We start from the raw sequence: 50,707 nt of genomic DNA, 5'->3' as shown, positions 1-50,707 counted from the left end.
TCCCTTTACCTCTCCCCGGTGGGGAGAGGTCGGAAGCGCTCACAAGATAGCTTCCGGGTGAGGGGGCACTGCACTCCCTTACGCACAGCCCCACCTTGGAACACACGCTAACCCCTCCCTAACCATCATGAGACGCGCTGCGCCGCACACGGCACGCGACGCGCCCCCGACCCGGATAATTTTACGGGTTTGAGACGAACCGCAGGCCATGGTGCGGAAAAAGTCTTGCGTAGGCAGCAGCGCGGCCATGGCCCTCCTTTCTCATGAGCACACGGACAGCATCTCGATCGGCGGTCGCCGTTGGGCACCCACCCGCGTGCGCGAGGCCGTGGTCCGTGCCTTAGACGGCGCCTTCAGCGACAAGCGCCGCAACGTGTCGCGCCCCAAGCTGCTGTTCGCCACCTCCGCCGTCGATGCCGCCATCGTCGTCGCCACGGGCGCCGCCGCATTCCTGCTCGTGGGCGAGGGCGCACTGTCCGTCTCGGCCATGGCCGCCTGGACCGCCGTGCTCGCGCTCGCCACCACGCTCGAATTGCGCCGCAACTGGTCCTACTCGGTGCACGCCCTGCGCCACCCCACGCAGCAGATGGGCAAGATCGTAAAGAGCATGCTTGCCGTCTTCTGCGTCGCCGCCGGCGCGAGCTACCTGACCGGGCTTCCGACCTTCGCGCCCCTGACCGGCCTCGCCTGGCTCAGCATGGCGGTCGCCCTGATGACGGCTCAGCGCTTCGCCCTGGCGCGCCTGCTCGCCGGCCTCACCGAGGCCGGCCGCCTCGTGCGCCGCACGGTCATCGTCGGCGGCGGCCCCGACGCCGAGCATCTGATCAGGACGCTCGAAGGCGGCAGCCACAACGAGCTCGCCATCCTCGGCGTCTTCGACGACCGCGCCGACGAGCGCTCGGCCGCGAGCGTCGCCGGCTTCCCCAAGCTGGGCAGCATCGATCAGCTCCCCGCCTACAGCCGCACGGCAGGCGTCGATCTCGTCATCGTCACCGTGCCGATGGCCGCCGAGCAGCGCCTGATGCAGATCCTGAAGGTGCTGTTCACGCTCCCCGTCGACATCCGCATCTCAGCGCTGAACTCGAAACTGCGCCTGAGCTCCAGCGCCTACACCTACATCGGCCGCGTGCCCATGCTCGCGCTCATGGACCGCCCGCTGACCGACTGGGACCGCGTCATCAAGAACGTCGAGGACCGGGTGCTCGGCACGCTGCTGCTCCTCCTCGCCACGCCGATCATGGCGCTGGTCGCGCTCGCCGTCCGCCTCGAGAGCAAGGGACCGATCTTCTTCCGGCAACGCCGCTACGGCTTCGACAACGAGCTGATCGAAGTGCTGAAGTTCCGCTCCATGTACACGGACATGTCGGACGCGGACGCATCCAAGCTCGTGACCAAGGACGACCCGCGCGTGACGCCGGTCGGCCGCTTCATCCGCAAGACGAGCCTCGACGAGTTACCGCAGCTCCTGAACGTGATCAGGGGCCAGATGTCCCTCGTCGGCCCGCGCCCCCACGCCACCGAGGCCAAGGCAAGCTCCGACCTCTACCAGACCGTCGTCGGCGAATACTTCGCCCGTCACCGCATGAAGCCCGGCGTCACCGGCTGGGCACAGATCAACGGCTGGCGCGGCGAAACCGACACCCACGAGAAGATCCAGCGCCGCGTCGAGGCCGACCTCTACTACATCGACAACTGGTCTTTGCTGTTCGACCTCTACATCATCGCCGTGACGCCGTTCGTGCTGCTCAGCGGCAAGAACGCGTACTAGGACGCGGGCTCGACATGACAAGCAAGCTCCCGCAAACGCCCGCCGGCCTGCTCTCCAAGCCGAGAGCTGCAAGCACCCCACTCCGGGCGCGCTCCTGGCAGGTTTGCGTGGATCCCGGCCTTCGCCGGGATGACGTCAATTTTGTTCCTGCCGACTGCCACAAACTCTCCGTCATGCCGGCGAAGGCCGGCACCCACGCAAGTCTCCACAGACGCAACACTCGGACTGAAACGAATCCGTCCAGCACGATCACGTCGATGACCGAGGCGCTAGCGCGATGATCGGCAAGCTCGCCTCCGTCGCACCCCTTGGCGCAGATCACGACAGCACTGCGCCGGGGATCGTCCCCGCCGGCACGCTGGCCGCGATCGCCGTCGCAGGCGCCATGGCGACCAGCACCATCGTCTTCTCCGAGCCGGCCGTGGCCGACGTGCTGATGGCCGCCGTCATCGTCGGGCTGCCCATGCTCGGCGTCACGCGTTTCGGACACGCGGCGATCCTGAACCTCGTGCTCTGGCTCGGTCTCGTTGCGCTGAGCCTCGCCGCCTGCTCCGTCTCGACCACGTTCAACACCGCCGTCATCCATCAGGTGGTGACGCTCTTCCTCGCGCTCGGCGCCTTCGTGCTCGCGGGCTATATCGCGGCCGACCCGGTGCCGCGCTTCCGCCTCGTCATGGTCTGCTACGTCGTCGGATGCCTAATCGCATCCGCCGCCGCCCTCGTGGGCTACTTTGGGCTCGTCCCGTCAGTCTCCGAGCTCTTCACGAACTTCGGCCGCGCGCGCGGCACCTTCAAGGATCCTAACGTGCTGGGCGCCGCGGTGGCGCCCGCCCTCGTCTTCCTGGCCTGGGTGGCCCTGCGTCAGCCGCTGCGCCAAACGGCACTTGCCGCGCTCGCGGCTCTTCCCCTGGTCCTCGCGCTGCTGCTCAGCTTCTCGCGCGGCGCCTGGGCCTCGGCCGTGCTCTCGCTGGCCCTCGCCGTGTGGCTGCTGCTCGTCACGACGCGCCGCGCGGCCGATTTCCGCCGCCTGATCGCCATGGCCACGCTCGGCACCATCGCGCTCGCGGCCACCATCGGCGCCGCGCTCCAGATGGAAGCGGTCGAGGACCTGTTCGCCGAGCGCGCGAGCTTGGACCAGTCCTACGACGAAGGCCCCGAGGGCCGCTTCGGCGGACAGGCGAAGGCCGTCCGCCTGATCCTGGACCACCCCTTCGGCATCGGGACCCACACCTTCCGCGATACCCACCATGCCGAGGAGGCGCACAACGTCTACCTGAGCCAGTTCCTGAACGCGGGCTGGATCGGGGGCACGCTCTACGCCATCTCGGTCTTCGCCACGCTGGCGGCGGGCTTCTACGCCATCCGCCAGCGCACGGCGCTGCAGGGACCGCTCATCGTCGCCACCGCCGCGTTTGCCGGCGTCGTGTTCGAAGGCTTCGTCATCGACACCGACCACTGGCGCCATTTCTTCATCCTGATGGCGCTCGTCTGGGGCCTCGTCGACGCCGATCCGCCCGTCTCGACCACAGGAAGGCGCAGCCATGATCAGTGAGGCCCCGAGCGCATCCCCGGGCTTCATCCGCAGTGCCCTCGACGCGCTGTGGATGAGCCGTACGACCCACGCCGCGAGCTGGAATGCCCTAGGCGTGTTCGCCGTGCGCGCCTTGAGCGCCGCGCTCCTGTTCTTGACGCAGGTGGTGCTCGCACGCTGGATGGGCGCCTCCGAGTACGGCCTCTACGTCACGGCGTGGACCTGTGTGCTCGTCCTCGGCGGCCTCGCGCACCTGGGCTTCAACGTGGCCATGATGCGCCTCGCGCCGCAGTACCACGCCAACGGCGACTACGCCTCCTTCCGCGGCCTGCTCAACGGCGGACGCCGCGTGGCGCTCGTCTCGTCTGCGGTGATTGCGACCGTCGGGCTCACGACCATCTGGGCCTTCCACATCGAGAGCAAGGCCGCCCTCGCGCTGCCGCTCGTGCTCGGCTTCCTGTGCCTGCCGTTCTACGCGCTGACCGACGTGCAGGACGGCTTCGGCCGCGGACAGGGCTGGACCATGGAGGCGATCATCCCGCCCTATGTCGTGCGTCCGCTCATGCTGCTGCTGCTGGTCGCCAGCGTGTTTCTCGCAAGCCTCTCCGCAAGCGCCGTGACCGGCATGACGCTCGCCCTCGTGGCGGTCGTAGTCGCCATGGCGCTGCAGACGATCCTGATGCAGCGCCGCGTCGCCGCGTCGGTGCCGCACGTGGCGCCGGCCTATCACTTCGCCGACTGGTTCCGCATCTCGCTGCCGCTGCTCGCGGGCGGCATCTGCGAGATCGTGATCCAGAACGCCGACGTTCTGCTCTTGAACTTCTTCCGTCCCTCCGACGAGATCGGCCACTACTACGCGGCCGCGAAGACGACGGGTCTCGTGCTCTTCATCCTCTACGCGGTGGGCACCGCCTACGCAGGCCGCATCGCCGCCGCCCACACCCTCGGCAACCGCGCCGAGATCGAGAGCCTCGTCGGCGACGCCGTGCGCTGGACGTTCCTGCCCGCGGCCGCCATCATGATCGGCATCCTCGCCGTCGGCTATCCGGTGCTCACGCAGTTCGGCGACACGTTCACCGACGCCTATCCGCTGATGTTCATTCTCGCCGCCGGCATCCTGACCAAGGCGGCCATGGGACCGTCCGAGACCATCCTCAACATGCTCGGCCACCAGCGCGCGAGCGCGCTCTCGCTCGGCATCGCCGCCGCCGTCGCCGTCACGTTGAACCTAGTCCTGATTCCGCTCTGGGGCGTCACCGGCGCCGCCGTCGCCACGGCGACCGCCTTCGCCACCATGGCACTGATCAACTGGCTCGCACTGCGGAAGCTGGAAGGGCTGAACCTCTTCATTCTCGCCAACCTCCCGCGCTCCAACGATCAGCGTTGAGGGGCGCCACACGGCAAAACCGAAGTTTCAAAGCAGCTCCGCGATTAGCGCGTAGAGCTTCTCCAGATCCTCTGGCCGCGACATGCGGTGCTCTCCGTCCGCGACCTCGGTGATCCGCACCCAGTCACCGGCCAGCACCTCGCGCAAAGCCCGCGCATACTCGACCGGCACGTCGCGGTCCATGACGCCCTGCAGCACCAGCACCGGGCGCCCCGGATCGAAGCCGGCGCCTTTCAACAGATGCCGCTGTCCGTCCTCGATGAAACGCCGCGTGATGACATAGCCCGCCGGATCGTAGTCCGATGGCCGCACCCAGCGGCCCGTCTCGACGATGTCGCGCCGCGCCTCCTCCGGAAACTGGCTCCACATCAGCTCCGTCAAGTCCCACGCAGGCGCGATGAGCACAAGGCCGCGCACGCGTTGCGCCTCGTCCGGCGCCGTCTCCACGAGCCGCTTGAGCAGCAGCAAGGCTACGTGTGCGCCCGTGCTCGACCCGACGAGGATCTGCGGCCCCTTCGTCACCTGCCGGAACACGGCCTCGCTCTCCTCGAGCCAGTCGCTGAGGGTTGCGTCCTCGAACCGGCCCCCTGACCGTCCGTGTCCGGAATAATCGAGCCGCGTGAAGCCGATCCCGCGCTCCGCGGTCCATTGGGCCAGCGCCTCGGCCTTGGTCGATACCATGTCGGACTTGAGCCCGATCAGCCACAGGAGCCCGGGATCGCCTTCGCGCGCCGGCGGCTGATGCAAAACGGCGATTCTGCGCGCCGCGGAACCGCTGCCGACAGGGATCAATTGCGGTTCTTGCGCACCCATCCTATGAAGCCTTTCCTGTCATCCGGAGCCTGATTTGGCCGAAAAGCGCCCGACCATACTGCAGATCATCCCGGAGCTCGACACCGGCGGCGCCGAGCTGTCGGCGGTGGAGATCGCGGACGCCATCGTGCGCGCGGGAGGGCGCGCACTGGTGCTCTCCGAGGGCGGCCGCCTTGCACCCCGCATCACGGCCTCGGGCGGTGAGTTCGTCCCCTTCGCCGCCGCCACCAAGAACCCTGTCCGCCTGCTGTGGAACGCCAGCGTGATCTGCCGCATGATCGAAAGCGAGCGCGTGGACCTCGTGCATGCGCGCAGCCGCGCCCCGGCCTGGAGCGCGCTGATCGCCGCCCGCCGCGCCGCCGTTCCGTTCGTCACCACCTACCACGGCGCCTACAATGAAAGAACGCGCCTGAAGCGCGCCTACAATGCCGTCATGGCCAAGGGCGACGTCGTGATCGCCAACTCCCGCTACACGAAGCAGCTCATCGAAGCGCGCTACGGCACGCCGCCCGAGCGCGTCCGAGTCATCCACCGCGGCGTCGACGGCAGCACGTTCGATCCCGCCGGCATATCCGAGGAACGCAAGGCAGCGCTCCTGCGCCGCTGGGGATTGGCGCCCGATACGCGCATCGTCCTGCAGCCCGCACGCCTCACCGCCTGGAAGGGCCAGGGCACACTCGTCGAAGCCGCGCGGCTGCTCGAAAGGGACGGCTGCCTCGGCAACACCGTCGTTGTGCTGGCCGGCGACGACCAGGGCCGCACCGCCTACCGCCGGCAGCTCGAGAGCGAGATCGCCGCTGCAGGGCTCGAAGGCAAGGTGATCCTACCCGGCCACGTCGACGACATTCCGGCCGCCCTCGCCATAGCCCACCTCGCCGTCGTCGCCTCCGTCGAGCCCGAGGCCTTCGGCCGTGTCGCCACCGAGGCCCAGGCCATGGGGTGTCCCGTCATCGCGACCGACATCGGTGCGCCGCCGGAAACAGTTGCCGCCGCACCCCACGTCGCCTCGGCGGAGGCCACCGGCTGGCTCGTGCCGCCCGGCGATGCGGCAAGACTGGCCGCCGCCATGGCAGAGGCCCTGAGCCTCGGCCCGGAGGCGCGCGCCGCTCTGGGCGCCCGCGCCCGCGCCCGCGTCCTCGGGCAGTTCAGCCTCGATTCCATGCGGCGCGAGACCCTGGAGGTCTATGACCGCCTGCTTGGCACGCGGCTTGTCGCTTCCTATCTATAGGGCCTGCCAACCTCGCCCGTCGTCCCCACCCCTCTGCGTTGCATCAGCCTTGAGCGGCTTGACTTGCGCGAGGTTCTTCTCAATGCTCCGGCCAAACAGTCGGCAGTCCACGGTTGAACGCCTCCCCCCAAAGGGGTGAGGAGAGGAGCATTGTGTTTCGCCATGAGCTGCCGTAGCTATGGCCGATTGCTTGAAACAATTGATGGAGATTGAACATCCGCAAGCCTATGCGTGGCGCCGCCGAGCGCGAGCCGTCCGGCCCGAAGATCAACGACGCGATCCGGGCACGTGAAGTGCGGCTCATTGATGAGACCGGCCAGAATGTTGGGGTCGTTAGCAAATTCGATGCCCTCGCCCGCGCCGAGGAGGCGGGACTTGACTTGGTCGAGGTATCCCCCGACGCCGAGCCCCCCGTCTGCAAGATTCTCGACTTCGGCAAATACAAATACCAAGAGCAGAAGAAAGCCGCCGAGGCGCGCAAGCATCAGAAGACCGTCGAGATCAAGGAGATCAAGATGCGTCCCGGCATCGATGATCACGACTACGACGTCAAGATGCGGGCCATCAGGCGTTTCTTCGAGGAAGGCGACAAGGTCAAGGTCACGCTGCGCTTCCGCGGCCGCGAGATGGCACACCAGCAGCTCGGCATGAACGTGCTGGTGCGCGTTAAGAACGACGTCGAGCCGATCGCCAAGGTGGAATCCGAGCCCCGTTTCGAGGGCCGCCAGATGGTGATGGTGCTGGCTCCGAAATAGCCGGCACCTGTCAGCCTTCACCGCCGTCTGAGCCGGATTGCTGCAACCCGAGGGCATGAGCCAGGCCCTCGTAGGATTTCCGTTGATCGCAAGCGTCGAAGGTCCAGGTCGCAAGCACAATCTCGTCCACCGCATGGTCTGCGGCAATAGCGCGAAGGCGATCTGCCACGTGTGATACGGCCCCGACGACGGAATAGCGACGCATCTCGTCGATCCGGGCCTGCTCCGCGGCCGTGTAGTGCTCCCTCTGCGCCTGCTCCGGCGATATCATCGGGCCACGCACGCCCCGATCCAGCATTACGCGCCAGTAGGCCCTGGGTGCGAACAGCCGCTCTACCTCCTCGGCGGTCTCGGCCGCGAGCGTCCAGATCGAAAGGGATGCCAGTGGCACCGCGAGCCGATGGCTGGGGCGGAACTCCGAGCGGTAAGTCTTGAGCGCATCGCCGGCGAGAGCGTAGTTGGTGCCGTGCGAAAAGTTGAAACAGAAGGGCAAGCCGTGCCGAGCGGCGAGCCTGGCTCCCCTGAGAGAGCTGCCGAGCATCCACGGCTCGGGTCCGTCCACATCGCGCGGATAGGCAAGGACGCCATCCTGGCGGGGCCTGGCACCGTCGTGCTCGAGCCACGCCAGCAGCTCGGCGACGTTGTCCTCATGCTCCACGTCCGGAGCACCGCGGTTCAGCGCCGCCACGGCGGCGGGGCTGCCTCCCGGCGAACGGCCGATGCCGAGGTCGATGCGGCCGGGCGCAATCGCGCTCAGAACGCGAAACACCTCCGCCACTTTCAGCGGCGCATAGTGCGACAGCAGGATTCCTGCGCTACCCACGCGAATGCGCCCGGTCACCGACGCGATGGCGGCGCAGAGGATTTCCGGCGCGCTGCCGACGTTGGCCGGACTGTTATGATGCTCCGCGACCCAGAAGCGATGATAGCCGAGGCATTCGCAATGCTTGGCAAGCGCAATCGTGCCCTGGAGCGTCTCCTGATGGCTCTTGCCGGCCGACGTCGCCGACTGATCCAGCACCGAGAAGCGCGTCATTCCGCGTCTCCCGTCGGAAAGACGACGGTGCGATCGTCGATCGTCGCGCGCGTGAAGCGTTCTCCGAAGACGCGATCCAGATCCGGAGAGGCCGCGACCGCTGCCGCCGCGCCGTCGAGCACAAGCCTCGCCTGGTGCATCAGCAGAACCCTCTCCGCGAACGCGAACGCCAGATTGAGATCATGAAGAACGACCAGCACACCCGTATCGCGCTCACGCGCCGCGTCGCACAGAAGCCGCATGGCCCGACGCTGGTGTTTGATGTCGAGGTTCGCCGCCGGCTCGTCGGCCAGCAGGAACGGCGTATTGGCCGCCAGCGCACGCGCCAGCATGACCCTCGCACGCTCGCCGCCGGAGAGGCTTTTTATGCGCCGCTCGGCCAGCTCGACGAGGCCGAGCTTGGCGAGGGTGGCATCGGCGTCGGACAGCGACCGCGCACCCAAGCGAACGATATCACGAACCTCGAGGTCCCAGATGAAGTCCTGCTGCTGGGCCACATATGCGAGGAGATGCGCCCGCTCGCGTGCACCATAGGCCGCAATTGGCCGACCCATCACCTCTACGCTGCCATGCGTTGACCGGCACAGGCCGGACAGCGCAGTCACGAGAGTCGATTTCCCGGCACCGTTGGGTCCCAGAAGCGCCACGATCTCCCCGCGGCGCAACGAGAACGAAACGTCGTCGAGCAACCGCTTCCGGTTGCGCATCACGCAGAGCTGTTCAACGCGGATCATCTGTAGCGCCGGACCAGAAGCAGGAGAAAGAACGGTGCGCCGATCAGCGACGTCAAAAGGCCCAGCGGAATCTCCGAGGGCGCGAGAAGGCTGCGCGAGAGACCGTCGAGGATGGCCAGAAACCCGCCGCCGACGAACGCCGAGTGGAGCAACAGCGGCGCATGCCGCTCTCCGATCCACCATCGGACGGTATGGGGAACGATCAGCCCGACGAAGGCGAGCACGCCGCCCCACGCAACGGCGAGGCCAGTCGCGAACGCCGCGACCGTGAGTGACAGCGTCAGAAAGCGCCCCACGTCGACGCCCATGGTGGCCGCTGTCGATTCCCCGAAGCCCAGGATATCGAGACGCCGCGCAAGCCCAAGAGAAGCAATCAGGCAGACGGCCGTGAGCACCGCGAACACCAGCAGCGTCGCGCCGGTCGGAGACTGCAGCCCCCCGAGGGTCCAGCTAATCAGCGCGCGCAAGCTTACGGATTCGTCGGAGAGAACCAGCGTCGCGGTCGACCTCAAGGCGCCGAGCAGCGCAGCCAGGGCTATTCCGACGAGCAGCATGCCGGCCGCATCTTCGATCCGCGCCGCACGGCTGATGGCGAGGACGAGCAGCGTGGCGCCCCAGGCCCCAACGAAGGCGAGGATGGGCAGGCCAACGGCGGCGAGCCATGAAAGAGGCAGCAGGATCGCAAAGACGGCCCCCAATGCCCCGCCGGCGGAGCTGCCGAGAAGAAACGGCTCGGCGAGCGGATTGCGGAACGAGCCCTGATAGATCACACCGGCTATCGCCAGGCAGGCGCCGACGAGGAATGCGCCGGTGACCCGTTGCACGCGCCAGGCGATCAGCACGTCGTCCGGTGTCGGATCGGAGGCGAGGAGCGCAGCCAGGAGGCGCAATGGCCCCGTGTTCACCACACCAAGCATCGCCCCGACGAGAATCCCGATCAAAGCGATGGCGACGGCCAGAGAGAGCGTGAGCGCGCCGGGCCTCATGGCACGAACGCCTCGGGATGGATGGCACGCGCCAGAATGGAAATGGCTTCGGCCTGCCGCGGACCGGGAATCAGCATGAACCCACGCGGCAAGACGGCCACCTTCTTCTCGCGCACCGCGCGCAAAGCCGTCCAACCCGGACGTCCCGCAACATCCTCTGGCTTGAGGCTCGGATCGCTGGCGAGCACGACGATGACATCCGGGTCGGCATCCGCGATGCCTTCCACGGTAACCTGTCGCGGCCCCGCGAGGGTGAACACGTTGCGCCCGCCCGCAAGCCGGATTCCGTCATCGGCATAATGGCCCGCACGCACCGTCTGAAAGGCCGCCGTCCCCGCCGCGCCCGTCTCCATGTACACGCCGAGGCGAGGGCGGTCCTTCAGCTTGCTGGCCAATTCCGCGATCGTCCCTTGCATCCTGGCGACGAGGCGATCGGCGCCATCCCGCAACCCGAGCGCATCGCCGAGCCGTCGCATGTAATTCAGGATCGACGCGAAGTCGGAATAGGTGGCAAGGAAAATCGGAACCCCCATGGCAGACAGCGGCCGGGTGAGCTGGGCGGCCGCATCGGTTCCGACAGCCATGACCACGAGATCCGGGTCGAGCGCAAGCACGGCTTCGACGGAAAAGCCGAGCGCTCCCCCGACGCTCGGCAAGCCCCGCACCTGCTCGGGATACGAAACCTTGCCGCCGATGCCGACCAGCCTATCGAGGGCACCGATGGCAACCACGGTCTCCACCATTGCCGGATTTATGGCAACGATCCGCCGCGGAGGAGACGGCAGGTTGAGCTTGTTGCCGGCCGCGTCCTCGAGCGCGAGGACGCGGCCGGCGATGGCAAGCTCTGCGGCAAACGCGGCGCCGGCAGCGAGAAGATGGCGCCGCGTCAGCATCAGAAGCGCACACCTGCGGTGAAGAGAAACTCCCGTGGCGGACCGGCATTGCCGGCGTTCTGCGCCGAGAAATCATCGGCGATATAGAACTCGTCGGCGATGTTGTTGACCGTTGCCTGAGCGAAGTAGCGATCGAATTCGTATCGCAGCGACGTATTCCAGACGATGTAGGACGGCAGGATCTGGCTCTGTCCCGCGGGAAGATTGTCACGCAGCGGACGCTCGCCCACGTAGTTCACGCTCACGTTCCAGTTCAGGTTCCCGAACCGCCAATCGAAACCGGCCCCTGCGAAATGACGCGCTGCCATGCGAATGGTGTTCCCCGAGTAGTCGGCGGTGAGAGTCTTGAACTCGGTGTTTACAGCATCCTGATAGCTGTAGGTGAAATAGCCGCTCAGGCTATCGTTGGCACGGTAGCGTAGCTGAGCCTCGACTCCTTCGACATCCTGCCGGGCATTGGTGAAGAGGAAGGTATCAGCATCGACGCGGAAGGAGCGCTGTGCATCGACACGCTCCATGTCGAAGAATGTCACCTCCGCGAACAGCGCGTTGTTGAATGCGCTCACCTTGAAGCCGGCCTCGTAGCTGCGCGTGAACTCGGGCTCGAGCAGTCTCGGCAGCGTGACACCGCCCGATGTCTCCAGCGCCGGAAGCTGAGGGCGGAAGCCTTCCGTATAGTTGGCGAAGACCGCAACCGTCGCCGCCGGGGACTGGATGACCTCGTAGCTCGTGCCGAAACGCTTCGTCGCCTTGTCCCCGGTCTGGTTCGCAACCACGCTTGTGCCAGAGCGCTCGACCGTTGTTTCGAACGTATCCCAGCGAATTCCGGTGAACAGACTCCACGGCCCCCAAGTGTAGTCCAGGCCGGCGAAGACGCCACCTATCGTTTGCGTCGTGTCGGAGAGCGTCGTTGCACCACGTATGCCGTAGGGATAGTTGCCGGCATTGGCGACCGGCGTCGTGAAGTTCGGTCCGAGGTAGGTCGGCTGATTCGAGAAGGACGGCGAAGCCTGATCCATCCTGCCGGTCTCGAAATTGCCGCCGAACGAGAGGTTGGCGATGCCGCCGAAGGCGCCGCCGTTCCATTGCGCGATGAGGTCGTTCTGAAGAATTTCCTGACGCGTGTCGGATTCAGACCAGCCCTTGTTTGTTGGCGTCGTGTTCGGCGTGATCGTGATGCCGCCCGTGGCGAAGCGGTCATAGCGGTTGACGTTGAAGATGTTGTGCACCTCCCAGCCGTTCCCCAGTGTTGCCTTGAGGGGAATGGAGAGCGAGGTGTACTCGCCTTCGAAACGCGCGCCGGGAAGACCAAAATTGTCCTCCCTCGTGATCCCGAACGCAGGACGCCCGTTGATGAGCGGAATGATCGAGCCACGCTTGGCGTCGACTTGGCTGAACTGGCCCACGACGCCCACCGTCAGCCAATCGGTGATCTGCCGGTCGACGGAGGCGGCCACGAACTCGGCTTCCCGATCCGTATTGCGCTGGAACCCGTCGGTGTCGGAGATACCGGCCTGGATCGAAGCCGCACCACCCTTTAAGGGCGTGTAGCCGCTCGCCACCGTCTCGCGGAAATTGTCCGAGCCGACAGTCGCTTTTTGCTTGTAGACAGCGGTATCGGAATCCGGCCGCGTGAAGATCTGCAGCACGCCGCCGATGGCGCTGCGGCCATAGAGGCCCGATGCCGGCCCCTTCACGAACTCCACGCGCTCGATGATCCCGACCGGGAGCATGGTGAGATCGGCCGATCCGCCAAGCTGGCGGAAGGGAACACCGTCGATCAGCACCAGGACATCGGCGGTATCACGCAGACCGCGCGTGGCAATGCGCGGGTAGGCGTTGCCTTGCGTGCCGAACTGCAGCCCAGGAACCGAGCGCAGCACCTGGTCCAGCCTGACAGCGCCCGACTTTTCGATCTCCTCGCGTGTAACGACGGTCGTGCTGTACGGGAGCCGCAACGCCTCGGTCGGCGTGCGCGACCCGGTGGTCGTGATCGGGTTCACGATGTCTTGCGCCGCCGCGCCGCTCACGGGCGATGCGCCGGCATTGGCGACCGGCGGCGCCGGCTCGCTTTGCGGCGCCTCGGCCTGGCTTGGAGCCGGCGGCGATTGCTTCTTCTTTGCGGCCGCGCTCTTTTTCTTTTGAGTGGCCGCGTCAACTACAACCGGCGGAAGCTCGTTGGAAGCCGGCTCAGGCGGCGTCTGAGCCATGGCCGCGTTGGAGCAAACGATTGCAGCGCCGGAAACGGCTGCGGTGACGAGGCAAGCACGAGAGTACGATGATTTCGACAACACCAGAATCCCCCAGTTGGCAGCACCAAGCCCTGAGGAAGCTGGACATCACGCACATTGGAACGGTGGGTATGGGAAAAGCGCGCTCCTCTCACAGCGTGCGCTGACGAGGGGCGGCATCCCGCGCCTGTATTTCAGAAAGTGACACCGTAGAACGACATGCCTGACGTAGCTTCCCTTCGGTTGCACATCAGTCGCCACTACGGGAGTCCGTTCCATCGCGCGGCCCGCACGAAGGATGGGCGACACGTAACGTCAGGTCTCCTGGCTTGCAGCTCGAGCGCCTCTCTCGCCGGCCTTCCCGGCAACCAAACCATGGCAGCCAGTGGCACATTGAGGGGGAGAAGCTTGCTGCATACAGTTGCGGGCGCAGCCGCGGCATTGACGGATCGACGTCTCACCGCGTTCCCATAGTCCGTTACGCGAGCATTTTGCGCCAATGCCCATGACCCTTGTCAATGGACAAAGCGGCAGGCAGGGATCGCGCGCATAGTTTGCGATCAATATGCAACAGACGAGCTCGCTGCTCGCCCGTCTCCAATGTCAGCCCTTGCACGAGCCATATGTAAGGACGAGGCGACCCGCCTGGCGGCAGAGCCGCGGCGGGTCCGCTCGGCACGGAGATCGCGCTGAGAAGCCGGGTGACACCGACGAGGCGCTTCGGAGTTCTAGGCGTGTGCGGGAGCAGCGCTCGGCCGCAGCCACCGCAGGGCGATCGCGGCCCGGTGCAGCACAAGCAGACCGGCAAACGACACCGCGTTGATCGCAAGAATGCGGCCGACCACCGCGGTCGAGAATGCCTCTTCCGAGGAACCCAAGACGAAGCCGGCGGCATAGAGGGCGGTCTCATAGAACACGAAAGAAACGAACAGCGCCGCGACCAGAATGAATAGGCCGTTCGCTCGCCCTTCCGTGAAGCTCCGAGCCGCGAGGAAACCCGCAACGGCCGCAAGGCCGATGGCGCCGCCCCACGCGAACGAGTTAAGCGTCTGCGGATAGTCCAGGATCAGATAGCCGACGAGCTGGTTCGCGAGCCACGCAGTGATGACGAGCACAAAGCCCGTTCCGCGGTCCATCTTGAGCGCAGCCAGCGCCGCAATGGCGGCAAGCGGCGCGGCACAGGCGTAAACGTAGCTGCCGCCGACGCTGAGGCCCGCGATGAGCGCGATCCACAGCGTGGAATTGACCGCGGAAGATCCGACTCCCGCCTCGCTCCGAGCATCTACCGTCATCGTCTTCTCCTCTCAGTTGGCCCGCGTCGTGCGGGCTGTTGTCACCGGAAATAGAACGGAATGGCGAACCGCAAGCCCGCACCGGGTGGCGGCGGCGGAAAAGGACCCGCGCCCCGGACCGCTGACAGAACCCGCCCATCGAGGCCGGGATTACCTGACGAACGGGCAATGCTTGCATAAGCGAGGCCGCCGGATTTCGAGACCCCGAAAGAGACCACGACGGTTCCGCGCTGTCCGCCGGCGGGAGGCTTTCTCGACGCAACGCGGGCGCGCACGATGGCCGCGTAGTTGATTGCCGAACCCCGGCTTGCGGAAACACGTCCTGCCGAGGCGGCCGAACCTTGTGTCGCTCGGGAGGCGGCACCGCCCTTCTGTTTCGAACGGCTCTCCGTCTTGCGCGGCTCGGAAGGATCGTGAAGCTTCGCGGTCTTGACCGGCCGCTCCCGTCGGGAGGGCTCGCGAAGCTCCTTGGCCTTGTTGGGAGGCGCGTCAGACGCCGCCTTCTCCGTGCCGGCCTGCTCCTCGGTCTCGAGCGCCCCCTCGAGACTGTCGAGCCCCTTTGGCGTCGGCTGCTCGGTCTCCACGGCAGCAACGTCTGTCGCGTCGACTTGCTCGGTGGGATCCACGGGCTTGAGTTGCTCTGTGGCGGGCGCGCTGGCGGCAGCCTGCTCCACCGTGTCGCCGAGGACAGATTGAACCGACGCCGGCGAAGCGGCGGCCTCGACGGATTGCGCCGTCACCGCCTCCAGGACTTCGGATTGCAGCAGCTCGACGCTGGCAGCCTCGGTCGGAGGCGTGATGGCGCCGGGCGAACGCTCGACCCAGAACACGACCGCCGCAAGCACAGCGCCGTGAAGCAGCAGCGACGCGACCCCGCTCGCACACGTCGCGATCGTGCGCCCCGCTCGGCCGCCACCAGACGATATGTCATGCCCACCGGGTATCATCGGTCGGATACCGCCTCAGTGCACCTTGCCGGCTCGAAATCCCCGCCCCTCGCAATCGAGCACTTCCGGATCACGGCCGAGCCACCTCTTTGCGACCGCGCGCCACGTCTTGAGACGGGTCCAATCGGGCTCGTCGGCCAGGCTGTCGTCCTCGTTGATGAAGGGGTTGGGAAAGAAGATCGAGATCATCGGCTCACCCTTGCCGTTCCACATCTCGAAGCCCCAGGTTACGGGCTTGGCGTCGGCACCGAAGCCGCGGAAGATCTGTGCCTTCGAGGGACGCCTGTGGGCGCGCAGCTCAGGGCTGACGGGAAAGCGCTCCGAGCCTTTGTTTTCGCCGATGCAGAGGTGGAAGTGGCCGCCGTGCTCGAACATCACCGTCAGATAGCCGTCGAGCAGCGAGATCTTGGTCGGCGGACCCGGACAGCGCATCTCGTAGGCCGCGCCTTGGATCAGCGGTCCGAAGCAGAGACCCCGCCAGTGCGTCTCGAAAACATCGCACAGAAAAGCGTGCAGGAATGCCTCGTCGAGCGGCAGCTCCCAAACCTCTCGGCTTGGCGAGCCGTCGCCGTTCCGCAGGATCTGCGTCGGCTCGCGCGGAGCGTTGGATTGGCTTTCATCCGCCGCCGACAGATTCTCGATCGCTGGTGTCGTCATAGGAGCTCCATGGGGCGAAGAGGGCCCAGCCGCAGAAATGACTCCGGGCAGGGCCCCCTATCCACTTTCGAACTGGCGGAGGCGAGCCTCCGCCAGGGCTCTTAATCGCCGAACCGCATGCGGACTCCGGCATAGGCCGCGATTTCCGCGGTCTCATAGCCGAAGACCTCCTGATAATCCTCGTTCAGAACGTTCTCGACGCGCGCGAACGCCGTGAGCTGATCCGAAAGATCGTACTCTCCGACCACCGTCACCAAGGTGTAGCCATCGAGAAGAACCGGAGACGGAACCGACGGAACGAAGCTGCTGTCGTAGGCCTCGCCGTTGTAGACCGCGCTCACCGTCGTCCGAGCCCGCTCCGAGAACCTGTAGGTCGCATTGAGGCTCGCCTGATGCTCCGGCCTGCGGATCTCTCGGGCGGTCAGAGCACCACGGGTCTGATAGGCATCGAGGTGCGTGTATGTCGCGACGATATCCAGGTTGTCCGTGGGACGCGCGGTAACCGTGATCTCGATGCCCTCCCGCGTGCTTTCGTCCTCCAAATTGATCGGTGTTGCGAGAAATGACGGCGCAGGGAAAATCGTGTCGATCTCATTCTTGAGTTTGGCCCGGAAGTAGGTCACGTCGACCAGGAGCGCCTTGTTGAAGAAGCTCTGCTCGATACCGACATCCCAGGAGATCGATTCCTCGGGAACGAGGTTCGGGTTCCCGATGAACTGATCGGGAAAGAAGCCGAACTGCTCGACGAACGTCGGGTTCGTCACGCCCTTGCCGTAGCTTCCATGAAAGCGCGTGCCCGTCTGAGCCAGCAGATAGGCGGCGGTGAAGCGGTAGGTTTCGGCATCGTCGAAGGCGTCGTTCTTGTCGAACCTGTAAGCGCCCGTCAGAAAGAGGCTGTCGAACAGCTCGAGCCGATATTCCGCCACGTGGCCCTGGAGCGTGCGCTCCTTCTTGTCGCGTTGCGCAGGAGTATCGAACGGACCCGTGTTGCGGAACGTCTCGGTCTCCTCCTCGATCAACCCGACGATCGTGTGCTTCGCGTTGGCGATCGACGGCGTGTTGAACTGAACCGTGGTCTGGTATCCGAAGCTGTCGCGTGTACCCTTGTTGCCGGAGTTTCGAACCTGATCGGCAAAGCCCTCAGTCTCGTAGTCCGTCCTGTTGAAGAACACCGAATGCTTCCAGTGTCCGTCGAACGTGCTCAGAGTGGCCCGCGTGGCGGCAAAGAGCTGGTCGACCGCGCTTGATCGGTCCCCATCGACGACAAGGCCGTAATTGGGTCCGGGGGTGAAAAAGGGAGGGCCGCTGTCGCTGAAATCCTGGGGATCGAACTGCGCACGGGTACGCGTCTTGCGAACCACGCCGTCGATGTTCAGGAACGGCAGCACATCAGCATCGCCTTTGAACGAGATGGTACGGTTATCGTACTCGTCGTCCTCGTCGCCGTACGGCGACGAGCTGTAGCCGTCCGTGTCGAGCCCGGATGCGCTCACGATACCGCGTGCCCAGGTGTTCGCGGCGGAAGCGTATCCGGAGAGGAGCTTGGTTCCGAAGCTGCCGCCTTCCGCCTTGATACCGACGCGCGCGCCGGGCTCCGCCTTCTTCGTGATGATGTTGATGACGCCGGCGGTGGCATTCGAGCCCCAAAGCGCGCTCTGCGCACCGCGCAGAACCTCGATCCGCTCGATATTCTCCGTAACCAGCGTGGAAAGGTCGAACTCGCCCTGGCCCGGATCGCTCACCTCGATGCCATCGATGATGACCAGGGTGTGGTTGCCCTCGGCGCCGCGGATACGGGCTTGCGTCAACCCGCCGAACGGCCCGCTCCGGCTGATGGAGACACCCGGCACGGAGCGAAGCGCCTCGCTCACATAGGTGATGCCACGCTGCTGCAGCTCCTCACCGGTGATGACGGTGACGGCTGTGCCGACCTTTTCCGCGTCCACGTCGGTTCCGCGGCTGTCGCCTTCGATGACGATACCCTCGAGCGTGGTGACACCGGCGCTCTGGGCCGATGCGTTGCCTGCCCATAACGAGGCGATTGCAATCGTGCTCGTGCAGGCTCCGAGTACGAGCCTGAACGCAAAAGGCTTGGAGAAAGACATTTGACCCCCGTCGCGATTGATCGACGGAAGCGACCCAGACACTCACATCAAAAAAGCGGCATCACCGCCCGCACCCGCGAAGACGCGCTGCCGGCGTTACCCTTCCGCAATGTGGATTAGACGGCGTGATTGACCCCGGCCATGCCTGACGTTGCTCCCAATCGGTTGCACATCAGCCGCCACTACGGGTAACCGTTCCAACCGCGCGCACCGCACGGAGGATGGGCGACTCGTGCCGGCAGGTCTCCTGGCTCACGGCTCAAACGTCACTCTCCAGCCTTCCCGGATCTCCAATGCGGAGCGCCAGTGGCAATGTAGGAGAGGACTCGCCGCTAACAGTTGCGGGCGCAGCCACGGATTAGGCGTTGCCGCCTCACCGTGTTCCCTCTTGGTCGCCACCCGCTTGCGCGTGTGGCATCACCGTCACGCCCCTAATGCGCCGCAGGATTTCTCGCCTGTCAATGCAATTCCTGCGTGCGCGTCATGGCGCCTCAGCCGCGAGATACAAAACTGCCACATCGGCCGGAGCGGACCGCGACCGCGGCGGAGCGACCGGATACGGGCGATCGCTCCGGTCGAAAGCGTCTCGGATTTCAAGGACCTGAACGAGATCGTTTCTACTCGTTCTCGGCCTCGCGGACACCCGTGATCCAGCGGGTGATCTCGCGCTGCACGGCATCGGGTTGCTCCGATACTCCGCGAGTCAGCGCCCTGAGATGGTTGCGGGCATCATGCAGTTGATCGATCAGCGACAGGATGACGGGCAGGCTCGCGTGGTCGAGCCCCATGCGATAGTGCAGGTCGCACGCCAGCGCCACGCGCGCCTGATCGATACGATCGAACAGATAGCCCGCAGCGTCGCGGTGGGGTTCGATCACGCCCTCATCGATCCATGCCACCAGGACGTGCTGCTCGAGGCACGTGAACTGCGCGATGAGCTCGCCTTCTCGGATCATGTCACGCTGCGTCCCTTCCGCGCGGGTTCTGCGGGTGAGCTTTTTCCCATTCGGCCATGAACTGAGCCAGGGCGTCGTCGGCGCCCTGCGGGGGCACGATATGAATCGTGACCAGTTGATCGCCGCGTCCGCCGTCTTTGCCGCGCGGCACACCCTTGCCGCGCAACCTCAGTTTCGCCCCCTCCTTGACGCCCTTCGGCACCGTGAGGTCGACCGGCCCGTCCACCGTTTCGGCGCGGACGCTCGCACCGTTCAGCGCCTCGCCGAGCGAGACCGGGAGCGTGCTCAGGATATCCAGCCCCTCGCGCTTGAAGATTGCATGCGGCCTGACCGAGATCTCGACATAGGCGTCGCCCGGCTTTCCGTCCGAGCCCGGCAATCCCTGCCCCTTGAGACGCAGCACCTGGCCCTCGCTGATCCCCGGCGGGATCGCGATGTCGAGCGTTTTGCCGTCGGGCATCGACACGACTTTGCGCGCACCCTTGACCGCGTCGAGGAAGTCGACTTCCAGCGCATAGCGCACGTCCTGGGGCGGCATGCGGAAGCCGCCCCTTTCTCCGCGCCCTCGAAAGAGATCGGCAAAGATGTCGTAGTCGAAGTCTGCCTGACCGTCGCCGCCGCTCTGGCCACGCCGACCGTAGCGCATGGTGGGATCAGCCTCGGCATACTCGCGATAGAAGTGCCGCTCCGGCTGGCGCTCGGCGCCCGTCTCGTCGATCTCGCCGGCATCATAGCGCTTGCGCTTGTCGGCATCGCCGATGATATCGTAGGCGGCATTGATCTTCTTGAATCGTTCCTCGGCTTCGGGCTTGCCGGGATTGAGATCGGGATGCGTCTCCTTCGCGGCCTTGCGGTACGCCTTGCGTATGTCGTCCTGGCTGGCGTCGCGTTCGACGCCCAACACCTCGTAGGGATCGGCCATGCGTCTCATGTTCTCGTTGGAGCGGGCCGCAGGATCACGGCACGCGCAGGCGTAGACTAAGCCAGCGCGCACATTTCGATCAACGCCTACAATGTGGCATGCTGTGAGGTCTCGGGATCCAAAGCGATGGCAGCAACACAGAGAGGAGTTCGATGACCACGGCCGCCTACACGGGAAGTGCGCCTCCGGGCAACAAGGAGATCTCCGTTCTCCGCCCCCAGCTCTCGGGTTGGGTCGCGAGGCTCTGGCAGATCGGCACGACGAACGAGTCGGTCCCGATGCTGAAACTGAGCGGAAGCATCGATCCGCGCCGCATAGAGAATAGGGATTTGGCCGAGACCCTGCGCCCGGTCGAGGCTGGCTTGCGCAACGTGTCCGTCTATCTGGAGCACACCCAGACCGAGTTCGGCGCCCCCTGGTCGGTCGGGCTGGGTGCGGTCGACCAGCAAAGCAGCAGCTTCTTCCTCGGCAAGTTCATGACTAGCCGCATCGGCCCCGTGATCGGAGCTCTGATCGGCGGATCGACAGGCCGGGTGGACCTCTCCATCGGGGTGGTACCGATCGAAGTGTCGGGCAGCCGGGTACGCTTTCTCGTGACCGACTACGACATCGGAGCCGTCGGCCGTCTAAGCTGAACGACCTCCGGACCATCGACACGACGCGCGTGCCCTAGGGCAGGAACCGCAGTTGGCTGCCCGAAATCGGGCTGCTCGCAGTCAGCATCGAGAAATAAACCTCGACGGTCTGGCCAACCATTTGACCGCCGCCATCGAATTCGCGGCCCTGGCTCTGGGTCAATGGCCCCTGAAATTCGCGCAGCAAGTCCAGCATCCGGTGCGACGCCGTCTTGAACTCCTCGAACCCTTCGGGCTTCTCCCCGGCGAAGCGATCGAGCACGTCGACCGCCCCGGCGTATTTATCGAGCTCTTCGCCGAACCGCTTCACGTCGATGACGGCATTTTTCGGCGGCACGACCCCGGCAATGATCTGGTCGAACGTCTCGCCCGGCGTATTGGGCCCAAGCGAGTCGATCATCTCGTCCAGTGTGTCGCTGTCGATCGGCTGAGGCCGGTCCCGCGGAAACAGGTCGACGACACGGTTGGCCGCGTGCATGACCTGCCCGACCTGCCAGGTCGCCGAGCGGCCCTCGCGCTTCTCGACCGACGCAATCTCTTGTCCTTCGACGTCACGAACGAAGGCGCGCAGTTCCGGCATCATCGCGTCGCGCTCGGCAAGGAACGCGGTAGCAAGCGGAACCATCTGCTTGTGTAGCGCCTGGCCCTCCGCTGCCTTGTCGGTCTCATACCCGTTGCGCTCGTAGTAGGCGCTCGCTTGGTTGATGACCGGAGCTAAAGCCTCGTAGGCATCGATGTAGCGCGTCATGGCCGCATCGAGCTTCGCAACACTGGGCTCCGTGCCGGCTGCCGCGCGTGCTTCCTTCAGAAGGCCGTCCAGATCGTTAAGATCGTACATGCCGTAGGAAATATACCGCTCCTTTCCGGTCGGCCCGGTCTTCATGTTGACCCAGCTCCCATAGCGCTCCCAGGACTCGACGGCGCGCTCGGTCATTTTGGCGACTTCGATGTAAGTGTTGGCCTTTTGGAGCGCCGCCTGAACGTCCTGAGCTGACGCGCTCTGCACAGGCATCAGAGGCGCGAGCGCGCCCACTGATCCGGCGACGAGGATGAGGAGCCCTGCGAGGCCGCGCATAACCTGGTCAATCCGTGATGCACGCATGCCTGAACCTCGCCTGAAAATGCAGTCTGCACGTGGGGTTAGCAGCGAGCGCATCGCTCCGCTGAGACCGAGGATGTCTGCAAATCGCAGTATACTGCTGTTACCTGCGGAACAGGGTACGCCATCGTTCCTCGCGCAAAAAAAAGGCGGAGCGTGAGACGCTCCGCCTTGCCGCATTCGCCAATCACTGGCCCTAGTACGACTGCTGCACCTTGCGCTTGTGCTGATCATAGCGCAGCGCCTTGCGCTCGCGGCCCCAGCTCTCGCCCTCGAGGTTTTGCGCCGCCTCGCGGCTGCGCGTCTCGAGCTTGTCCAGCGCCGAGATCGAAGCCGACGGCGCGGCCATGGCGCCGGCGCCAAGCGCGCTCTTCTGCCGGTTGAGATAGGCCGCGTTGTCCTCAAGCACCTTGCGCGCAGCCGAGATGTCGCCCGCATCACGCAACTCGACCGCCTTCTCGCTGTTCTCGGTCGCAACCTGCTCCGTCACCTGGCTCATCACGCCTTTGTTCACGCTCGCCTCCGCCTCCTTTGCATCATCCGTGAAGCGCGCCTTGACGGCTGCCTTGGAGGTCGCCCGCGCGCCGCTGTCGAGGTTGAGATATTCCACGTCGACGCTCGCCACATCGCCCTCGCTAGCCCCGAGACCCGACGCCGGCACCTCAAGCTCCACCACCACGTAGCGCTCGGTATCGGCCGGAAGCTGGTTGAGCTTCAGCGTCACGCGCCCGCCCAAGATCTCGGCCTCCCGGCCGAGCACGCGCTTCGGCGTGAAGCCCGACTTGCACTCGATCTGGATGATGATGTCGCGCGCGGCCACGGAGAGCGCATCGCCGAACTCCCGGTCGAAGATCTCGGGCAGGTCGCTCGGCCGCTCCACGAACACGTGGTTGCCGTCGCTCGCGGCCGCGAGCCGCTGCATGAGATCCTCGTTGTAGTCGAGCCCGAGGCCGATCGTGGAGACCGTGATGCCCTTGCCCGCGAGCGCGCGCCCGAGATCCGCGAGCTCGGACGGCGAGCTGGGGCCTACGTTGGCGAGTCCGTCGGAGAGCAGCACCACGCGGTTGACCTTGCGATCCGACAGATGCGCCTTCACCTGCTCGCCACCTTCCTTGACGCCGGCATAGAGCGCCGTCGTTCCGGATGCGACGAGCTTGTCGATCGCACGATCGAGCGCGTCACGCTGCGCACCAAGCCGGCCGGCTTCCGCGAGCACATCCACCTCGTGGTTGTAGGAGACGAGCGAGACGATATCCTCTCTGCCGAGCCTTTCGAGCGCCACGTGCGCGCCCTTCTTGGCCGCGGCCAGCCGCTCCCCGCTCATGGAGCCGGATCGGTCGATGACGAGCGCGACATTGATCGGCGGACGATCGCGCGCGGCCGATGCCGCGAGCGTCTTGAGCGACAAACGGAGATAGATACGCTCGCCGCTCTTGCGGGCGATAGCGGAATGGCCGAGCTCCGCGCCGAGCTGGAGCTCGGCGGCACGGGCCTGAGAGGCTGGGGTAAGGAATGCGCCGCAGACCGCGGCCAGCGCAAACAATGAGGAAAGGACGCGCACAGGCGACATGGGAATCTCCTCGAAATAAAAATGAATGCGCAGAATAATTTCGTCCCCAGGCGGAATAATGCGAAAGCGGTGACCGAACGGCGCTGGCGTCATGGCGAAAAAAAGAAAAGCCCGCGTGCGGCCAAGCCGCCACGCGGGCTTTCACGTAACACGTTCTCCGTCAGTTCAGCGTGCGCTTGGCATCACCTTCCGCGACCTGCTGCGCCGGCGTCCGAAGCACAAGCTGAAGCTGCTTCTCGAGCGTGATCCAGTCCCTGTCCGTGCGGCGCGCGTTCGAGACCAGGCTCTGATGGACGCGCCGCGCGACGGCGAGCAGAACCTGATCGTCGCCTTTCAGCATGCCGGCTCCGCTGTCGGGCTCGAGCTGCTCGATAAGATCGACAAGCGCACTTTCATAGGGGCCGTTCGGAAGCAGCATGAGCACGTTCCAGCTTTGCTCCACCTCTTCCCACGCGTTGACGAGTTGCTGGCGGCGCAGGCCATCCTCGGGTGCGAGGCCGCCATCGAGATGCGCGAACACGCGCTCGAGGCGGGCATGCTCCTGCTGATCGCGGCCGGAAAGCTCCTGGTCGAGCGCCCTGTGGCTCTGCCGCAGCGTCACCATGGCGTCGCCCGCAAGACGAGCGGCCTCGTAGGCGGATCCCGAGAGCGACGTGAACGACTCGGGCGCGACGCCGAGCGACTCGACGAGCGCGCCCAGATAGCTCGGCTGCTCTTGCTCGCCGTCGTCGTCGCGGGACCCCTGCCGCGTATGGTCCGCGATCGCACGCTGCTGCGGCGTGAGCGATCCGCCCTGCCGCGCATCTCCGCGCCGCGGCGCGGAGATCTGTGCGAGGCGCGAGCGCCCGCCGCGGCCGACCTCCCGCGCCCGGATGCGCGCCAGCGTCTTGTAGAGATCCTTGTGGACGTAATATCTCTCGGAGTTCTTGATCCGCTGCACGCGCGCGAACGTCGCGCCCGTGTTGAGCACGTTGAGCATGACCGGCCGCACGTCGTCGGGGACGTCGTCCAGGAACACCTGGGACGTGAAGCCGCGATCGTCGTCCATCGGCACCAGCTCGCCGAGCACGACCTCGGCGTTGGCGCCGACCTCGGGCAGCAGCGCGACGACGAGCTGGTCCTCCATCTGGTCGAGCAGCATTCCGGTCTCGGCCTTGTCGCGGTCGCGCTCGAGCTCGCGCTTGATGACGCTGTTGAGGAATTCGAGCAGCTCCGAGCGCACGAGATAGTGTCCCGGCTCGCCGCCGCGGCGCACCGCACCAATGATCGCGCCGGCGTTGAGCACGTCGCGCACCTGCACGGCCGTCTCGGGATCGAGTTCGTCGAGTCTCACCTCATTCGAGTAGCCGTCCACGATCTCGATCGGATGCATGGCCTGCGATACGAGCCGCGCCTTGCGGAACGTATCCGGCAGCAGCGCTGTCTCGATCATGGCGTTGAGCTCTTGCGAGTTGCGCGCCTTGCTGCTCGGCACGTCGGAGAGCGGCGATCGCACGGCGTTGGCGCCGAACAGACCGGTCATGAAGATCAGGCTGTCGATGCCGATGGCGATGGCGAGCGCGAGATACGCAAGCCGGTTGCCGTCCTGGAACGCGTTGAGCGTGACGACGAAGTTGTGGGCCTTGTCGTCGCGATTGAGATCGACGAAGGAAAGACGCTCGCCGAGCGCATTCGCATCCGTGCTCGGCAGGCCGGAATCGCGCAGGCAGGTGCGCCCGAACGTCAGCAGCGGATCGACGCCGCCCGTCGTCGGAATCTTGTCGCCGCCCGCGCAGTGAGCTTCGAAGGCCTTGAGCCCGGTGTTGAGCGCGAACACGGCCGCCGCCGCCTCGACCGCCTGCTTGGGATCGCAGTCGATGTCGCGCACCCGCTCCTTGGTCGCCTCCGTGCTGATCATGGCATCATAGAGCTGCACGCAGTGCTGATGCAGCGAGCCGAGCCGCTCCGTCGAGGGGTCCTGGCGGAACTCCGCACGCGCCTTCTCGAACGAGGCCCTGACGCGCGCCGGATCGACCTTTTGCCCCTCCTGGCCGAGCTGCGAGGATTCCGCGGCCTGGATGCGCTGCTCGGCGGTCACCGCCTCGCCTTTGAGCTTGGCCAGCTCGCCGTCGACGCCCGCCAGCTCCCGCTCGATCTCTGCGATGCGCGTATCGACCACATCGAGGCGTTTCTGCGCGTCCTTCACGCGCTCCTCGCCGATCTTGTAGTAGTCGCGCAGCCGGCCGAGCTCGCCCATGCGCTCGCGATAGACCGGCCCCTTGCCGGCCTTGAGCGTGCCTTCGACTCCCTTGTCCTCGGCCATCGCCTCCACGCGCTTGGCATCGACCTCGCGCGCGCGGTTGTCGAGCTCGCTTTTCTTGCCGGCGAGATCGCCCGCAAGGCCCGGCCGCTCGGCCTTGAGCCGCGACAGCTCGTCCGTCAGCACGTTCTTCTTGCCGACCAGCCCCGCCTGCCCGCTGGTGGCAGTAGCGACGCGCTCCTGCTGCTCGGCAATCGATGAGCGGTGCGCCTCCATCTGGCGCGTGAAATGCGCCTCGATCTCGCGCTCCGCGCCCTCCGAGGCCCTGGAGAGCTTGCCGAGCTCGGCCTCGTAGGCGTGCCAGCCCTCGCTCTGGAACAGGCGCTCGGCCTCCGAGATACGCCGGCTGGAGATGGTCTCGCCGATGTCCGCCACCACGCCCGCGACCTGGTTCTTGGTGCGGATCTCGGCCGCGCGCTCGCGCTGGTCCTTGGGGAAGATGACGTTGAAGCGGCTGTCGAACGAGAAAAACACGCTGGTCGCCATACAGGCCAGGAACATGACCCACAGCATGGCGTTCTTGGCCATGATGCGCAGGCCCTGGGTGTAGGGCTGAAGCACGTCGCTCGACGAGAACATCATGATACCGGCCACCGCGAGCAGCAGGACGCCCGCGCCCACGAGGCCGAACAGGAGCTGATCGTTCGACACCCCGACGTGGATGATGGCGATCACGAGCGCCATGAGCAGGAAGCCGCCGCCGAGCACCGACAGCGCCACCATCGGCGCGCTGACGCGGCGCCCGTGCTTTCCCCGCACCTGGTTCATGCCGGTGGCGAAGCTCTCGCCGATCAGCCACGCCACGATCAGCATGATGCCGTGGATGCCAAAGGTGAACATGGCCGAGAGCACGGATTCGCCCGTGAAGTTCCGCATGCCGTCCCAGGTGGTCCAGCCGCCGGCGAGCGAGAGCAGGATCGCCGCGCTGCCGATCAGCGCCAGGCGCCAGTTGGTGAACAGCGCCTTTTCGATCTCGCCCCAGATCCGCGGCAGCACGCGCACCAGCACCGCCGCGACCGCGAACACGAGAAGGCCCGTGATGATCCAGTTGGCCGCCTGAGGTGCCGATAGGTCCTGCGTGAGATTCGGAAGTGACGGAAGTGATTGGACGACTCCGTCCGCGGCAGCCTTGACGTCCCAGCCCATGGCTTCAATCCCTCTGACGCTCGATCAGACGAGCGCGGGCGCACATCGCCCTTATGCACACTTGCTGCTATTCCCTGGCGTCTTCGCGGCGGGAATGCGGCGGTCCAGGCACATGACGGCGAATTAATGTCGTCGTGCACGACATCGCGCACGGAGAACGGATGCCGTCACGCCGATCCGTCGCGTATGCTTAATCATGAGGCATGTCCGCGTGCCTGGTTAACGCACGGCCTCGAACAGCGCCGCAAGGCCGAGTCCGCCGATGGCACCGAGCGTCGCCACGCCGTAGCGTCCGGGCGGCGCCTCCTTCCCGCGCACCAGACTCGAGAACAGGCGCACCACGAGCACGGCCCCGGCCGCGCCCAAGGGATGCCCCCGCGCGATCGCGCCACCGTGCGGATTGATCTTTCCCGGATCGACGCCAAGCTCCTCCGCCAGCGCGATCTCCTGCGCCGCCGAGCTTTCGCTGATCTCGAACACGCCGATGTCCTCGCGCCGGAACCCGTTGAGGCGATCGTAGAGCTTGCGCATGGCCGCGATCGGCGCCTCGCCATCGTTGCCGGGTGGCACGCCGAGCGCGGCGGTCGACACGAGACGCAGCGCCGGAGGCTTGCCGCGCGCCTGCCAGACCGCCTCGCTCACCACCACGACGAACGCGGCCCCGTCGTGAAGGCTGCTCGTATTGCCGGGCGTCAGCGTGCCGTCGGGCGGCGCGAACGGCACCATCTCCTCGAGGTCGTCGAGCGCAGGCTCCACCGCGCTCTGGTCGCGCGCCTCTTCGGCGTTGCCCCGGAGCGGCACGATCTCGCCGACGAAGCGGCGCGAGGCGCGCGCCGCCTCGGCCCGGACATACGACTGCATCGCCACCACGTCCTGGCGTGCGCGGCTGATCCCGAGCCGCCGCGGCAAGAGCTCCGAGGCTTCGCAGGGCGCAGGCTCGTCCGCGAGGTCCGGGCTCGCGGGCTCGACGCGCAGGAAATGGGGAAGCTGATAGAGGCTCTTGGGCTTGGCGACGCGCCAGGGCGCCGTCGAGAGCGACTCCGCGCCGCCCGCCACCACCACCTCGGCCTCACCGGCCTGCACCAGCCGCGCTGCCGCGATGATGGCATCGAGCCCGGAGGCGCACTGCCGGTCGATGGAATGGGCAGCGACCGTCTCCGGGAGCCCTGCCGCGAGCGAGATCAGCCGCGCCGGGTTCCCGCCCTCCGACGCATTGCCGACGATCAGCTCATCGACCTCGGCCGGGGCGAGACCGGCATCCGCCAGTGCCGCCAGCACGACGGGCGCCGAAAGATCTGCGATGCGGCGATTCCGGTGCAAACCACCGATTCGACCAAGGGCCGACCGTCGGGCGGCGATGATATAGGAGGAGGCAACAGTCATAGACGAAAGAGAGGGTCCGCATCACAAGGCGCGCTTGCCCCAATATCCACGCCGCCCGATACCCTGCCAGTAACTACAGAAACATGGCAAAAAGCGGGTTGAAACAATACTATTCCTATACACGTAGAAGGGCAGGAATCTCACGCGCTTTACACGTCTGTTCACGATCAATTCAGCCGGTGGGAATTCCTTCCCGTGCGATTCCTCTAGGCAGCAGGAATCGTCCTGATATCCTGTTGCGAAATGCCGCAACGAACGGGCACGCAATGACGGACGTCGCACACCGGACCGCCTTTCCGCCGCCGGACAAGAACAACGGAAAGCGCCTTGCGAAAGCCGTGGAGCGCGCGAGCGAAGAGTTCGCAGCCAAGAACCTGCGCTTCACCAAGCTGCGCCAGATGGTCTACGAGGAGATCGCCTCCACCTACGCCTCCATCGGCGCCTACGAGATCCTGGCCCGCCTGGCCGACAAGGGCACGCGCGTCGCGCCGATCTCGATCTACCGCGCCATCGACGCCCTGCTGGAAGCCGGCGTCATCCACCGGCTCGAGAGCAAGAACGCGTTCTTCGCCTGCCGCCGGATGGATCACCGCACCGGCCGCCGCCCCTTGTTTCTCTCCTGCGAGAAATGCGGCGCCGTGGGCGAGGTGGACGGCCAGCATATCTTCGACCTGATCGGCGAGGCGGCGAATAGCGCGAAGTTCGTCCCCCGTGTTCAGTTCGTCGAGGTTCAGGGTCTCTGCCCGCGCTGCGCGGCGGAAGCGAAGGATTAGGCGAATTCTGCATGACTGAGCGTCCCGGAGAGGCCGCGGGGCCGGTCGGCGCCGCACCGGCGGCAGCGCATGGGCACAGCCACGCTCACGACCATGCCGGGGACTGCTGCGCGGACCATGGCGGTGCCGGCACGCGTCCGTTCGACCCCACCGCGCTGATCGGCGCACGCGGTCTCAAGATCGTCCGCTCGGGCCGCACCATTCTCTCCGACATCGATCTCGACATCCACGCCCGCGAGATCCTGACGCTCATCGGACCAAACGGCGCGGGCAAGACCACGCTCGTCCGCGCGCTCCTGGGCCTCGAGCGCCCGGACTCAGGCTCCGTGCGGCGACGCCCCGGCCTTCGCATCGGCTACGTGCCGCAGCGCTTCGAGATCGACCGCACGCTCCCCATGACGGTCGCGCGCTTCCTCGCCCTCGGAGACGGCGCCCGCAAGCACCGCATCGCGAGCGTGCTCGAGGAGGTCGGCGCCGCACGCGTCGTCAACCAGCAGATGAGCGAGCTTTCGGGCGGCGAGCTGCAGCGCGTCGTGCTTGCCCGCGCGCTCCTGAACGATCCCCAGTTGCTCGTGCTCGACGAGCCCGTGCGCGGCGTCGACTATGTGGGCGAGGCAGAGCTCTACGCACTCATTGGCCGCCTGCGCGACACGCGCGGCCTCGGCGTGCTCCTGATCTCGCACGATCTCCATGTCGTCATGGCCCAGAGCGACCGGGTGATCTGCCTCAACCGCCACGTCTGCTGCTCGGGCGTGCCGGAGACCGTCGCCCAGCATCCGGAGTACATGCGACTCTTCGGCCCCGAGCAGGCGCGCAACTTCGCCGTCTACCAGCACCACCACGACCATCGCCACGATCTCGCGGGCGAGCCGGCCCCCGCGCCGTCCGGCAACGCCCCGCCCGGAGGCGAACAGTGATTGAGCTCGAGCCGTTTCTCCTCCGCGCGTTTGCCGCCGCGCTCGCGCTCGCCGTCGTGGCCGCGCCACTCGGGTCGCTCGTCATCTGGAACCGCATGGCCTACTTCGGCGAGACCGTCTCCCAGGCGAGCCTGATCGGCATCGCGCTCGGCCTCGCCCTCGGCATCGACATCACCGCGCCCGTGATCCTCGTCACGCTCGTCGTCGCCGGCATCCTGATCCTGCTCTCGCGCCAGAAGATCGTGCCGCTGGATGCCATCCTCGGCCTCATGCATCACGGTGCACTCGCCCTCGGCGTCATCCTGACCTTGAGCCTCAGAGGCCCGGCGGTGGACCTCATGAGCTACCTGTTCGGCGACATCTTCGCTGTGACGACGACCGACCTCTATTGGGTCTACGGCGGCGGCGCGCTGGTGCTCGCCGTGCTGGCATGGCTCTGGCAGCCGATGCTGCGCCTCGCCGTGCATGAGGAGCTGGCCTCGGCCGAGGGCGTCGACCGCGACGTGGTCAAGGCGGTCTTCATCGTGCTGCTGTCGCTGACCATCGCCATTGCCATCAAGATCGTCGGCGCTCTGCTCGTCATCGCCTTCCTGATCGTGCCGGCCGTCGCCGCGCGGCCGTTCTCGGCCACGCCCGAGCGCATGGCGGTGCTGGCTGCCGCCATCGCCGCCCTGAGCGTCCTCCTCGGCATCACCCTCTCGCTCAACTTCGACGTGCCGGGCGGCCCCTCGATCGTGCTGTTCATGGCCGTGATCGCCGCCCTTTCCGTCGGCTCCGCCGCCCTGACGCGGCGGGCGTAGGGAGCACGAGGCCCCTCTCCTCCTCAAGGGGGGCAGTGGACGCCTCCCACGACCTGTCATCCGGGCTCTCGTGGCTCCGCCGCTCGGCCGGGATGACAGATTGGCGGGTGCATCGCCACTTCCGCTTCACCCGCTGGCAGATGTCACCAACCTCGGCTACATGAAGTGCATGGCCCTGGATGACCCGATGACCGACGCCCCCGAACAGACGATCGCCCCGCGCCGCTGGTCGGTGCCGGTGGACGTGGCCGGCGTCGTCGTGGGCGGCAGCGCCCCGGTCGTCGTGCAGTCGATGACCAACACCGACACCGCCGACATCGCCGCCACCGTGACCCAGGTCGCGGCGCTGGCCCGCACCGGCAGCGAGCTGGTCCGCCTCACCGTCGACCGCGACGAGGCCGCCAAGGCCGTGCCACACATCCGCGACCAACTCGCCAAGCGCGGCGTTCACGTGCCCCTCGTCGGCGATTTCCACTACATCGGCCACAAGCTGCTGGCCGAGAACCCCGCCTGCGCCGAGGCCCTCGCCAAGTACCGCATCAACCCCGGCAACGTCGGCTTTAAGGACAAGAAGGACCGCCAGTTCGCCGACATCATCGAGATCGCGCGTCGCCACGGCAAGCCGGTGCGCATCGGCGTCAACTGGGGCTCGCTCGACCAGGAGTTGCTGACGCGCCTCATGGACGAGAACGCTGCGCTCCCCCGGCCCAAGGACGCGCGCCAGGTCATGCACGAGGCCATCGTGCAGTCGGCGCTAATTTCCGCCGAGCAGGCGGAGAGCCTCGGCATGGGCGCCGACAGCATCATTCTCTCGGCCAAGGTCTCCTCGGTGCAGGATCTGGTCGCCGTCTACCGCATGCTGGCCGCGCGCTGCCGCTACGCGCTGCACCTCGGCCTGACGGAAGCCGGCATGGGCTCCAAGGGCATCGTCGCCTCGACGGCCGCCCTCGGCATCCTGCTGCAGGAAGGCATCGGCGACACTATCCGCATCTCGCTGACCCCCGAGCCCGGCGGCGACCGCACGCTGGAGGTGAAGGTCGGCCAGGAGATCCTGCAGACCAAGGGCTTCCGCTCGTTCGTGCCGGTGGTGGCCGCCTGCCCCGGCTGCGGCCGCACGACCTCCACCGTCTTCCAGGAGCTGGCGCGCGATGTGGAGGCCATGATCCGCGACCGCATGCCGGAGTGGAAGACGCGCTACCCCGGCGTCGAGACGCTGAGCTTCGCGGTCATGGGATGCATCGTCAACGGACCGGGCGAATCGAAACACGCCGACATCGGCATCTCGCTGCCCGGCACCGGCGAGAGCCCGGCCGCGCCCGTCTTCATCGACGGCAAGAAGGCGATGACGCTGCGCGGCCCCAACATCGCCGCCGAGTTCAAGGCCATCGTCGAGGATTACATCGAGCGCCGCTTCGGCGTCGGCACCAAGCGCGAGACCGCCGGCGCAAGCGGCTGACCGCCAAGAGCGCTTCGACGCACCGACAACACGCAAGCCCAGACTCTAGTCGCTCGACGCATGCCACTCGTTCGAGCCGTCGGCGCAGATGTGGGTGATGAACTCGCAGTTCTTGCCGCCGTCGTCGGCGCAGGCTTCGAGCGACAGCTTCTTGGCCGCGTCGAGCGGATAGTCCGCGCCCCAACCCGACGCCCAGTCGTCCTTGCTGCGCTCGCCGGCCGACAGCACCCAGCACTGGTCCCTGAAGCTCGCGTAGCTCTCGCAGCCGCCGCTCTGCGATTTTGCGGCGCAGCTGGCCATGGCCGCCTGCTGGGCGTCCGCCTGGCTGCCATATCCCACGGCGTGCCAAACGGTGGCGCCGGAATCCTTGGCCACCGCGCCCCAATCGTCGATCCAGTACACGATGCCCTCGCCGCACTCTGCCGCCATGGCGCGGAAGGCGTCCTCGAAGCCGTCGGTCGGGAAGGCGAGCTTGAGCGTGCCGCCGTAAGCTGAGGTGCCGGACACGACCACCTCGCCCCGGTGGAAGCGCAGCGTGCGCGTCACCTCGCGCGTCGGATTGCCCTCCGAGTTGTCTCCCATGACGACGTCCGTGCCGTCATACTTGAGGATCTGATGCGCCGTGCCGGCGCTGAAGCTCAGCGGGCTCGCCACATCGAACAGCGACGCATCGACAAGCGCGACGTTGAAGGTCTCATCCGATTGGCTGCGCTTGCGGCCGAACTCCATGAACGGGCGCTGCGTCAGAACGGTGCGGCCCTCGACGCGTGTGGCACCCGTCGTGATGCGGCATTCGTCCTGGTTCTTCGCGAGGAACCAGCGTCCATGCACGGCGGCACCGGGAACGAGATAGGGGTCGAGCTCGACGCTCTCCTCGAGCAGGCGGTTCAAAGTCTGCGGGTTGAGCAGGCCCGTCTCCGCCTGGCCGATGGCATGCTGATAGCCTTTGAGGCCGGTGCGGATCTCGGAGAGCATGGCCGTCCCCGTGCCGCGCAGGTAGCCGAGCCGGCGCAGCACCAGCTCGGCACGCTTCCAGACCGCTTCCGCGTTGCTGTCGGAGGCGAGCAGCCGCCGCTCCTCGGCGTCACCGACCAGCACCGGCTCGGGTGCGGCTTCCGTTCTCTGCTCGCCGCTACCCCCGAACATGCGCGCGAGGAACACCGCGAGCATGACGAGCGCCGCACCGCGCAGAACGTAGTCGGGCCACCGCAGCCCGCCCGCGCCCTTGGCCGCGTCCTTCCCTCGCGCACCCTTGCCGAGAAAACGCGTCGCCAGTGCCCTGGCTCCGTCCGTCGCCGGCGAGAACTTGGTCATCGCCGTCGCATCGCGTGCCCGGCTCGGGTTCGGCAACAGCTTGCGCCGCCACTCGCGGACAGTGACGGGCCGCTGGTCGGGATCCGTCTCGAGCGCCCAGTCGATGGCGTCGAGGAACTCGCCGCGATAGGCGCCGCGCGCCGCCTCCCGCGCCGAGACATAGGAATCGCTGCGCACACGCGAGAGCGCATCCGGCGGCGGCCCGCCCGCGATGACGCTGTAGATCGTCGCGCCGAGCGCGTAGATGTCGGACCAGGCACCCTGCTGGCGCGTCTCGCGATCGTACTGCTCGATCGGCGAGTAGCCCGGCTTGACAATGGCCGCCACCGTCTGCGTGCGCCGCGCCATCGACTGCCGGCTGGCGCCGAAGTCGATCAGAACCGGCGTGTCGTCGTCGCGCACGAGGATGTTGTCCGGCGAGATGTCGCGATGATAGATGCCGGCCGCGTGCAGCGCCTCGAGCGCATCGAGCAGCGGCACCAGAAGCGCATCCAGCTCGCTTTGCTGCGGCGGCCTCGAGAAATACTTGTCGAGCGTGCACCCCTCCTCGAAGGTCATCACGAAATAGCCGGTGTCGTTGTTCTCGAAATAGCGCATGCAACGCACGATGTTGGGATGCTGCAGGCGTGCGAGCCGGCGCGCCTCCTCGATGAACTGCGAAAGCCCCCACTGGAACGGCTCGACCTCGGCCTTCGAGCGCGGCCGCACTGTGACCGTGTTGGAACGGCTCGCGAAATCGCGCGGGAAGTACTCCTTGATGGCGACGTCGATATCGAGCTTCACGTCGCGCGCCCGATACGTGATGCCGAACCCGCCCGCCCCGACGATGGAATCGATCCGGTATTCGTTCGCGAGCAGCGTGCCGATGGGAAGCGCGTCGTCGTCGTGGTCCATGGAAAGTCCTGATGGAAGGTTCCGGCGTGGAAATGTCTCGCGATGAGGCGGCTAGCTGCGCCACCGGTCCAAGGCCTCGCGTGTCATAGGTTTCGCCCCAGATCGAGCGTGTAGCCGACCGCACCGAAGCGCACATGCGTGCCCGGCGGAACGGCGGCCTTGGTGATGCGCTCGGAGCCGACGAAGGTGCCGGCGCTCGATCCGAGATCCTCGATCCAAAGCACGCCCGTCTTGTCGACCCACATGCGCGCATGGCGGCGGCTGACGCTCTCGTGCGAGAGCACCACGTCGCTCGAGCGCGAGCGGCCGATGACGAGCGCCTGCCCCTTGTCGAGCTTGTCGCGGTCGATGATGAACTCAGGCCCCGCCGCCTTCGGCATCAGTGTGACGACCTTGGCACGCCGCTGTTGCGGCAGAGCCGGCGCCCCGCCCCCGGCATCGTCGCGACCCGCGACGCGGGGAGGAGCAAGGAACGCCGCGCCGGCAGCGACGCGGCTCACGCGCGCCGCGACCGCCGTGAGCGGCTTCACGACCGCGGGCACCTGGCGGCGGTAGGCGATCCACAGCGCCGTCGCCGCGATCAGAAGGCTCGCCGCGAACATCGGCAGCACGAGGGCCGTAGAGGGCCCCGCCACCGTGCAAGCACTGGCGACGATCGTCGGCGAGAAGCTCGCGATCTCGAGGAAGCGCGCGATCTCCTTCGGATGGATGGCGTAGAACACGCCCTGCGGGTCGCCGTCGACGGCGCGGATGGTGTTGACGCCGAGCACGCGGCCGCAACTGTCGATCAGGGGACCGCCGCTGTTGCCCTGGTTGATAGCGGCGGAATGCTGAAGCGCTGGACCGTCGATGCTGCGGAAGTAGCTGAGGTTGCGCGAGGCCACGCCCTCGGTCCACGTCGGCCGATAGAAGTCCTCGTCGTCGAGCCCGAAGCGCACGGCTTTCATCTCGCCGGTGCTGCGGTCGGCGAAGAACGCGAGATCAGCAGTGCCCGGAAAGCCGACGGCGATGACCCGCGTCATGGCCTTCGCGTCGTAGCCTGCGAGCGGCAGCGCTTTGCCGGGAAGGTCGCTCACCGCCTCAAGGACCGCCAGGTCCTTGTCCGGGGAGCGGCGCAGCAGCTTGGCCTCGATCGTCCGCGGCTTGCCGTCCACCACCGTGGCGAGATGGAAGGCGACCCCGCCCTCGACCACATGGTTGTTGGTGACGACGATGCGCCGCCCGTGCACGATCCAGCCCGTACCCATGCTGTACGTGTCCGGCTGGCTCTGCGGAGCGATCACACGCACCACGCTCGCCTCGATGGCCGCCGTATCGAAGGCTTCACCCGCGGAAGCCGTCCCGGCGAGCGCCGGCAACACGAGGGCCAGCGCCGCAGCGGCAGGAACGCCCAAGCGCTTCGATGCGGCCGGCTGAGCCATCGCGTATCCCTCGGCGAGGTCGACTGAGGATGAGACGCGATGAGTATAAGGAATAATCAGCAGGCCGCGCTAGCGGGCTGGCGGAATGGTTCACGGGGAAGAAGAGGCGCCCATCACACCGGCCGGCAGCCGCCGGAATGCGCGGTCAGTTGAGGGCGACCAGCTTGGCGGCATCCGTGAGGACGAACATCCGGCCCTGGGCGACGACGGGCGGGATGTAAACCGTATCCCCGATGCTCATCTGGCCAGTCACGCGGCCGGTCGCAGCCTCGACGCCGGTGAGCTGGCCCTCCTTGGAGACGAGCCACAGGATGCCGTTGGCCAGCACAGGGCCGGCCCACGTGTTGGAGCCCGGAAGCTTGGTGGTCCATTGCACCCGCCCGTCCCGGCGATGGACGGCCATGAGCTGTCCCTGGGTATCGACGACGAACACGCTGTCGCCCGCGACATAGGGCGGCTGCGTGCCGGGAACGGTGAGCGACCAAAGGCGCTCGCCCGTCTTGGCGACCGTCGCCACCATGCGCCCACCGTGCCCGACGGCGAACACGGTGCCGTTGTCCACCACGGGCCGGGCCGCATCGCTCATGGAGGCGAGCTGCGAGGTGGTGCGCGAGCGCGAGAGGCTTTCCGACCAGAGGCCGCTGCCGTCGGCCACGCGCAAGGCGACGAGATCTCCCGTCGCGTAGGGGACGACCACCACGTCGCCGTCGACCGCCGGGCTGGCATTGAGGCCCAGGCTCGCCTGCTGGGGAAGGCCGCGCACGACCCAAAGCTCGGCGCCGTCGATGGTGGAGAGACAGTAGAGCCGCCCCTCGACAGTGAGGACGAACACACGATCCATGGTCGCGGTGGGCGCCACGCGGATGGGAACACCGAGGTTCTTTTCCCAGATGCGGTTGCCGTTGGCCGGATCGAGCGCGATCACGGCGCCGTATCCGCTCACAGCGAAGATGCGCCCGCCGTCGGCAGCGAGGCCACCGCCATAGCCGCCGCCGTCGTCGGCGGTGAGGTAGAGGATGTTCTGCGCGGCAACCGACAGGCCGCCCGCGCTCTGCTTGTCGGTCGTGGGCTTGAGCGACACCTTCCACAGCGCCGATCCGCCGGACACCGAGACGGCGCTGACCGAGCCTTCGGAATCGAGTGCGAACACGCGGTCGTCGAGCACGATCGGGGTCGCGGTCACGCGCCCCACCTTGGTCGTGCCCTTGCCGGCGCTCGCGCTCCACGCCTGCTTCAGGTTACTGCCCGAGAGCGCGAGATGCCCGGGCGAGTTGTTGGGCTCGCCCCCCGCCTGCGTCCATGCCTCGTTGAGGCGGGGCGGCGGAAGCACGATGGGCCCGCTCGCTTCGGCCAGCTCGCCGATGTTGCGTTCCTGGGCCGGCAGCACGGGAATGCGCTTTCCGGGCAGCGGCGGCACCGTCTCCTTGAACGGATTGAGCTCGCTGACCTTCGGCAGGCTGGGCAAGCTGTCCGAGCAGCCGCCGAGCATCGCGCCCGTCGCGATGAGGATCGCCCCGAAGGAAAGAGCCCGGCTCAAGCGATCAAGCACCATGTCGGAGCCTCCGGTATCGGCGGTCAGGGTGCCGATGCGGGTTTCTCTGCATCTTTGGCCGCGTCCGCGCCAGCAGCCGGCGCCGCCTCGGTGGCGACGGGGGCAGAGGCGGGTGGCGCACCGGCGAGTTCGTCAGTCGCGATCTTGGACATCAGGAGATGGATCCTGTCGCTGGCTCCCCGGCTCAACCCCGGGTCGGCGAGCAGCGGCGCGAGCAGGCCGCGTGCCTCGTCGAGCTTACCGGCTTTGATCGCCGCTGTGCCGAGCAACTCGCGCGCCGTGAAGCGCCACGGGCTGTTATCGGCAACCAAAGGCTTGAGCCGATTCTCCATCTCGGTAAAGTCGGCCTCCCCGAGCCGCAGCGAGGCGGCCTGCAGGCGCGCGAAGTTCGCGAGCAACGGATCGGTTGCGGCATCACCGGCCAGCTTATCGAAAACAGCGAGCGCTTCCGAGGGCTTATCCAGCTTGAGATAGGCGCCGGCCTGGGACAGGCTGGCGAGCGCCGCGTAGCCCTTCGGCCCATGCGCAGCGAGAGCTTCGAACGCCTTGAGCGCATCCTCGGTCTTGTTCGACTCCTGAAGGGCGACGGCAGCCTCGAACTCGGCCCCGGCCGCATTGCCGTTCGAGAGGCGCTGCGCCTCCCAGATCTTGGCCCCGGCCACCAGCGCGACGATCAGGACCGCCAACCCGATGATGTAGATTCCAAAGCGTTCCCAGATCTTTGCGAACTGCTCTCGGCGCAGCTCCTCGTCAATCTCACGGAACAGCGCATCGTTCTTGTCGACCATATGGCCTCGTGCCCAGTTGGTTTTGCCTCAGGCCCCGCGCTTCATCCGAGCGCGAGTTTCGACGCGTGCGCCGCGGGCCCTTGAGCCGCTGAAACCCGCTAGATACCCCGGCGGCACCAGCGGAGCAAATGATGAGAAAGCGGCTTCCCGACCCTATCTCTGCAGAACTCGCTAAGTGCTGAGCTTTTTCGGCTTTTTCGTGGCCTGTGGCGGCAGGATCACGCTCGGCGCAGGCTCCTTCATGGCGTAGGTATGCTCCTCGGCCGGGAAGCGACGCTCGCCGACGTCCTCGGCATAGGCCCGGATCGCGTCCTCGATGGCGGTCGCCACGGCGCCGAACTTCTTGACGAACTTCGGCACCCGCGGCGAGAGCCCCAGCATGTCCTCCATGACCAGGATCTGCCCGTCGCAGTTCGATGAGGCACCGATGCCGATCGTCGGGATGGGAATGGCCTCGGTGATACGGGCCGCAAGCGGCGCCGACATGGCCTCCAGCACGATGGCGAAGGCCCCTGCGTCGGCCAGTGCCCGCGCATCCTCCTCGATGGCCGCCCACTCGTCGCGCGTCCGCCCCTGGGTCTTGAAGCCGCCGAGCACGTTGATGGACTGGGGCGTGAGCCCGATGTGGCCCATCACCGGGATGCCGCGCTCAACCAGGTAGCGCGTGGTCTCGGCCATGCGCCGGCCGCCCTCGAGCTTCACGGCGCCGCAATCCGTCTCCTTCATGACGCGCGAAGCGTTCCGAAACGCCACCGACGGGCTCTCCTCGTAGGACCCGAACGGCATGTCGACTGCAACGAGCGCGCGCTTGGCCCCGCGCACCACCGCGCGCCCGTGCACGATCATCATGTCGAGCGTCACCGGCACCGTCGTCTCGAAGCCGTGCATGACCATGCCGAGGCTGTCGCCGACCAGGAGAAAATCGCAGTACTTGTCGGCGATTGCGGCCGTATGGGCGTGGTACGACGTGAGCGCGATGACCGGCTTCACCCGTTTCATGGCGGTGATGTCGGGCGCCATCAGGCGGCGGGTCAGTGGGTGCAGCGACATGCGATCTTGGCGCCTCCTGTGAGCATTTTGGAAGGAGTCTAGACCCCGCGCTTCCCGTGCGCCACCTGCCCCTTGGTGCAGCGTCAATGGGCGCCGTCCCTGCGACGGAGCCCGTCTGCGCATGTCGATTCGTTGACAATTGGCCACACCGGCAGCGGGATCGGCTCGGCGCCACGTCGCGAATTGCTACAGGCAATTATTGTCTGATAACCTTAGAAACTTGCTAACCGAGCGTTAGGCAAACGTCGCTAATCCTTGTCACAACTCGCTTTTTCTCATTTCAGCCTGCAGGGATGGTTGTATCGTGCCTCATTTTTCCGGGAAGCCGCATCGATCCTCTAGGTTTCATGGCGCACTGAGCGTCGGAAGCCTGTTGGCCCTGAGCGCGGGCCTTCTGGCAGGCGGATCGGGCCTGCCGGTGCCGCGCGCCGAAGCCCAGGGTCTGTTCGGCTGGGATGCCCCCTCCCCCAAGGTCCGCAAGAAGGCGAAACGCGCCCCTTCGGTGGTCTCGAACGAGGACTCCCGCGGATCCTCCGCCAAGGCGTCGAAGAAGGACCCCGACATTGCCGAGCGGGCAGCGCAAGGCCCCCTCGTCATCAACGTCTCGCTCGGGCGCCAGCGCCTCACGGTCTACGACGCGGCCGGCCCCATCGCCTCCTCGCCGATATCCTCGGGACGCGTCGGCTACGCCACGCCGACCGGCGTGTTCACGGTGCTGCAGAAGCGGCGCATGCACTATTCGAACCTCTACGACAGCGCACCGATGCCTAACATGCAGCGCATCACCTGGTCGGGCGTCGCGCTCCACGCCGGCGCGCTGCCGGGCTATCCTGCATCGCACGGCTGCATCCGCCTCCCGCACGGCTTCTCGAAGAAGCTGTTCGGCATGACCAAGATGGGCACGCGCGTCATCGTCACACGCGACCCGACCTCGCCGCAGCCGATCGCGCACACGCGCCTCTTCACCGCCTTCCCGCCCGAGGACGATGTTGCGGCCGGCAATGCGATCGTTGAGGAGACGCAGGTCGCCGACGCCTCGGGCGTGGCAGGCGTGCTCGGCGTCGCCGTGGCCGCCGCTGCCGAAACCGAAACGGCACCGACGGCGCGCCTGAGCTATCGCGAGCGCCGCCGTCTCGAGGCGGAGAAGCTGAGCGCCGAGATCCGCACGGCCGGCTACGAGAAGATCGAGAAGCACGTGCTGCTCACCCAGGCCCACAAAGCAGCCGCCGTCACACGCGCCCCCCTCATCGCCGCGCGCGCCGATGCCGAGCGGCTCGAGGACGAGCTTTCCAAGCTGGAGCGATCGCTCAAGAGCGCCGAGCGCGAGCTGGCCGACCTCAAGGCGCCGCCCGAGGAGCAGAAGGGCAAGCGCAGGAAGAAGGCCAAGGCGATGGACGAATCCAAGCGCATCGCCAAGACTCTGGCGCTGGAGGAGAAAGTCGCCCGCCTGCCGTCCGAGATCGAGGCCGTGCGCGTCTCGCTCCGCCACGCCGACGAGGTGCTTCAGTCCGCCGAGAGCGTGGCAAGCGAGGCGGAGGAGAAGCGCCGCGCCGCCATGAACGCACTCATGACGGCCAACGCCGCGCTCGAGCGCGGCCTCGCCAAGGAGCGGGCCGCCAAGAAGCTCGAGGAGATGCGCAACCTTCCGGTCTCGATCTTCATCAGCCGGGCCAAGCAGCGGCTCTACATCCGCCAGGGCTACAACGACGTGATCGACGTCGCCGTGACGTTCGATCGCCCCGACGAGCCGGTCGGCACGCACGTGTTCACGGCACTGGCCTTCGCCGACAACAAGCCGGACATGAGGTGGAGCGTGGTGTCGGTTCCGCACGATCCGACGCGCGCCGCCAAGCGCAAGAAGGACAAGCAGGCGAAATCGAAGCCGTCGGAGCCGACCGCACCGGCCGTCGACTTCGCCGCGCAGACAGCCGCCGCCGCACTCGACCGCATCGCCATCCCCGACGATGTACGCGAGCAGATCGCCGACGTCATGAAGCCCGGCTCCTCGCTCGTCATCTCGGACCTCGGCATCGGCAACGAGACCGGCAAGTTCACGGACTTCATCGTCCCCATCCGCTGAGGGCGCACATCACTCAAGCGTCCCACGCTGCACGGGTGCCAGCCCCAGCCTTCCTTCGCCCACTCAACTGACGTTGTCCCGGCGTCATGGCGGAGCCATGCTTCGCATGGACGGCCAGGATCCAGACGCGTCTGAGGAAAGAACTGGTGCTCGCCTACGCGCGCCGCCGTCCCTCGATCAAGGCGCGAAGCTGACGATCGGCACGCCGATCAGCGCGCCGTGCCCCCAGACAAGGATCAGCGCGTAGAGCGCCAAGCCCAGGACGACGACGAGCGCATCGTTCAACGGTCCGGACGGAAACAGCGCCGGCCCGACCGCCGTACGGTGCTTGACCGAGATCCGGTCGTAGACGGCGAAAGCCAGGAAGCTGCCGAACAGCACCAGCGAGCCGAGATCCCCGTTCACGAGCAGATGCGCCAGCGCCCAGAACTTGATGGCCGCCAGCATCGGGTGCTTGGCCGCGGTGCGGATGCGCGACGGCACGAATGCGGAGACGAGCAGGATCACGGCCGGCACCATGAGCAGGAATGCGATGTGACGCGTCCATGACGGCGGGTCCCAGAGCACCGGGTTCTTGCCCGGCATGACCTGAAGCTTGTGGTAGCCGACCACGATCAGCACGAGGCCGATCAAGGAAATTAAAGAAAATCCGATTTTATAGGCCGGCTCGCCGAAACGCTCGGCTAAACCCTGCCGCAAGCTCGGCGATGTCGGCACGAGATGCACGGCGAAGAACAGGAGTAGGCCGAGAATTAACGGAAGCATGCGATCATCCTCGAAAGGAAAGCGGCGAGCCGACGCGCAAGCGCTGCCCTGCACCGCATATTTTGCAGTGCACCAACATTGCTCCGCGCGTGGTTTTTAGCATAATTATAAACGGGCGGAACGTGTGATGAGTAAGGCCCAATGGCTGTGACCGACGGCTGGACAGAACGGAGTCCGCGCGGGGCGGAAGGAGGCCGGGCGAAGGCTCGGAAAGCTCCGCGTTCCCTCAGCGCCGCCTTGCGCGATGCCGGCCTTGGCGACGCGGCCGCTGAACGCCGCGATACAGACCCCGTCGTGAAGACGAAGCCCGTAGTGAGCCGGTCGTCCACGCCGCTGAGCGTGGCCTTGCGCAACGCGGGCCTCGGCAACGCTGATCCTGAGCCGCACGACAGAGACGAAGTGACAGAGACGAAACCAGTCGTGACGCGGTCGTCCAAACCGCTCGCTGCGGCATCCGTCGCTTCATCCGCGCCTGTCGCTCCCGATTCCGCCGCTCCGTCGGCTATCGTGACACCGCCCCGCTCGCCGCGTCTTGCGTTCTTCGCCGAGCTCGACGAGTCTTCCGCGACCAGCAAGCTGACGCCGCCCCAAGGCGTGGTGTCACCGCCGCCGTGGGTCAGGGCGGCGCGGCGCGGTCGCTGGCACGCCCTCATGCTGAACACCTTCGGCTGGACGATCGCGCTCGTGGTCGCCGGCTCCATCATCGGCGTGGCTGGACGCTACCTCGCGGTGTCGCCGCCGGGCATCGCGACGACCATGCAGGCGCGCCAGTAGGCCCCCCATTCACTCGCCGGGAGCGCAGCGCCTCCCTTTGTCTACGCACAACGGGGCTTCCGCGTTGATCGGCCGTCACGTCAAGGCGGCGTCTTGGCGGTGGCCGGAGTAGGAGGAGGTGCCGGAGGCACAGCGGCCGAGACGGGCGGCGTCGCCGGAGCAGGTTGCGGCGCGGCCGGCTGAACGGCCTTTTCCACGCAGTAGCTGCGGATGCGCGCCTCAGCCAACGCACGGGTCTTGGCGAACTGCCCCGTGAAGGGGATGAACGTCGGCTGCGTGAGCTTGTAGAGCTCGTTGGTGAACGTCGCGCCGCAATCGAGCACGTACTGGTGCAGCTCCGCCATGCGGCAGCCGTCGAGCACGGCCTTGGCGTCCTCACCGGCGATGCGCGCGTCGTAGGCCTTCGTCACACAGCGGTCCACGTCCGCCATGGCCGCGATGAGTTGATCCTCGAACACCGGCTCGAGCGAAGACACGTTGAGATCGCCCGCCGCCTCTCGGATGGCGAACAGGTTGAGCATGACGTTCTTGTTCCAGCCGACATAGGCTTCGTCGTACGCCTGCTTGCGATGGCGCACCTCCTCGACCTCCGCGTTGCGCCGGATTGCGGAGGCGACCATGCCGGCGCGCGTGCGCCGCTCATAGACGAGATGCGCAATGGTCTCGATGGCGGCCCGCCGCGCCTGGTAGGTGGAGTATGTCTGCGCGAGCCAGGCGCCCACGCTCGCCGTGATCATGCCGTTGATGACCGCAGAGGCGAGCGCGAAGACGATGAGCTGACGGCGCGTGAGGCGGGCGTAGCGCAGCAAACTTCTCGACATGTCGCCCCTCCCCGGAACCGTTCGTCAGACATCATAGCATCATTCCGAGACGATCGGCCCCCGCGGAATTCGCCTCTGCATTTGCCATCCGGTTGCCGGGGCGCTGTTACCCCCGTGCCGCGGCTCGCGCGGGTCGAATCAGGTAATCGGTGGCAACCTGCAGACGCGAGGACACGCCCGATCCATGATGCCCGCGAGCCAACGAGCGAGCCTAGAGCACGGCGGCGTGACCGGCGCGCGCCCGTTGCGCGAGGCCACCCCTGCCGAGCGGCCTCGCCTTGCCGTTGTTCCGCCCGGTACGCACGCCGCGGATCAGCTCGCCCACACCATGCGCCTCGTCAAGGCGGCGCGCTTCAACGCGGCCACCCGTCTCGAGCAGAAACAGACCGTCTCGCTGTTCACGCAGTCGATGGTGGCGCTCTACTTCGTCGGGCTCGCCGTCTGGCAGGCGGTCTACTTCGGCCAGATCGACGACCAGACAAATCGGCTGATCACGTTCGTGCAGCTCGTGTCGTCGGTATTCACGCTGATCCTCGGCCTCCTCGAGGCAACGAACGACTACAAGATGAAGGCGCATCACCTGCACAACTGCGCATTGACCGTATCGGAGCTCGCCCAGGAGCTGCGCATCGCGCGTCCTTCCGATGCCGCAGAGGTGCAAGAGTTCCGGCGCCGCTATAACGAGGCGCTCCGCGCCTGCCCCGCGAACCACGCACGCATCGACTTCCTGTGTGCCAAGCTCGAGAGCAAAGCGGCCGGCAGAGCCGAGCGCATCACCCTCGGCCTGCGCTATGTCCTGGACATCTACGGTCTTTACGCGCTGTTCCTCGCCGTGCCGCCGCTGATCTGGTGGGTGCACCAGTAGCGCGAGCTCGCACGACCCCACGCCGCAACGGACCGTCGCCCGTCAGCCTCCCGTCACGCTCATGTGACGCGCGACCGCCGGACGCTTCCGGCGCCGGTCGATGACAAAATCATGCCCCTTGGGCTTGCGCGCGATCGCCGCGTCGATGGCGTCGAACAGAAGACCGTTGTCCGCGCTTGCGCGCAACGGCGCCCTCAGATCAGCCGCGTCCTCCTGCCCGAGGCACATGTAGAGCGTCCCCGTGCAGGTAAGTCGCACGCGGTTGCAGCTTTCGCAGAAGTTATGCGTCATCGGCGTGATGAAGCCGAGCCGCCCGCCAGTCTCCCTGATGCGCACGTAGCGGGCCGGGCCGCCTGTACGGAAGGGGATGTCCTCTAGCGACCAGCGGTCGAGCAGCCGCGCCCGCACGATGGAGAGCGGCAAGTACTGGTCCGTGCGGTCACCCTCGATATCGCCGAGCGGCATGGTCTCGATCAGCGTCAGATCGTGGCCCTCGCCATGCGCGAAACGGATCAGGTCGTCGATCTCGTCCTCGTTCACGCCTTTGAGCGCCACGGCATTGATCTTGACGCCGATGCCGGCCCGCTTCGCGGCTTCCACGCCCCGAAGCACCGGCGCGAGATCACCCCAGCGCGTGATGGCCTTAAACTTCTGCGGGTCGAGCGTGTCGATGGAAACGTTGATGCGTCTGACGCCCGCGGCCTTGAGATCTCCCGCGAAGCGCTCGAGCTGGCTGCCGTTGGTGGTGAGGGTCAGCTCCTCGAGGCGCCCGGTCTCGATGTGGCGGGAGAGCGCCCGGAACAGCCACATGATGTTCTTGCGCACCAGCGGCTCGCCACCCGTGATCCGCAATTTCCTGACGCCCTTGGCAACGAATGCGGAGCAGAGCCGGTCGAGCTCCTCGAGCGTCAGCAGGTCCCTCTTGGGCAGGAAGGACATGTGTTCGCTCATGCAGTAGACGCAGCGGAAGTCGCAGCGGTCCGTTACCGAGACACGCAGGTAGCTCACGTGCCGCCCGAACGGATCGACGAGCTCGGATGCCGGGGCACCCTCCAGATAAGATGTCGGTGTCGTGAAGCTCATCTTCCGCCCCAGATCGCCATCCTTGCAGCGATCCGCCAGCGGACCATAGCAAGCCGCGCCGCCGGTCTGCCGACCCGCGGATTCCAGCTCCTTAACGTAACGAGCTTATCGCCGACATCAAGCCCATCTTCACTTGTGTCATAAGCTTGCGCACGATAGTGCTAAGCGAAAAGGCCCGTAAACAAAGGCCGCGCAGCGTTGGGGGAAGGAAGCACCATGGTCAGCACAAGGGACGCGGAGGCCGGGGCGACAGCACAGCCCGGATGGCTCGACCGCGAGGCGATCGTCGCCAAGCCGGGGTTCAACCGCTGGATGGTGCCGCCGGCAGCGCTCTGCATCCACCTGTGCATCGGAATGGCCTACGGCTTCTCCGTGTTCTGGAAGCCGCTGCAGGGCGCCCTTCTCGGCACCGACGGACAGCCCGTAGCCGAGTGCTCGGCAGGGGCGGTGACCTTCGGCGAGAAGGCCGCCGGCACCCTGCGCGCGCTGTTCGCCACCGACTGCAACTGGAGCCTGTTCGACCTCGGCTGGATGTACACGTTCTTCTTCGTGCTGCTCGGCGTCTCTGCCGCCATCTGGGGCGGCTGGCTCGAGCGCGCGGGCCCGCGCAAGGCCGGCCTCGTCTCGACCGTGTGCTGGTGCGGCGGCCTCCTCCTCTCGGCGATCGGCGTCTATACGCATCAGCTATGGCTCATGTGGCTCGGCTCCGGCATCATCGGCGGCATCGGCCTAGGCCTCGGCTACATCTCCCCCGTCTCGACCCTGATCAAATGGTTCCCCGACCGGCGCGGCATGGCGACGGGCATGGCCATCATGGGCTTCGGCGGCGGCGCCATGATCGGCTCGCCGCTCGCGACCCTGCTCATGGACAACGTCTTCAAGACGCCGACCGATCCGGGCGTCTGGCAGACCTTCGTCACCATGGCGGCGATCTACACCGTGTTCATGATCATCGGCTCAATGCGCTACCGCTTGCCGCCCGCGGGCTGGAAGCCGGAAGGCTGGACGCCGCCGAGCAGCAACCACGCCATGATCACCACCAACCACGTCCACCTCAACGACGCGCACAAGACACAAGCGTTCTGGCTGCTCTGGATCGTGCTCTGCATGAACGTGTCGGCCGGCATCGGCATCATCGGCGCGGCTTCGCCCATGCTGCAGGAAACGTTCGGCGGCGCGCTCGCCGGAGAGCCGGGGCTCGGCTATCTCGAGATGAAGCAGAATGCGGCGCTGGCCGCGACAGCGGCGGCGGTGGGCGCGGGCTTCGTCGGCCTCATCTCGCTGTTCAACATCTTCGGCCGCATCGCCTGGGCCTCCTCCTCCGACTATCTCGGCCGCAAGACCACTTACTTCATCTTCTTCGTGCTCGGCGCGGCGCTCTACCTGCTCGCAGCGTCCTCGGCGGATTGGAAGCTTCTCGGCCTGTTCGTCGCTTGCTTCTGCGTCATTGCCTCGATGTACGGCGGCGGCTTCGCGACCATCCCGGCATATCTCGCCGACATCTTCGGCACGCAGTTCGTGGGCGCCATTCACGGCCGGCTGCTGACCGCCTGGTCGACGGCCGGCATCGTCGGCCCCGTCATCGTCAACTACCTTCACGACACGCGCTATGCGGAAGGCATCGCGCCCGACAAGCTCTACGGCCAGATCTTCTACATCCTGGCGGGGCTGCTCGTGATCGGTTTCATTGCGAACCTCCTCGTCCGCCCGGGCGACCCGAAATGGCACATGAGCGAGGCCGAGGTTGCCGCCGAGCAGGCCAAGCTTAAGACGGCCTCCGGCCCACAGACCTCGGGATCCTTCGGAATCGGCAAGGGCGGCCTGGATGCACAGGCGGCGCTGTTCTGGTCGCTGGTTGGCGTGCCGCTTGCTTGGGGCGTCTGGGTGACGTTCGAGAAGGCCCTCGTGTTCTTCCGTTAGGACAGCCGGGCCGCTCCGCGAGACGGATCATGGCCCGCACGACGAGTTTGCTCAGGGGGTGGGTAGGAGGAAGCGCGGCTGCCTTGCTGGCGGCCGCGCTTCTTTTCGTTAACGCGGATGGGCACCGCTCGCCCCCATCCTCCACGCCCGATGCCCGTCCGGCAAGCCTCCTGCCGCAACGCGCCCGTCTCCTGCGCCTTGATGAGCAAAGGCAGCAGGAGAGGAAGAGCCCCCACGTCGACCACTCCGTATTGCCCCGGAAAGAGGATTGGGGCGAGGGCGCGCTTCATGTCTGGTCCAAGATCGGAAATGCCCTAGCGCTGCTTGCCCTCTTCGCCACCCTGTGGCGCGCAGCGCGGCAGCGCCTTCTCGTCGAGGCGCGCTAGAAACGCCGTCTTCAATTCCGCACCGCTTGCACCGGCCAGCGCACCCTTGTTGCAGCCGAGCACCCGCGCAACGGCCTCCGCTGCGGCAAGCCCGTTGGCGCCCGCATCGAGCACGATGAGGTTCGGCAGGTCCTCCGCCTTGTCGCCGTCGGCAAGCTTCGGCACCGAGCCGACAAGCAGGACAGCCTCGAAGCGCTGCGCCGCCGCCTTCAGCACATCGAGCCCGGCCTTGGCACCGGCATCGAGCGGAACGACCAGAAAGCGCGCCGGCGTTGCGGCGGCAAACGCGAGGCCGCGCGCCAGCGATCCTGCATCGTCGAGCACGACGCGAACCGCCACCACGCGCACGCCCCCGTGCACCCCAGCCGCCAGCACGGCATCCGTACCCTTCCCATCGCGTTTGAACGGACGGTGATCGCCGTCCACCGCATCCCAAGCGATCGCCTCACCCTCGCCGTCGCGCGCCAGCACATCCGCCACGTCCGCGCGCGTGTAGTCGAACCCATCGGCAATCACCGCGACAGCCGCACCGGCCGGATCGCGTCCCGGCGCGAGCTTCGGATCATCGGCGCGCGCAACAGCGCCGCTCGCGACAGCGAGCACGAGAGCCACGGCGAGCGGACCCCACGCGGTCATGTGCGCGCCTTTGAAAGGATCGGACCTGCGGCAGCAACCACGACGTCGGCGAGCCCCTTCACGTCGTCGAGCGAGAATACGGGCACACCCTCGCCCCTGACCTCGTGATCCGCGGCAACGGCGAGCACCGTCGGATCGCCGTCCGCTAGCGGCGCACCCGGCGCCTGTCCGCTGCGGCGCACCTCGATTTTCGGGATCACCTCGCGTTTGTAGCCCTCGACGATCACGATGTCGGCGGGCGCGAGACGCGCGACGACGGCCGCGAGCGGCGGCTCGGGCTCATCCTGCCATGCGATGTCCTCACCCCCGCGCACCACGGCCCAGCGGTCGGGGGACACCACTGCCACCTCCTGCGCGCCCGCCTGCCGGTGGCGCGCGCTGTCGGTGCCTTTCGCCTCGAAGACGATCTGGTGATGGCTGTGCTTGACGGTTGCGACGCGATAGCCGCGCTGCACGAGCTCGGCGACGAGCCGCACGACGAGCGTCGTCTTTCCAGAGTTCTTCCACCCCGCAACGCCAACGACGAACGGTAAACTTCCTTCCCCACGAGGGGCAGGCGCACGCGCCAGGATCGCCTCCGCGAACGCAAGATCCTCCGGCGTGTTGATGTTGAAGAACGGATCCACGCGCTCCCCGCCGATGTCGAGATCGGGAAACGGCACTGCCACGGCACCGAGCCGATCGCCCATCGTCTCCGCCTTGCGGGCGCCGCGAGCAAGCGCCGCCGCGATCTCGTCCGCGGCCTCCATACGCCAGAGCCCAATCACGTGATGCTGCCGGCCCCGCGACTGCGCAACGGCGACGCGCGCTTCGCCATGAGCGAGAAGCGCAGCGGCGAGGCGCTCCACGAGATCGAGCGGCACGAACGGCGCGTCCACGGACACGCTGACCACGGCACGCGTGCGCGGCCGCTCCCGCGCGAACCAATGGAGGGCGGCCAACACGCCGGCCAGCGGTCCCGCGAAATCCTGGGTCTCGTCCGGTACCACTGGAAGCCCGAGCACGGCGAACCGTTCCGCATCGCCGTTAGCGTTGAGAACCAGATGCCCGACCTGCGGCGCGAGCCGCCCGGCTGCATGCCGGGCCAGCGGCCGCCCGGCGAGCGTGAGCAGCGCCTTGTCGCCGCCGCCCATGCGCCGGCTGAGCCCCCCGGCCAGCAGCACGCCCGCAACGTCCTCGCTCATGGCAAACCCGCCCCCAGCCGCATCAATCCTCGGCCAGGCGCTCGCAGCCGGCCTTGGTCTTCGTGAACACGAAGACACGGTCGATGTCCCCCTCGCAGTTGACCATCACTGCACTGAGGTCGAGCGACGGCGTCTCGTCCATCAGCTTGCACTCGGGGTACTGCTTCATGAGCACGTCGGGCGTCAGCGTGACGCCTTCGGACTCAATGGGCGGAGCGCATTCCCGGCCCTTGTCCGTCTGCTGCAGCATCCACCATTCGGCGGCGTCAGCCGGGGAGGCCGCGGGCACCGAGATCGCGCTGAGCAGGCAGACAAGGCCCTGGATCGTTCTCTTTATCATTTGTTGATCCTCCATGGCGGCAGCCGCCGGAGCCTACTGCACGCAGGAGCGGGCGCAACAGCGTCGAGGCCCAATGCTTTCCGATACCTGTCTTATCCGCCGGAGGCCGTCTATAGTCCCCCCAAAATTTGGGGGTAGAGGAAACGAAATGACGAAATTCGATCGCCGGAAGTTTCTGAAAGTTGCCGGTGCCGGCGGAGCCGCGGCCACCGTCGCGGCGTGCGACGAGCCGAAAGCCCCCGCGATCATCGAGAGCATGCCGAGCATAACCTGGCGGATGACCTCGAGCTTCCCGAAATCGCTCGACACCATCTATGGCGCGGCCGAGACATTCTCGCACGCCGTCTCCGAGATGACGGACGGCAAGTTCAACATTCAAGTCTTCGCAGCGGGAGAGATCGTCGGAGGCCTTCAGGCGGCAGACGCCGTAACCGATGGAACGGTCGAAGCTGCCCACACCACGTCCTACTACTACTGGGGCAAGGATCCGACCTTCGCCATCCCGACCTGCCTTC

42 protein-coding genes and 2 riboswitches are annotated in these 50,707 nt (G+C 66.6%); of the genes, 15 read left to right on the top strand and 27 right to left on the bottom strand.

Features of this window, described 5'->3' with window-relative positions:
* Nucleotides 1–247 precede the first annotated feature (247 nt).
* The 3 genes from IT540_RS02040 to IT540_RS02030 all read left to right on the top strand — a co-directional run bounded on the left by IT540_RS02040 (nucleotide 248) and on the right by IT540_RS02030 (nucleotide 4,686).
* A complete protein-coding gene (locus tag IT540_RS02040) occupies nucleotides 248–1,768 on the top strand; it encodes an undecaprenyl-phosphate glucose phosphotransferase (RefSeq protein WP_291172532.1) in 1,521 nt (506 codons plus the stop codon).
* Between the two features lie 277 nt (nucleotides 1,769–2,045).
* The gene (locus IT540_RS02035) at nucleotides 2,046–3,320 is read left to right on the top strand and encodes an O-antigen ligase family protein (RefSeq protein ID WP_291172529.1); all 1,275 of its coding nucleotides are present in this window, start codon (nucleotides 2,046–2,048) and stop codon (nucleotides 3,318–3,320) included.
* The gene (locus tag IT540_RS02030) at nucleotides 3,310–4,686 is read left to right on the top strand and encodes a lipopolysaccharide biosynthesis protein (RefSeq protein ID WP_291172527.1); all 1,377 of its coding nucleotides are present in this window, start codon (nucleotides 3,310–3,312) and stop codon (nucleotides 4,684–4,686) included. The genes IT540_RS02035 and IT540_RS02030 overlap by 11 nt, the downstream gene beginning before the upstream one ends.
* 27 nt (nucleotides 4,687–4,713) lie before the next feature.
* Here the strand turns inward: IT540_RS02030 and IT540_RS02025 are convergent, their stop codons facing one another.
* The gene (locus IT540_RS02025) at nucleotides 4,714–5,499 is read right to left on the bottom strand and encodes an alpha/beta fold hydrolase (RefSeq protein WP_291172524.1); all 786 of its coding nucleotides are present in this window, start codon (nucleotides 5,497–5,499) and stop codon (nucleotides 4,714–4,716) included.
* A gap of 34 nt (nucleotides 5,500–5,533) precedes the next feature.
* Between IT540_RS02025 and IT540_RS02020 the strand changes: the two genes are divergently transcribed.
* On the top strand, nucleotides 5,534–6,727 hold the full coding sequence (locus tag IT540_RS02020) for a glycosyltransferase family 4 protein (RefSeq protein WP_291172521.1): 1,194 nt from the start codon (nucleotides 5,534–5,536) through the stop codon (nucleotides 6,725–6,727).
* A 227-nt stretch (nucleotides 6,728–6,954) separates the two neighbouring features.
* Nucleotides 6,955–7,482 carry a translation initiation factor IF-3 gene (gene infC, locus IT540_RS02015; protein WP_291172541.1) on the top strand — a complete coding sequence of 176 codons (528 nt, stop codon included), beginning with the start codon at nucleotides 6,955–6,957 and terminating at the stop codon, nucleotides 7,480–7,482.
* Between the two features lie 10 nt (nucleotides 7,483–7,492).
* Here the strand turns inward: infC and IT540_RS02010 are convergent, their stop codons facing one another.
* The 11 genes from IT540_RS02010 to IT540_RS01960 all read right to left on the bottom strand — a co-directional run bounded on the left by IT540_RS02010 (nucleotide 7,493) and on the right by IT540_RS01960 (nucleotide 20,241).
* Complete coding sequence (locus IT540_RS02010; RefSeq protein WP_291172518.1) at nucleotides 7,493–8,518, bottom strand: LLM class flavin-dependent oxidoreductase; 1,026 nt, start codon at nucleotides 8,516–8,518, stop codon at nucleotides 7,493–7,495.
* Entirely contained in the window at nucleotides 8,515–9,252 is a 738-nt protein-coding gene (locus IT540_RS02005; protein ID WP_291172515.1) for an ABC transporter ATP-binding protein, read from the bottom strand. Before IT540_RS02005 ends, IT540_RS02010 begins: the two co-directional genes overlap by 4 nt.
* Nucleotides 9,249–10,238, bottom strand: coding sequence for an iron ABC transporter permease (locus IT540_RS02000; RefSeq protein ID WP_291172512.1), 990 nt, complete (start codon nucleotides 10,236–10,238; stop codon nucleotides 9,249–9,251). Before IT540_RS02000 ends, IT540_RS02005 begins: the two co-directional genes overlap by 4 nt.
* Nucleotides 10,235–11,131, bottom strand: a complete 897-nt coding sequence (locus IT540_RS01995) for an ABC transporter substrate-binding protein (RefSeq protein ID WP_291172510.1) — start codon at nucleotides 11,129–11,131, stop codon at nucleotides 10,235–10,237. Before IT540_RS01995 ends, IT540_RS02000 begins: the two co-directional genes overlap by 4 nt.
* Entirely contained in the window at nucleotides 11,131–13,341 is a 2,211-nt protein-coding gene (locus tag IT540_RS01990; RefSeq protein WP_291172508.1) for a TonB-dependent receptor, read from the bottom strand. Before IT540_RS01990 ends, IT540_RS01995 begins: the two co-directional genes overlap by 1 nt.
* 317 nt (nucleotides 13,342–13,658) lie before the next feature.
* Nucleotides 13,659–13,881, bottom strand: a riboswitch (cobalamin riboswitch).
* Nucleotides 13,882–14,090: 209 nt separating this feature from the next.
* On the bottom strand, nucleotides 14,091–14,654 hold the full coding sequence (locus tag IT540_RS01985; RefSeq protein ID WP_291172506.1) for a hypothetical protein: 564 nt from the start codon (nucleotides 14,652–14,654) through the stop codon (nucleotides 14,091–14,093).
* Nucleotides 14,655–14,695: 41 nt separating this feature from the next.
* Nucleotides 14,696–15,499, bottom strand: a complete 804-nt coding sequence (locus tag IT540_RS01980) for a TonB family protein (RefSeq protein WP_291172504.1) — start codon at nucleotides 15,497–15,499, stop codon at nucleotides 14,696–14,698.
* Between the two features lie 117 nt (nucleotides 15,500–15,616).
* A complete protein-coding gene (locus tag IT540_RS01975) occupies nucleotides 15,617–16,258 on the bottom strand; it encodes a hypothetical protein (protein WP_291172502.1) in 642 nt (213 codons plus the stop codon).
* 101 nt (nucleotides 16,259–16,359) lie between these two features.
* Nucleotides 16,360–18,363, bottom strand: a complete 2,004-nt coding sequence (locus tag IT540_RS01970; protein WP_291172500.1) for a TonB-dependent receptor — start codon at nucleotides 18,361–18,363, stop codon at nucleotides 16,360–16,362.
* 219 nt (nucleotides 18,364–18,582) lie between these two features.
* Nucleotides 18,583–18,803: riboswitch (cobalamin riboswitch) on the bottom strand.
* A gap of 177 nt (nucleotides 18,804–18,980) precedes the next feature.
* Nucleotides 18,981–19,319 (bottom strand): chaperone modulator CbpM, encoded by a 339-nt coding sequence (locus tag IT540_RS01965; RefSeq protein WP_291172498.1) that lies wholly within the window; start codon nucleotides 19,317–19,319, stop codon nucleotides 18,981–18,983.
* 1 nt (nucleotide 19,320) lies between these two features.
* Nucleotides 19,321–20,241, bottom strand: coding sequence for a J domain-containing protein (locus IT540_RS01960; RefSeq protein WP_291172539.1), 921 nt, complete (start codon nucleotides 20,239–20,241; stop codon nucleotides 19,321–19,323).
* A 152-nt stretch (nucleotides 20,242–20,393) separates the two neighbouring features.
* Between IT540_RS01960 and IT540_RS01955 the strand changes: the two genes are divergently transcribed.
* Nucleotides 20,394–20,876 carry a hypothetical protein gene (locus IT540_RS01955; protein WP_291172495.1) on the top strand — a complete coding sequence of 161 codons (483 nt, stop codon included), beginning with the start codon at nucleotides 20,394–20,396 and terminating at the stop codon, nucleotides 20,874–20,876.
* Nucleotides 20,877–20,910: 34 nt separating this feature from the next.
* Here the strand turns inward: IT540_RS01955 and IT540_RS01950 are convergent, their stop codons facing one another.
* From IT540_RS01950 to IT540_RS01935, 4 genes are all read right to left on the bottom strand, one after another.
* Nucleotides 20,911–21,951: a DUF3829 domain-containing protein gene (locus tag IT540_RS01950; RefSeq protein WP_291172493.1), complete on the bottom strand. Its 1,041-nt coding sequence runs from the start codon at nucleotides 21,949–21,951 to the stop codon at nucleotides 20,911–20,913.
* A 220-nt stretch (nucleotides 21,952–22,171) separates the two neighbouring features.
* The gene (locus tag IT540_RS01945) at nucleotides 22,172–23,545 is read right to left on the bottom strand and encodes a VWA domain-containing protein (protein ID WP_291172490.1); all 1,374 of its coding nucleotides are present in this window, start codon (nucleotides 23,543–23,545) and stop codon (nucleotides 22,172–22,174) included.
* 160 nt (nucleotides 23,546–23,705) lie between these two features.
* Nucleotides 23,706–26,990 (bottom strand): hypothetical protein, encoded by a 3,285-nt coding sequence (locus IT540_RS01940; protein WP_291172488.1) that lies wholly within the window; start codon nucleotides 26,988–26,990, stop codon nucleotides 23,706–23,708.
* A gap of 219 nt (nucleotides 26,991–27,209) precedes the next feature.
* Nucleotides 27,210–28,373, bottom strand: coding sequence for a thiolase family protein (locus tag IT540_RS01935; RefSeq protein WP_291172485.1), 1,164 nt, complete (start codon nucleotides 28,371–28,373; stop codon nucleotides 27,210–27,212).
* 266 nt (nucleotides 28,374–28,639) lie between these two features.
* Here IT540_RS01935 and IT540_RS01930 point away from each other — a divergent pair, with 266 nt between their 5' ends.
* The 4 genes from IT540_RS01930 (at nucleotide 28,640) to ispG (ending at nucleotide 32,319) form a co-directional block, all read left to right on the top strand.
* Nucleotides 28,640–29,146 (top strand): Fur family transcriptional regulator, encoded by a 507-nt coding sequence (locus IT540_RS01930; protein ID WP_291172482.1) that lies wholly within the window; start codon nucleotides 28,640–28,642, stop codon nucleotides 29,144–29,146.
* A gap of 11 nt (nucleotides 29,147–29,157) precedes the next feature.
* Nucleotides 29,158–30,063 carry a zinc ABC transporter ATP-binding protein ZnuC gene (gene znuC / locus IT540_RS01925; RefSeq protein WP_291172479.1) on the top strand — a complete coding sequence of 302 codons (906 nt, stop codon included), beginning with the start codon at nucleotides 29,158–29,160 and terminating at the stop codon, nucleotides 30,061–30,063.
* Nucleotides 30,060–30,863: a metal ABC transporter permease gene (locus tag IT540_RS01920; RefSeq protein ID WP_291172476.1), complete on the top strand. Its 804-nt coding sequence runs from the start codon at nucleotides 30,060–30,062 to the stop codon at nucleotides 30,861–30,863. Before znuC ends, IT540_RS01920 begins: the two co-directional genes overlap by 4 nt.
* A gap of 187 nt (nucleotides 30,864–31,050) precedes the next feature.
* Nucleotides 31,051–32,319, top strand: coding sequence for a flavodoxin-dependent (E)-4-hydroxy-3-methylbut-2-enyl-diphosphate synthase (gene ispG, locus IT540_RS01915; protein WP_291172536.1), 1,269 nt, complete (start codon nucleotides 31,051–31,053; stop codon nucleotides 32,317–32,319).
* Between the two features lie 45 nt (nucleotides 32,320–32,364).
* Here ispG and IT540_RS01910 read toward each other — a convergent pair whose 3' ends face one another.
* The 5 genes from IT540_RS01910 to panB all read right to left on the bottom strand — a co-directional run bounded on the left by IT540_RS01910 (nucleotide 32,365) and on the right by panB (nucleotide 39,338).
* Complete coding sequence (locus IT540_RS01910) at nucleotides 32,365–34,527, bottom strand: protein kinase (protein ID WP_291172473.1); 2,163 nt, start codon at nucleotides 34,525–34,527, stop codon at nucleotides 32,365–32,367.
* Between the two features lie 83 nt (nucleotides 34,528–34,610).
* A complete protein-coding gene (locus IT540_RS01905) occupies nucleotides 34,611–35,948 on the bottom strand; it encodes a trypsin-like peptidase domain-containing protein (RefSeq protein ID WP_291172470.1) in 1,338 nt (445 codons plus the stop codon).
* Nucleotides 35,949–36,093: 145 nt separating this feature from the next.
* Nucleotides 36,094–37,500, bottom strand: coding sequence for a PQQ-binding-like beta-propeller repeat protein (locus IT540_RS01900; protein WP_291172467.1), 1,407 nt, complete (start codon nucleotides 37,498–37,500; stop codon nucleotides 36,094–36,096).
* A 23-nt stretch (nucleotides 37,501–37,523) separates the two neighbouring features.
* Nucleotides 37,524–38,288 (bottom strand): tetratricopeptide repeat protein, encoded by a 765-nt coding sequence (locus IT540_RS01895; RefSeq protein WP_291172464.1) that lies wholly within the window; start codon nucleotides 38,286–38,288, stop codon nucleotides 37,524–37,526.
* 171 nt (nucleotides 38,289–38,459) lie between these two features.
* Complete coding sequence (gene panB / locus IT540_RS01890) at nucleotides 38,460–39,338, bottom strand: 3-methyl-2-oxobutanoate hydroxymethyltransferase (RefSeq protein ID WP_291172462.1); 879 nt, start codon at nucleotides 39,336–39,338, stop codon at nucleotides 38,460–38,462.
* A 373-nt stretch (nucleotides 39,339–39,711) separates the two neighbouring features.
* Between panB and IT540_RS01885 the strand changes: the two genes are divergently transcribed.
* Nucleotides 39,712–41,418, top strand: coding sequence for a L,D-transpeptidase (locus IT540_RS01885; protein WP_291172460.1), 1,707 nt, complete (start codon nucleotides 39,712–39,714; stop codon nucleotides 41,416–41,418).
* Nucleotides 41,419–41,595: 177 nt separating this feature from the next.
* Here IT540_RS01885 and IT540_RS01880 read toward each other — a convergent pair whose 3' ends face one another.
* The gene (locus tag IT540_RS01880; RefSeq protein WP_291172458.1) at nucleotides 41,596–42,183 is read right to left on the bottom strand and encodes an NnrU family protein; all 588 of its coding nucleotides are present in this window, start codon (nucleotides 42,181–42,183) and stop codon (nucleotides 41,596–41,598) included.
* 294 nt (nucleotides 42,184–42,477) lie between these two features.
* On the opposite strand from IT540_RS01880, the gene IT540_RS01875 reads away from it, so the two are divergent.
* Nucleotides 42,478–42,957, top strand: a complete 480-nt coding sequence (locus tag IT540_RS01875; protein ID WP_291172456.1) for a hypothetical protein — start codon at nucleotides 42,478–42,480, stop codon at nucleotides 42,955–42,957.
* 80 nt (nucleotides 42,958–43,037) lie between these two features.
* On the opposite strand, the gene IT540_RS01870 is transcribed toward IT540_RS01875, so the two are convergent.
* A complete protein-coding gene (locus tag IT540_RS01870; protein ID WP_291172455.1) occupies nucleotides 43,038–43,778 on the bottom strand; it encodes a hypothetical protein in 741 nt (246 codons plus the stop codon).
* Between the two features lie 184 nt (nucleotides 43,779–43,962).
* Here IT540_RS01870 and IT540_RS01865 point away from each other — a divergent pair, with 184 nt between their 5' ends.
* A complete protein-coding gene (locus IT540_RS01865; protein WP_291172453.1) occupies nucleotides 43,963–44,643 on the top strand; it encodes an SLATT domain-containing protein in 681 nt (226 codons plus the stop codon).
* 42 nt (nucleotides 44,644–44,685) lie between these two features.
* On the opposite strand, the gene moaA is transcribed toward IT540_RS01865, so the two are convergent.
* Nucleotides 44,686–45,726 (bottom strand): GTP 3',8-cyclase MoaA, encoded by a 1,041-nt coding sequence (gene moaA / locus IT540_RS01860; protein ID WP_291172451.1) that lies wholly within the window; start codon nucleotides 45,724–45,726, stop codon nucleotides 44,686–44,688.
* Nucleotides 45,727–45,942: 216 nt separating this feature from the next.
* Between moaA and IT540_RS01855 the strand changes: the two genes are divergently transcribed.
* Complete coding sequence (locus IT540_RS01855; protein WP_291172448.1) at nucleotides 45,943–47,646, top strand: OFA family MFS transporter; 1,704 nt, start codon at nucleotides 45,943–45,945, stop codon at nucleotides 47,644–47,646.
* A gap of 314 nt (nucleotides 47,647–47,960) precedes the next feature.
* Here the strand turns inward: IT540_RS01855 and IT540_RS01850 are convergent, their stop codons facing one another.
* From IT540_RS01850 to IT540_RS01835, 3 genes are read right to left on the bottom strand one after another with little or no spacing between them, the layout of a single operon-like run.
* Entirely contained in the window at nucleotides 47,961–48,668 is a 708-nt protein-coding gene (locus IT540_RS01850) for a hypothetical protein (protein WP_291172445.1), read from the bottom strand.
* Complete coding sequence (gene mobA, locus IT540_RS20805; RefSeq protein ID WP_366029006.1) at nucleotides 48,665–49,852, bottom strand: molybdenum cofactor guanylyltransferase MobA; 1,188 nt, start codon at nucleotides 49,850–49,852, stop codon at nucleotides 48,665–48,667. Before mobA ends, IT540_RS01850 begins: the two co-directional genes overlap by 4 nt.
* A gap of 22 nt (nucleotides 49,853–49,874) precedes the next feature.
* A complete protein-coding gene (locus tag IT540_RS01835; RefSeq protein WP_291172443.1) occupies nucleotides 49,875–50,192 on the bottom strand; it encodes a hypothetical protein in 318 nt (105 codons plus the stop codon).
* Nucleotides 50,193–50,340: 148 nt separating this feature from the next.
* Between IT540_RS01835 and IT540_RS01830 the strand changes: the two genes are divergently transcribed.
* A partial coding sequence (locus IT540_RS01830) for a twin-arginine translocation signal domain-containing protein (protein ID WP_291172440.1) occupies nucleotides 50,341–50,707 on the top strand: 367 nt, incomplete at its 3' end.

The organism is Hyphomicrobium sp. (assembly GCF_020852195.1).
Classification (GTDB): domain Bacteria; phylum Pseudomonadota; class Alphaproteobacteria; order Rhizobiales; family Hyphomicrobiaceae; genus Hyphomicrobium_C.
Note: the sequence above shows the minus strand (reverse complement) of the source record. Positions and strands in the feature narration are given on the sequence as shown.

Coding starts and splice junctions, on each gene's coding strand:
- IT540_RS01900 (WP_291172467.1), bottom strand. CDS start 37,500: ATGGTGCTTGATCGCTTGAGCCGGGCTCTTTCCTTCGGGGCGATCCTC.
- IT540_RS01880 (WP_291172458.1), bottom strand. CDS start 42,183: ATGCTTCCGTTAATTCTCGGCCTACTCCTGTTCTTCGCCGTGCATCTC.
- IT540_RS02005 (WP_291172515.1), bottom strand. CDS start 9,252: ATGATCCGCGTTGAACAGCTCTGCGTGATGCGCAACCGGAAGCGGTTG.
- IT540_RS01905 (WP_291172470.1), bottom strand. CDS start 35,948: ATGGCTCAGCCGGCCGCATCGAAGCGCTTGGGCGTTCCTGCCGCTGCG.
- IT540_RS01990 (WP_291172508.1), bottom strand. CDS start 13,341: ATGGCTCAGACGCCGCCTGAGCCGGCTTCCAACGAGCTTCCGCCGGTT.
- IT540_RS01910 (WP_291172473.1), bottom strand. CDS start 34,527: ATGGACCACGACGACGACGCGCTTCCCATCGGCACGCTGCTCGCGAAC.
- IT540_RS01985 (WP_291172506.1), bottom strand. CDS start 14,654: ATGACGGTAGATGCTCGGAGCGAGGCGGGAGTCGGATCTTCCGCGGTC.
- IT540_RS01955 (WP_291172495.1), top strand. CDS start 20,394: ATGACCACGGCCGCCTACACGGGAAGTGCGCCTCCGGGCAACAAGGAG.
- IT540_RS01975 (WP_291172502.1), bottom strand. CDS start 16,258: ATGACGACACCAGCGATCGAGAATCTGTCGGCGGCGGATGAAAGCCAA.
- IT540_RS02040 (WP_291172532.1), top strand. CDS start 248: ATGGCCCTCCTTTCTCATGAGCACACGGACAGCATCTCGATCGGCGGT.
- IT540_RS01870 (WP_291172455.1), bottom strand. CDS start 43,778: ATGTCGAGAAGTTTGCTGCGCTACGCCCGCCTCACGCGCCGTCAGCTC.
- IT540_RS02030 (WP_291172527.1), top strand. CDS start 3,310: ATGATCAGTGAGGCCCCGAGCGCATCCCCGGGCTTCATCCGCAGTGCC.
- IT540_RS01835 (WP_291172443.1), bottom strand. CDS start 50,192: ATGATAAAGAGAACGATCCAGGGCCTTGTCTGCCTGCTCAGCGCGATC.
- IT540_RS01895 (WP_291172464.1), bottom strand. CDS start 38,288: ATGGTCGACAAGAACGATGCGCTGTTCCGTGAGATTGACGAGGAGCTG.
- IT540_RS01960 (WP_291172539.1), bottom strand. CDS start 20,241: ATGGCCGATCCCTACGAGGTGTTGGGCGTCGAACGCGACGCCAGCCAG.
- IT540_RS02000 (WP_291172512.1), bottom strand. CDS start 10,238: ATGAGGCCCGGCGCGCTCACGCTCTCTCTGGCCGTCGCCATCGCTTTG.
- IT540_RS01950 (WP_291172493.1), bottom strand. CDS start 21,951: ATGCGCGGCCTCGCAGGGCTCCTCATCCTCGTCGCCGGATCAGTGGGC.
- moaA (WP_291172451.1), bottom strand. CDS start 45,726: ATGAGCTTCACGACACCGACATCTTATCTGGAGGGTGCCCCGGCATCC.
- IT540_RS01930 (WP_291172482.1), top strand. CDS start 28,640: ATGACGGACGTCGCACACCGGACCGCCTTTCCGCCGCCGGACAAGAAC.
- IT540_RS02010 (WP_291172518.1), bottom strand. CDS start 8,518: ATGACGCGCTTCTCGGTGCTGGATCAGTCGGCGACGTCGGCCGGCAAG.
- IT540_RS01850 (WP_291172445.1), bottom strand. CDS start 48,668: ATGACCGCGTGGGGTCCGCTCGCCGTGGCTCTCGTGCTCGCTGTCGCG.
- IT540_RS01970 (WP_291172500.1), bottom strand. CDS start 18,363: ATGTCTTTCTCCAAGCCTTTTGCGTTCAGGCTCGTACTCGGAGCCTGC.
- infC (WP_291172541.1), top strand. CDS start 6,955: ATGCGTGGCGCCGCCGAGCGCGAGCCGTCCGGCCCGAAGATCAACGAC.
- znuC (WP_291172479.1), top strand. CDS start 29,158: ATGACTGAGCGTCCCGGAGAGGCCGCGGGGCCGGTCGGCGCCGCACCG.
- ispG (WP_291172536.1), top strand. CDS start 31,051: ATGACCGACGCCCCCGAACAGACGATCGCCCCGCGCCGCTGGTCGGTG.
- IT540_RS01995 (WP_291172510.1), bottom strand. CDS start 11,131: ATGCTGACGCGGCGCCATCTTCTCGCTGCCGGCGCCGCGTTTGCCGCA.
- IT540_RS02035 (WP_291172529.1), top strand. CDS start 2,046: ATGATCGGCAAGCTCGCCTCCGTCGCACCCCTTGGCGCAGATCACGAC.
- IT540_RS02025 (WP_291172524.1), bottom strand. CDS start 5,499: ATGGGTGCGCAAGAACCGCAATTGATCCCTGTCGGCAGCGGTTCCGCG.
- IT540_RS01865 (WP_291172453.1), top strand. CDS start 43,963: ATGATGCCCGCGAGCCAACGAGCGAGCCTAGAGCACGGCGGCGTGACC.
- IT540_RS01855 (WP_291172448.1), top strand. CDS start 45,943: ATGGTCAGCACAAGGGACGCGGAGGCCGGGGCGACAGCACAGCCCGGA.
- IT540_RS01965 (WP_291172498.1), bottom strand. CDS start 19,319: ATGATCCGAGAAGGCGAGCTCATCGCGCAGTTCACGTGCCTCGAGCAG.
- IT540_RS01935 (WP_291172485.1), bottom strand. CDS start 28,373: ATGACTGTTGCCTCCTCCTATATCATCGCCGCCCGACGGTCGGCCCTT.
- IT540_RS01940 (WP_291172488.1), bottom strand. CDS start 26,990: ATGGGCTGGGACGTCAAGGCTGCCGCGGACGGAGTCGTCCAATCACTT.
- mobA (WP_366029006.1), bottom strand. CDS start 49,852: ATGAGCGAGGACGTTGCGGGCGTGCTGCTGGCCGGGGGGCTCAGCCGG.
- IT540_RS01945 (WP_291172490.1), bottom strand. CDS start 23,545: ATGTCGCCTGTGCGCGTCCTTTCCTCATTGTTTGCGCTGGCCGCGGTC.
- panB (WP_291172462.1), bottom strand. CDS start 39,338: ATGTCGCTGCACCCACTGACCCGCCGCCTGATGGCGCCCGACATCACC.